We start from the raw sequence: 57671 nt of genomic DNA on the forward strand, positions 1-57671 counted from the left end.
GAAAAAGGAAATGTTGATGCTTTAAATAATTTAGCGATCTTATATCAAAATCAAGAGAAATATGAGCAAGCAGAAGAATATTATCTAAAAGCAATTGAAAAAGGAGATGTTGAGGCTTTATTTAATTTAGCGAATTTATATAAGAGTCAAGAGAAATATGAGCAAGCCGAAGATTATTATCTAAAAGGAATTGAAAAAGGAAATGTTGATGCTTTAAATAATTTAGCGATCTTATATCAAAATCAAGAGAAATATGAGCAAGCAGAAGAATATTATCTAAAGGTGATTGAAAAAGGAGATGTTATGGCTTTAAATAATTTAGCGATTTTATATAAAAATCAAGAGAAATATAAGCAAGCAGAAGAATATTACCTGAAGGCTATAGAAAATGGAAGTAATAAGGCATTATTCAATATAGCTATTTTACATTACCAGCAATATGATAAGAAAAAAGCATTAAAACGTATTAAAGAGTATATTCAAAAAAATGATACAAAAGAAAGTACAATGCTTCAATTAGAAATTATCATTGAAATTTCGAATGGAATTTTTAATAATGTAGAAAAAAGAGTAACACAAGTCTATCAAGATTTTGGAATGGAACATTCTGAATTTTTATTAAAAGGACTTTTAATTCACAAACAAAATCAATTGGTCTTTAAACTCTTTAACAACCCAAAATTTGGAGAAGAATTAAAAGAACGCTATTTGGTTTATTATTATGCTACACTAACTTTAATTGATAAAGAAAGTATAGAATTACTTTCTATTCCGCCAGAAATAAAAGAAGTGTTAAAAGAAGTTTTAGAAGAAATAAAAAAAGACCAGAAAGGTTTTGGGTATTAACCTCTAAAAAAAGCCACAAATTCCCAATTAAATAATTCGTGAATTTGTGGCTTTTTACTTTTAAGTATTTTTTAAACAATTGTCTAACTCACTTGTTGCCCATTTTTAACAGCTTTTTCTGGTGCTACAAACGCTAACTTTCCATCCGGAGTATCTGTCATTAAAATCATTCCTTGACTTTCTACACCGCGTATTTTTCTTGGCGCTAAATTTACCAATACAGACACTTGTTGCCCAATAATTTCTTCTGGAGAAAAACTTTCTGCAATACCAGAAACAATTGTTCTAACATCAATACCAACATCAACTTTTAGTTTTAAAAGTTTTTTTGTTTTTGCTACTTTTTCGGCTTCTAAAATAGTACCAATTCTAATATCTAGTTTGGTAAAATCATCAAATTCTATGGTTTCTTTTTGCGGTTCTACCACTTTATTTTCTTGCTCATTAGCAATTTTAGTTGCCTCTAATTTTTCTATCTGAGCATCAATTGTTTTATCTTCAATTTTAGAAAATAATAATTCTGCTTTGTTTATTTGATGAGCTGCTGGCAGCAAAACATCTTTTTCTGTTACGTCTGTCCATGTGTTCTCGATACAATTCTCCTGCGTCGAATCACTCGAACTGACATTCAATATATTTTTAAGTTTCTTAGAAGTAAATGGTAAAAACGGTTCAGAAACAACTGCTAAAGCTGCAGAAATTTGCAAAGCAACATACATAATTGTTTGCACGCGCTCTGCATCTACTTTTATTACTTTCCAAGGTTCTTCATCAGCTAAATACTTGTTACCAAGTCTTGCTAAATTCATTAATTCTTGGCTTGCTTCTCTAAATCTGTATCTTTCAATAGATTTACCAATAATATTCGGAAACTCTTTTACAGCAGCTAAAACATCTTCATCTACTTCTGTAAAATCATTGGGTTCAGGTACAATTCCTGCGTAATATTTGTTGGTTAAAACAACTACCCTATTGATAAAGTTACCAAAAATGGCAACCAATTCATTGTTATTTTTTGCCTGAAAATCTTTCCAAGTAAAATCATTGTCTTTACTTTCTGGCGCATTTGCAGTTAAGGTATAACGTAAAACATCTTGCTGATTTGGAAATTCTTCTAAATACTCGTGCAACCAAACTGCCCAGTTTTTTGAAGTTGATAGCTTATTTCCTTCTAAATTTAAAAATTCATTAGCAGGTACATTGTCTGGTAAAATATAATCGCCGTGTGCTTTTAACATTGCCGGAAAAATAATACAGTGAAAAACAATGTTGTCTTTCCCTATAAAATGTACCATTTTAGTATCGTCTTTTTTCCAATAATCTTCCCAATTTTTTCCTTCTCTAGCTGCCCATTCTTTGGTTGATGAAATGTAACCAATTGGTGCATCAAACCATACATACAACACTTTTCCTTCTGCATCTTTTAAAGGAACCGGAATTCCCCAGTCTAAATCTCTAGTTACGGCTCTTGGTCTTAAACCATCTTCTACCCAACTTTTTACTTGTCCGTAAACATTCGGTTTCCAATCTTTTTTATGGCCTTCTAAAATCCACTCACGTAAAAAAGCTTCGTGTTTATCCAAAGGTAAAAACCAGTGTTTGGTTTCTTTTACAGTGGGTACATTGCCGGTAATTGCAGATTTAGGATTTATTAAATCTGTTGCATTATGACTTGTTCCGCAGTTTTCACATTGATCACCATAACTTTCTTCAAAGCCACATTTAGGACAAGTTCCAACAACAAATCTATCCGCTAAAAACTGATTTGCTTCTTCATCATACAATTGTGCAGAAACTTCTTCTACAAACTCACCATCATTATAAAGTTTTGTAAAAAAATCTGAAGCTGTTTCATGATGAATTTTAGAGGAAGTTCTCGAATAATTATCAAATGAAATACCAAAATCTTCAAAAGATTTTTTAATGATTCCGTGATATTTATCGATAATTACTTGAGGAGAAACACCTTCTTTTTTGGCCTTCATTGGTATGGCAGCACCATGTTCATCTGAACCAGAAATATAGGCAACATCATTACCTGTTAAACGTAAATAACGTGCATAAATATCTGCAGGTACGTAAACGCCTGCTAAATGACCAATATGAATTGGTCCGTTTGTATAAGGTAAAGCTGCGGTAATTGTATATCTTTTAGGAGCACTCATGTGTTCTATGTATTAATTTTGGACTGATTTTTGAAGTGCAAAAGTACGAAAAAGAGTCTTTTAAAAATCATTGAAAATAAATACATTCAAAGTAAACGTTTTTTTAGATTTATAGCATTTATAAAAAGCTTGTTCATGGAAAAAAACATGGTATTTATGGCTGTATTATTATTGTTTTTACAGCAGTTTTTGTTCCGTCAGAAAGAGATTCAGTAAAAATGAAAAGCAAATTAATTTTATTTGTTGATGCAACTTTTAAATTACAACTGGTTCTTTAAAATGTTTTGCAATTGGTTTCTATAAATCCTTTTTATGTAAGAATTTCTTATAATGCGTATAAAACTAGCATAAGAAATATAGAAATAAAAGATTATTTTGTAGGTTTACCTTAAAAATAAGATTGAGTGAATTTAAATCTAAAAAAGAAAGACATCACCAATTAATTGGGGTAATTCCTGATAAAAAACCAACAAGTTTCAGAAGCTCTTTTGAACTTGATTCACATAAAAAATATTAATAATGAAAAAAAAAATAGGAGTTATTTTAATATTGATGAGTTTTTCAATAGTACAAGCACAAGAGAAAAATGAAAAATTAAGTACACCACCTTATTTAAAAGTTGGTGATAGTATTGTAATTCTTGCTCCTGCAGGAATTTTAAAAAACCGAGTAGAAACCATTCAAAAAGCGAAAGAATTAGCAGAAAGCTGGGGTTTAAAAGTAATGTTAGGAAAGCATATTTTTAATCAAAACAGTCATTTTGCGGGTAATGATAATGAGAGAACAGAAGATTTTCAAAAAGCATTAAACAACCCAAATATAAAAGCAATTTGGTCTGGACGTGGCGGCTATGGCTCTGTAAGGGTTTTAGATAAATTAGATTATACAACGTTTTTAAAACACCCTAAATGGATTATTGGCTATTCAGACATTACTGCGTTTCATAGTCATATTCATACTTTAGGAATAGAAACCATGCACGCCATGATGGGTACAAGTGTAGATGATAAACCAGAACAAATTGTAGAAACAATTTCAAGCTTTAAAAAAGCTATTTTTGGCAAAAATAATACTTACACAATTCCTGCTTCTACATACAATAGAAAAACGTCTACAAAACTAACTGAAGTAATAGAAGGACAGGTTGTTGGCGGAAATCTTGCTCTATTAGCTTCTATGTTAGGTTCTAAAAGTCAAATAAATACAGATGGAAAAATTTTGTTTATTGAAGAAATTGGTGAATACAAATATGCCATAGACAGAATGTTACAAAGCTTAAAAAGAGCTGGAAATTTCAATAAAGTAAAAGCTGTAATTGTTGGAGACATGACCAAAGTGAAGAAAAACACAACATCTTGGGGCAGCTCTATTGAACAATTAATTTTAGACGCTATTCCAGAAAATATTCCTGTTTTATTTAATTTTCCTGCTGGGCACGAAGCTGATAATAGAGCTATTATCTTTGGACGTGATGCTCAAATAAAGATAGGAAAGGTAAATTCATTTCGTCAGAAAAGCAATTCTTAAAAAATGCGTAAATCTGCACAATCACAGGATAAAATTATTGTTTTTAAATCCTGTTGATTGCGCAGAATACTATTAATTTTCCATAAATTAATATTGGTATTAATCTTTTTAAGAGTCTATAAGATTATTACTCAATTGCTAGGATTCTTTTTTGTTTTTCTATTTTTTTAATTTTTTTAAAAATATCATATAAATGTATCTTTAATAATCTGTGTTCTTTTAAATGATTTTTAAACATAACAACAAGTGTTTTATGTTCTTTTTTATACGCCAATTCTACTGTTGGTTTTTTAATTTCATCTACTAAAACTTCAAGATCTTTTTCGTGTTTTTTAACCAATTTAATTAATTGGTCATTTGTTTTTTTTGTACTACTTAAAATTTCAATAATATCTTTGCTTTTCGCATAAGATTGAAAGTCTATTAATTGAAGTGTATTCCATTTTATTAAATCTTCGAAAAAAAGATATTCATCATTTAAAAACTCTAATTCTAATAACCATTCTTTAGAGTCGTTATGCAAATCTTCTACACTTAACCCATTTACAAAATTGGTATTTACATATGTTGTTTTCATAATAATAATTTTAAATTTGGTAAAAAATATCTTATCAAGTTACAGGGAATAAAAGTGTATTAAAATGATAAATATCAGCTTATTACAATAACTTAATCTTTTAACACACTTTTTAAATATTCAAATAAATGAATTTTAAAATGGGTGCATTTCAAAAAAAATTAATGTATTTCTTCTTCTATCCTAGTTTTAGATTGCAACAAATTATAGTGTAGTTCTTCGATAGATTTTTTATCATTAAAACTATTCACGGTTTCCATTGTATTGCGTACTAATTAAATTATAATTTCTTCTTCACTGTCTAATGTTGGAATCACTACGTTCCAATGATACTGGTCTTTTATTTTTACTCTAAAAGCGTCTAAAGCCGTAGGTTCTCCATGAATTAAAAACACTTTTTCCGGAACGTTTTTAATATTTTTCATCCAGTTTAATAAATCTTGCTGATCTGCGTGTGCAGACAAACTTTCTATGGTTTTTATAGTGGCTTTAACAGGATAATATTTTCCGTAAAACCGAATTTCATGAGCACCTTCTAACAATTGTCTACCACGTGTGCCTTCTGCCTGATATCCTACTAATAAAACGGTTGTAGAAGGTTCATCTATTATTTGTTGCAAATACGTTAACACTCTACCGCCGGTTACCATACCACTTCCTGCAATAATTATTTTAGACCTTTTATCATCTATGGTTTCCCAAGTTTCTTTATATGATTGTATAATATTTATATGATTACACATGGCGCTATATTCTTCCATTGGTAATTTATGCCACTTAGGAAAACGTTTAAAAACATCTAAAACTCTATTTCCCATTGGGCTATCTACAAATATTGGAATATTTGGAATTTTATTTTCTTTATATAATTTCCATAAAATGTACATCAATGTTTGCAAACGTTCTACAGCAAAACTAGGAATGACTAGATTTCCTTTCTTTTGAATTGTATCTACAATAATAGCGGCTAATTTTTCTTCTATATCTTCTACCGGATGTAATTTATTTCCATAGGTACTTTCAATAAATAAAAAATCTGCCCATTCTGGTGTTTTTGGTTCTTCTAAAAGATAATCGTTGCTTCTACCAATATCACCAGAAAACACAAAACGTTTTCCTTTGATATCTAATTCTATAAAAGTTGCACCAATAATATGACCGTTATATTGAAATCTGTATTTCATATTTTCTGATAAATCAATCCATTTATTTACAATTCCTACTTCAAATTTACGAATGGTATTTTCGGCATCTTCAAGTGTGTAAAATGGCAATGCAGGCACATGTGAAGAATACTTTTCTTTATTTGCTTTTTGTGCTTCTTCTTCATGAATTTTAGCACTATCATTTAAAATAATCTCGGCAATTGCTAATGTTGGTGCCGTGCCTATTATTTTTCCAGAAAAACCTTGTTTTACTATTCTTGGTAAATAACCAACATGATCTAAATGACCGTGTGTTAAGAGTATTACATCAATCTTATTGGCATTTACAGATAAATCTTTCCAATTTAATTCTCTCAATTCTTTTAAACCTTGAAACATACCACAATCTATTAATATGGTTTTTTCTGAAGTTTCAATAAGAAATTTTGAGCCAGTTACCGTTTTAGCAGCTCCTAAAAATTTAACGTTCACAAAATAGTTCATCTTTTAGTGATTTTTACTGTTAAACAATTGCTTCATTTCATTTAAAATTCTTTTTTTTCTGTTGATAGAAATACCTAAATGATCTAAATAAAAAGAATCGTTTACTAAATCTTTGCACAAAACAACAGTTCTATTTAATAAAAATTGTTTTTCTCTTTTGGTAAGTAATGTGGATACTGTTATGGGATACAATCCTAAATAATCTATTTTATCTTTTAAGCCATTTTCTTTGGGATAATTCCAACTTAATAAATGCAAACCACAACAATTGCCGTATTTTATGGCGTCTTCTGTAAACCTGGTGTTTGTTACAACCCAACCTTCGGTTAATGTAGATTCAATTTTAGTGTTTTTATTCCAATGTTCTTTGACATCTAAATACCGCGAGTTAATGTATAATGGTACTTTTACATTGCAGTTTAATCCTTGTTCTCCATGAAATTTACATTCTACAATAGTAGTTTCATTGTTTTTTGTTGCTAAAACGTCAATTTCATGTTTTACACATTTTCCGTTCAAAATTTTACCCACTTGTACGCTATAGCCAGAATGTTGTAAAATAGCAGCAACAAACCTTTCAAACGGAAAGCCTGTTGGTCCTAATTCATAAATTGCTTTTTTTAATTTATATTTTGAAGCAAAATGACTTTCATTTTTTTTAAGCAATGCAAACGCTCTGTTATAAATTTCTTTTGTTGAAATTCCTTGGTATAATTCATCTCTAACTTTATCTATAATCTGATGTATAACAGCTTCTTCTGCACCCGTTTTTTTTAAGGAAGCATATAGTTTAGGAATAGAAAATTTTACCTTTTCTCCAGAATATTTTATGATATGTATGTCTTTTTCATTCATCTTGAAAACCAATAAATAATAGAATTAAATTAGTAAGATGTGAAGTAGTCTTTACCCCAAAATTTTGCTAGATTGTCTGTTTATACTATTGATTTTTTTGAACAGCGTTATCGTTTTTATAAAAGTATCTTATAACTCTTCAAGTCTAAAAATTAGAATTTTATCCTTCTTTTTAATTCCAAAGCTATTCCTTAAAAACAAGTTTTTTATAACAGGCCAGCAAAATTCTTGCATTTTTCATGGCACAACTTATTAAGCTAACTTTTTTAAAGTTAGTTTAATACACACAATAAAACTATGATAAATATCAGCCAAAAAAAAAGCGCTTTCTAAGAAAGCGCTTTAAAACTTATTACTTAATAAGGTTTTGTAGTTTCTTTTCGCTTTTTTAATTGAACAATTAAATCAGATATGGTTTTTTTAACAGCAAGTTCGTAATTTTTTTCATTAGAAGAAGCAAAAATTCTTGGTCCAGGAACACTTAATTCCATTTCACAAATCTTTCCTTTATCTTTAGAATTATTTTCTATTTTAAAAAACACGTTAACATTGATAATTTTTTCGAATTTTTGAGCCAAACTAGCAAGCTTTTTTTCAGTGTAAGCTTCCATCGTTTCACTTGTAGACATGTTTACAAATTGAATATTAATTTTCATCTTTATATTGTTTTAAGTTATTTTATATCCACATTCTTGCCTAGCATAAGCAAGGTTACAAGAATAATAATTTCTGCACAAACCTCAAGAAACTATCTAGAGGAAATATTTTTAATTTAATTACTTTAATAATATAGTGCATATTTAATAAATATAATCCTATTTATCAAAGAATATAATACTTGTACAAATTTTAGCCTGTTTTTTGTTGGTTTCGGATAAATGAATAACAACAATCCAATAAACAAGAAAAACCAACCAATTAGGGTGATGATAAGTTTCTAATTCTAATGACAAATAAGGTGAATTCTTAATTATTGTTCAAAATATATAAAAAAGCGCTTTAAAAGTTCAAACCTTGGTTTCAGAAATTTGTATTCAAATTATAGTAAATAAGAAAGCATATTTGTTTCATAAACAATAAATAAAAAAATTATGAAAACAAATGTACTTAAATTATTACTTCTTGTGAGTTGTTTCTCATTTGCGCAATTACCAATAGACCAAATTGCAGAATATCGATTTACAAATGGCGATTTAACTAACCTAGCAAATCCTGGTGTTGGAGATTTAACAGGTGGTGCAGTCCCATCAAATTTATTAAAAGTAGACAGATTTGGTGCGATAAATGCAGCGATTAGATCGAATGCAATTTCTAGAAATGGATATAATTTTACTGGCACAAACAATGAAATTAGTATCAGTTTTTGGGTACAAGGTTCTGCTCCTACTTCTGGTAACCAACGTATTTTTGATGTATTTGATACTTCTGGAGATGGTTTTTCTATGAGAACCGGACCCAGTAACACGTTAATTGCAAGATTTAAAAATAATGGAGTTGATAACCAAAGCTCTCAAGCTGGTTTAACTATTTATAATGGAGATTGGCACCAGGTTGTTTTTACAATTAAACAAAATTCTAATGGTTATGATAACAGTGTCTATATTGATGGTGTTTTACATTCAATCTTATCAAATGATGTAGATTCTAATAATAATAGTAATTTTATAACTTCTAACGCTACTTTTAGAATTTCGCCATTATCTGGTTCTCAAGGCTATTTTAGTAATATTGATGATATTGAGATTTTTGATAGAGCTATTACAGCGGCAGAAGTGCAAGAGATTTACAATAATGTGCCCACTCCTGATTTGATTTACGTGGATGCAACTGCAACTGGAAATAACGATGGAACTAGTTGGACAGATGCTTTTGTAAGTTTACATGATGCTTTAAATACTGCTAATTTATCAGACCAAGTTTGGGTAGCTAAAGGAACTTATAAACCTCATCCTACCGATAGAAATATTAGTTTTATGGTAAACACAGTACTATATGGTGGTTTTACAGGAACAGAAACTACTTTGTCTGATAGAGATATGAGTTTAATTCACACAACAAACGAAACTATTTTAAGTGGTGATTTATTAGGTGATGATAACCCAACAATATCTTTTAATAACACTACACGAGATGATAATAGTTTCCACGTTGTAGAGGTTTTAACTGAAAATGTTTACCTAAATGATCTTACTGTTCAAGATGGAAATGCCGATGCTACAAGTGGTGATAATCGTTTTGGAGGAGGTGTTTTTAAAGCAACCGTCTTATCTAACTTTACTATAAAAAACTGTATTATAAAGAACAATACTGCATTAAGTGGAGCAGGTTTAGCATTAACAACTACAGCTGCTAATTCTAACATGATAATTGATGCTTGTATTATTGAAAACAATTTAGCAAATTCAGCAGCAGGAATTGATTACCACCGTTCTGGTTCTGTAGCTACTATGAATATTACAATAACAAACACATTATTTAAATCTAACAAAACTGAGGATGATGCTTCTAAAAACAGAAAGGGTTCTGGTGCTGCAGCCATACGTTTAAGAGCTTATTTTACTGATGTAAAACTTAATGCCCAAGTGGTTAACAATACATTTGTGAATAATACAAATAATGGAACTTCAACATCAAATACAGATTATCCAGTTGTAGATATATCAAGAAATGATGGAACTTGGGGAAATATAGTAGTTGCTAATAATATCTTTTGGGATAACACACAAAATGGAGCTGTACTTGCAAAAGCAATAGGTAGGTCTGGAGACGCAACAAGATTTGGATCCACAAGTGCAGATAGAATTGTAAAAAATAATACAGACGAAGATAACCTTTCTTTAATCACAGGCACTACAGCAACAAGCTCTACTAACCCTAATTTAAACATGAGTTTTAATTTAACTACGGGTTCCCCAGCAATTGATTCTGGAGATAACAGTCTAATTCCAGCAGGAATAACTACAGATTTATTAGGAAGTGAACGTATTTTAAATACAACGGTAGATAGAGGTGCTTATGAGTTTGATAGTACTTTAAGTGCAGATAATGTTTTAGTAGAAAATAAATTTTCTATTTATCCAAATCCAGTTGCATCAATCTTAAATATCAGCATAAATTCTGAAGTAAAAAAAGTAATTATTTACAATTTACAAGGACAAAAAATTCTAGAAAGTAAATCAGATAAGATAGATGTGAGTCATTTTTTTAAAGGAATTTATTTGTTGCAAGTCATCAGTAAAAACAACAAAACCTCAACCAAAAAATTTATAAAGAATTAGAAAAAGGAAATTTACTAAAAAGGCTGTTCATATAAATTTATGTTGAACAGCCTTTTTTAATTCTAAGAGAAGTCTATTTTTAAAATTCCAAAATAACATTTCTTAAATCATTATGTAAGTCTTTTTACTACCACTATTTTTGTAATATATTTCCTAATCTATTGATGATAAACAATTCAATAAACTACATCCACAAAACTTTGCAATAAAAAAAAAAAATGAAGTATACTTAACTTATGTTTTATTCATGAAGCACTAAAAAAGGAATGTCTGTATGATAACTTATTTCTTCTATTTTATTATGAAATAAGATTTGTTCAAAGTAATTAAGATTTTTTGCAACCATTGCAATCATATCTATATCTCTACTATTTACAAAGCACTGTACCGCATCTTCTACTTTTTTATTTGTTAAAAAATGAAAACTGTGTTTATAATTATAAAAGTAATCTTCTAATAACTCTTTACTTTTTTGTTGATCTTCATTTAAAGCGGATATTTTTTTACTAATATTTAAAATCCTTAATGCAGCGTTTTTTTTTTCTAAAATTTCTATCACGGGCTGTAATAAATGTAAATCATTAGATAGTGAAAAATCTGTTGGTAAAGCAATCTCTTCTATTTTCTTAAATTTTGCATTTTCGGGTACCACTAACGTTGTACACTTTACTTTTGTAATAACATCACCGGTATTGCTGCCGGTTATAAATGTACCAAAACCATTAGCGCCTTTTGTACCCATCACAATTACATCTACTTTTTTTTCTTTTATGTTTTGTCTTATAGACTCAATAAAAAAGTTAGTCTCTGTTAAGGTATAAATTTTATGCTTTTTATTTTTAAATAAGCTTAATGCTATTTTTTGTTGAAGCTCTTTTAATTGCTTTTTTGAGCTTTTTATATTAGTATCTACAAGTATTTCTTGGCTATTAAAGTTGCCATAATTATCTATTACATCGTTATTTATTTTATTAACGTGTAACAAATAAAAATTGCACGCTAAATCTTTATAAAAACTTAAAGCATATTCAATTGCATTCCAAGAATTGTCTGAAAAATCTGTAGGTAATAAAATATTTTTCATAATAATTCATCTTAGTGTAAGACAAATTTATCGTTACAGTGTTTTTAAAAAAATGATATTGGTCATAAAGACTTTAATAACACCTATTTTAGCAGATTTCCTTTAACTTCTCTAAATTTAAAATTCTAATAGTTCTGCCTTCAATTTCTATTAAACCCTGTTTTTTAAAGTTAGACATTGTTCTAATTAAGGATTCTGTTGCAATACCGGCAACACTTGCTAAATCGTTTCTAGAAATTTTTATTTGGTCTTTTGGTTTTTTATTTAATTTTTCTGCGAATAGTAAAATGGTCATTGCTGTTTTTTTACTTACAGAACTGTAGGCCATTTGTAAAAGTTGGTCTTTTACAACCGATAAATCTTCGGTTAGCAATTCTATTAACTCTAAAGTTACTTTATGGTTTTTATTTAAAACACTTGTTAACGCTTTTTTAGAAAGACCTACTAATTCCGTTTTTTTAATTGCCGTTGCAGATTCTTGATAGGCTAAATTCTGAGAAAAAGATGTATATCCAAACAAATCATCTTCTTTATATAAGGCGGTTGTAAGTTGTTTTCCTTGTTCATCTAATTTCTGACATTTTATAAGACCTCTATTTATTAAATAAATATAATTAGAGTTATTACCTTCTTCATAAATTACTGAATCTTTAGCAAAAACAAAGGTTTCGCCGTTGTCTTCAAAATAATTTTTTAAATCATTAAGATTTCTTATTTCTTCTTTAGGTGTTACTTTTTCTACTTTTTGTTCTCTAATATCTTTTAAGATTGCTGCTTTTGCCAACCTACTTTCTATAGCACTTATAAGCTCATCTTCACTAAAAGGCTTAGTTAAATAGTCGTCTGCACCTAAATCCATTCCTTTTCTAACATCTTTTCTTTCTGTTTTTGCAGATAAAAATATAAAAGGTATGTGCAGTGTATTTTCGTTTTTTCTTAAAGCATCTAACACGCCATAACCATCTAGTTCTGGCATCATTATATCACAAACAATAATATCTGGTAGTATTTCTTTTGCCATTACTACACCTATTTTACCATTAGAAGCGTTTACAACTTGGTAATTTGATAATTCTAAAAGCTCTGATGTGTTTTCTCTTAAAACTTCATCATCTTCTATTAATAGTATTTTTCTCATTTTGCTTTGTTAATAATCTTCATTGTAAAAGTAGAACCAACACCCTCTTTACTCTTAAAAGAAATGGTTCCTCCTAAATTTTTTAAATGACTTTTAATAATGTTCAAACCAATTCCTGTTCCTTCGGTTAATAATGCATTTTCTGCTCTAAAATAACGATTAAATATATTTTTCTGATCTGCTTTCGGAATTCCAATACCGTTATCTTTAACTTTAATAAAAGTGTGCGTTTTATCTTGCTGAATATGAATGTTAATATCTGTGTTTTCTGGCGAATATTTTATAGCATTGTTTAGTAAATTAGACAATGCCAACTCTACAGTTTTTTCATCTTGCGTTAAAGAAATATCATCTATATTTTCTGGATAATTAATTTTTTGTCCACCTTTTAAAAGCATATTTGCATTATAAATTACCTCATCTACAACCTTACTTAATTTAAAAGTATGAAATTTGTAATTTATTTTACCAGTTTCTAATTTTTCTACGGATAAAAAATCATTTAAAATGTTGTTTAAATAATGAACTTTATTGGTAATTATTTCTAAATGCTTGTCTCTTTTTTCTTGTTGTTCTGCTAATTTATATTTGCCTAACAACATGGTTGATGTTAAAATACCACTTAAAGGCGTTTTAAACTCATGAGAAACTAAAGATAAAAATTTTGTCTTTAATTCATTTAGTTCCTTTTCTTTTTTTAAGGCATCCTTAATTTTATTTTCAGCCTGTATCCTTTTATGATTTTCCGAATCTAACTCAAGATTTACAACCTTTAGTTCATTTACAGTTGTGCTTAATTCTTTTGTTCTTTCCTGAACCTTTTTTTCTAACCCTTCATTTAATTTATTTATTTCTTCTTCTTGTTGTTTTCTAACAGAAATATCTACAACTAAAGCCATTACAAAAGTTTCTCCATAAATTTTAAATGGGTTTAAACCCGCTTCTAACGGAAACACATCTCCGTTTTTTCTAGCGCCATACAACTCACGTCCATTCCCCATCTGTCTTTTTTCCTTGTTCTTCATAAACCCCTTAAAATGAGCCCCATGACCAGCATGATAAGTACTAGGTATTAAAACATTCAGCGGCTTATTTACAAGTTCTTCAGGATTATACCCAAACATTTTATCTATAGAAGAATTTACAGAAACAATATTTTGTTGTTCATTAACAACTACAACTCCTTCAGAAACAGCTTCAAAAAGTACATTAAAAATATCTTTCTCTTTACTTAGCATTTTAGCCATAAATAATCAAATTAAACAAGGAATAAAAATACTACATTTTTGTTTGAATTACCACCTAATACTGACTAATATCATAATATAATTGTAGATAATACTATAATTTTATACAAATTCATAAACTTATATATTATGAAACCTTCACAAAACACTATTATTTCTTTTTATGAAAATCTTGGTAAATTATTTTACGCAATTGCTGCTGCAGACAATGTTGTAGAAGAAGTAGAATTTAATGTTTTAAAAGAAATTGTAAAAAATAAATGGACTCAAGTAGATTCTGTTGATGATGATTTTCACTCAGATGCTGCATACCAAATAGAAACAGTTTTTGATTGGTTAAATAATGAAGGCTTTTCTGATTCTGAAACTTGCTACAACCAGTTTATTGAGTTTAAAGAAGAACACCTTTCTTTATTTACACCAACTATTAAAAGCCTAATAATAAAAACAGCAACTAAAATAGCTGCTTCTGTAGCAGATATCAATAAATCTGAATTAATGTTGGTTGCAAGACTAGATATTGACTTAAAAAAAACAACATAGTCTGTACAAAAAACACAAGGTTGTACCTCTTTTTGGTTTTATTTATTTTTTTTAAAAAACAGCTAAAATAATTACAATGCTAAAATGGTTAAATAATTAGTTATCAGTTTAAAGAACTAACAATTCTCATTCTATTTTTACTTTTATTGTAGTACCTTTAGTATTGCTCTATAATCATAAAAATCAAGCAAATGGCCTTTGTAGATTATTACAAAATATTAGGAATTACTAAAAGTGCTTCTGAAGCTGATATTAAAAAAGCCTACAGAAAAATGGCTAGAAAATATCATCCAGATGTAAATCCGAATGATAAAACTGCGGAAAAAAACTTTAAAGATATTAATGAAGCTAATGAAGTTTTAAGCAACCCAAAAAATCGTAAGAAATACGATAAATACGGAGAACATTGGCAAAACGGAGAGGCTTACGAACAAGAAAAACAAAGACAAAAAGCGCATCAAAAAAGGTCTCAAAGCAGTCAAGGTGGGTATACTCAAGAAGATTTTTCTGATATTTTTGGAGACATGTTTGGCGGCGGTACTTCTTCTGGCGGAAGAACAAATGCCAAATTTAGAGGACAAGATTATAACTCTGAAATTCAATTACAATTAAAAGATGTTTACAAAACTCAGAAACAAGTAATTACGGTTAACGGCAAAAACATTAGAATTACAATTCCTGCTGGGGTAGAAAACGGACAAATTATTAAAATAAAAGGACACGGAGGTACAGGTGTAAACGGTGGCCCTAATGGCGATTTATACATTCAGTTTTCTATTGTAAATAACACAAAATTTAAACGAGACAAAGACAACCTCTACATAGATGTTGATTTAGACTTATATACTGCACTATTAGGCGGACAATTAATGGTAGATACTTTTGATGGAAAAGTAAAACTAACCATTAAGCCAGAAACAGAAAACGGAGCCCAAGTAAAACTAAAAGGAAAAGGATTTCCTAAATATAGAAAAGATAGTGAGTTTGGAGATTTATACATCACCTTTCAACTTAAAATACCTACTAAATTAAACGAAAAAGAAATAGCATTAATTAAAGAATTACAAAAACTACGCTAAATATGGAAACTCAAAATTTAATATCAATTCAGCAATTTTGTGAACATTATAGCATTCCTACAACTTTTATGAACCAATTAAAAGAGTATGAATTAATTGAGGTTATTGTAGAAAATGATGATCATTATATTAAAATTACTCAAATAACAGAAGTAGAAAAAATGATTCGTTTACATTATGATTTAAACATAAATTTAGAAGGGGTTGATGTAATTTACAACTTATTAAACCAAGTAGAATCTTTAAAAAAAGAAATAAACAACTTGCAAAACAAGCTTAACTTTTACGAAAATGAATAAAAGCACATGCTAAACTGATTTATATCATATTTTATCTACCTCATTATAAATACCTTAGTTGCTCTTTTTTACTTAAAACTACTATCATGATAACTAATTTAAACGATATTGAATGTAGAAATCTATTAGCAAATAACTACGTAGGTCAATTAGGATATATTTAATAACTACGTAGGTCAATTAGGATATATTTATATTGATAGACCTTTTGTTGTGCCAATGACTTATTTTTTTGACAATGAAAATTCTATTATTGGATATTCTGAAGTTGGTCATAAAATAAAATCTATGAGAAATTATAGAAAAGTTTCTCTTTTAGTTTCAGAAAAAGAAAATGGTGAAATCTGCAATTCGGTTCTAGTTCACGGCGTTTATGACGAGTTATCTGGTTCTGAGGCAAAGAAAAATTTACACCTGTTCTCAGCAGGAATTAAAGCCCTTATTTTAAAAAAAGAACATAGAAATACGCATTGTATCAGAGATTTTTCTCACTTAAAAAAAGGTCAAAGTTTTCCTATAGTGTTTAGAATAATTGTTGATGAAATGACGGGTAAAAAAATTATAAATGAGAATTCTTAGGTTTTATAATACACAGTTAAAAATGCGTCTCTAAAAATAATTTTGCATTTTCAAATAAAAATTTTTCAATAATAGTTTCTGCATCTAATTGATTGTGCTGTTTTAATTTTTGACCTCTTTCACTAATTAAAAAATCTTGGGCATGTGGTACTAAATAATCTGCCAAAAGATCTAATTCTTTAACAGTCCACAAACCATTTAAAGGATCAATAATACCATCAAAATCTGTTCCTAATGCTTGAATATTCCAGGCATTTCTATTTAAAACATCCAAATAAATTGCAATATGCTCAATTTGTCTCCAAATAAAATACGTATTTTTTCTTATCAAAGGACGACCAAATTTATTCATATTCTTTTTTGCATCTCTAAAAATTTCACCTTTGGTTTTACTATCAAAAATGCGTCTTTCATCTAGTTGAATTCCAAAAATACCTTTAGAACTTTCTATTCTTTGAATTTCATCAAAATAAAAATTAATGGTGGCTGGGTTAAATCCTGGTTTCCAAACGTTATTGTGGGTAATATAATGCAGTTTACCATTTAACGCTCCGTGGCTTACAATTATTGGTATATTTTCATCAGGGTAATTTTTTTCTAAAAGTGCGTAATAATCATATCTAGATTTTGGATTCATGTGTTTTAAATCGATTAAAATCCTTTTTCCGTTGTCGTTTTTTAACAATTCTAAAATCACTTTTTCGCCTAATTCCGTAATTCCTTGGTTATCATCCGGATTTTGACAGATTAACGCGCTCACTATGCCAGAAAAACTTTCTGCAAATCCAAACAGTTCATTATCAAAATGATGAGAAATACCTATGAAAAAAGGTCTAAAATCCCAATCTTTTACTTTTTTTAGGTTTTTTAAAACTTCTTCCTCATCAGCATTTGGTTTGCCTGCAAGTTTAAGTCCACAATTAAATACATGTGCTCCTTCAATTGTTAAAATTACATAAAGTATATTTTCTGCCGTGTAATCTATTTCGGCAACAGACTTTACAAGTTGGTATTTTTTTGTTACGCCATTTATAGTTACCTCTGTATTGTGTAGTTGCTTATAAAAATGATATTCGCTTTCTAAATCTTCAAAATAATCTTTCATTTTTTGCAAATGACGAATACGTCTCATGCTTACACCTGATGCTAAATTTCTTAACAATCTGCCAGCAAGTTGCACATTATTACTATTTTCATGAACAACCATTCCTTTTTCCATAGGATACAATGAAACCAGAATTACCTTTGTTTCTCCGTTTAAAACACTAGAAAAATCTGACTGTCGCCATTTTGTTAACCGTAAAAAAACATTTAAAATTTTTCTAAAAAGTTTTGGTCTTTGTATACACCAAATACTATTTTCATCAGAAGTATTACTGCTGTTTATTCTTGTGGTATTTATCCGTTTAAAACTTTTTCCAAAAGGTTTTAAGGATGGATGGCAATGCAAATCTATGTACGACTTTTTCATAATAGTAGAATTTTTATTTGTTTAGATAGCACTTATTACATAAAAAAGCTTGTATTAAGAAAATACGTTTGGTTTTATATTCTTAATTATTTTTGAAAAACAGCACTACATTCTATGCATAAGTATCTCAAATATAATAAATTATCAAAACACTTAAGCAGCAAAAATTAAGTTCTATAAAAAAAAGAAGGACTAACTTGTGGTTAATCCTTCTTTGGTTGCTACTATTTTTGACAATTTTTCTATTGTTTATTTCCCAACATCAGCAATTCATGTACTAAAATTTCTGTTACATATCGTTTTTCGCCTTCTTTGGTTTCATAAGACCTATTGGTTAATTTTCCTTCAACGGCAATTTCATGCCCTTTTTTTACATAGTTTTCTACTAAATTTACCAAGCCACCTTTCATAATTAGGTTGTGCAAACCTCTAAAACGAGGTAAATTACCTTTTAAAAAAATACTTAGGTAAATAAAGAAAATATATACATTTCCGTAATCAAATTATAAAGTAGTTCAATGAATTACAAAGAAAAACTTTGCGATTTAATCATTTGTAATCGTTTGTATTTGTTTTTTTTATAATAAGTTACTTAAAAAATAAAACATGTCTATCTACAACTATTAATTTAAAATAACCTTTCTTCCAAAGCATTTTTCCATTTATAAAACCCCTTTTGGTCTTCGCTATAATCGTGAAGAACTTTACTGAAATTTTCGTTTTTAGTTTCCAAAAAAGATTGACGACCATTATTTCGAATCCAATTCAATTTTTGATTAATATGCTCTAACTCCTCCTTTAATTGAAGATTTTCTTTAGAAAGATGCCAAATATATGTAGCTTCTTTAGTATCTAATGTCTCTAAAACGATGTGATATTTTTGTTGTCCTTCAAGCAAGAAAACAAATGAAAATGGATATAAAACAAACCTCATTTTTAATATTTTATAGTTATGTTGTTTTGCCAAGTATAGAAGTTGTTTGTGATGAACATACTTACTATTATTTAAAAGAGTCTCTATTAAATTTTCTTCAAAATTAAAGAAAGCACCAATCTTCTTAGAGGTTTCTTCTAATTCTTCTTCTTTTTTATATTTCCCACTTTTCATAAAGTGATCCTCAACGAAATTAAACTTTACACTATCTATTGTCTCTTTATTGATAGCGTCAATATCTTTTGAGATAGCTAATTGAGAAGCTATTATAGTACCTTCAAAACCAACTTGAATATGAACAGTAATAAATTTAGAATTCAATATTTTTGAAAAATAAGGTTTCAAGACCTCAAACTCTGGTTGTATTTCTTCATTTTCGATTTCAAATTGAAGTGATGTTTGGGGTGATACCTTGTATGAAAAGCAAATCATTCCATAATGAAAATCTACATCATTAATTGGTACTTTTATAATCTTATCGATATCCCGACGATTTTTTTGAGTTAAGTTCAGTAGTTTCGTTTAAATCATCGAATAGCGTTGCTTGTCTATCTAAATTTCGATAATATGTATTTCGTTTTAAAAATAGCTTGTTGAGATATGAGATTTGTTTATCTCGATAATCATAAATGATGGGAGTCAATTCTGAGCGTTGGACGCGTCCAATATATTGAATTAGTTTTCCTTTAAAAGCAAAAGGATACACTAAAAAAAGACCTGAAATATCCTTAATATCAATAACTTCTCCGAAAAACTGTATTAACTTACCTATAAAACCTTTTGGTATCTCCAACGTATTTTCAGTTTCATCAATCATTTTAAAGAAACGATTGGTTTGCCAAGTACTTCCTGATTTCTTTTTTACAAAAAAATCGGAATTATAAAAATTAAGATGCTCTTTTAAAAAATCAATAACTGGAGTTGTTAATCCGTTACGATTTATAACAATACTATTGTTTAGTTTTATAACTAATTTTCTGTATTAAAAACTTTACTACTAGAATCTTCGCTTGCTATTTTTTTCTGAAATTCTTCTCCAAGTGATTTTAAAATTTCATCTAAATGGTTCGTTGAAACTCTTTTAATCTCTTTTAAAAATTTCCATTGATTTTTAAACGGAATAAATATTTCGTTATTAATAAAACACGAATTGCCTTTTTGTAATGCATTTCCTTGAAAGGGAAGAGCTATAAGATTTCCCAAGCCTTTCCCTGATAAAAAATCTTGATTAGGAAACAATCTATCAAAACTATTATTCTTATCAAAAACTGAAAAAATAACCGTAGGTTAATATAAATTCTTTGCAATATTCCACAAATAGCAATTCACAATCTATAGTGAATTGCACGCTAATATCTTTTTTTCTGATACGCTCTAAAAGTTTAAAAGCCTCTTCTTCTTTTGTGTTAGTTTCAAGTATATTAGGCATAGATATTCGTTAAATTGTTTTTTGTAACGTTTAAATAAATGGTCAATATTTTGTTTCATAACTTTCTTTTCGAAAGGAACAAAAACATTAATAAAGTCTTTTGCTTCAGGCACTTTATTATAAACGTTGTAAAGATTTGTTTTTAAATCTGCAACATTTTTATCTTTCAATATTATTTTAAGTTGTTCAAAATTCAAACTTCTTGAAGCGTTTTGTACCAATAATGAAATGCTTCTAAATTATGTTTCTTTAATCTATTAAGAAATGAATAATTATGGTCTTTTATTATCCACGATTTCATATCAACAGATTTATCAAATCTTTCAATTTTAGTGTTATTTCGCTCAATCTGTTTTGCTATATAAGATGCTTTTGCTACAGCAATTTGTGCTTGAGGTTCTCGAAATTTTTCACCATAAATAAAACCAGTTAAATTACTAACTCCAGACTGCATTATCTTAAACGTATTTTTATCAATCTTTCCATTTGTGCAGAAATTATAAGAACTATTAATAATGTCATCTATTATCACTTGAAAATTATCAGGATCTAACCCTTTATAAATAAGCTCTCCATGTGCTACTTTTATAAAGTTTTCTCGAATACCATTAAGTGATGGTATTCTATCAAAAATACTTGCGACATCATAAATTTGTTTTAAAACTTCCTTTGGTTTGTTTAATGGAACTCCAGTAGTATTGGGTCCATAAGCGGTTAATTTATCTCCAAGAATGGCTTCGAGTGTTGGAGTTATAACTGTTATTGGCTCTCCTTTTTCTGATAAAAGAAAATGAGAAACTGCTGTTTCTTGTGTTTCTACATAGGGATTATCTTCAAAAACAATATCTAGCAAAATATTATTTATATCTCCATCTTGTTTTGTTTGGGGAGTGTAAAATAATTTGAAGTGTCGTTTTTCTATACCTGATATTGGCTTTCTTATTTTTTCTTCCCATTTTATAAAGTCGGTAGATGACACTACTGTTTCTAGTAAAGCTTCAATATCTTGCTCTTTATTTTCAATGATAATATCTATATCAATTGAAAACCTTCTCGCCTCTTGTATCATTAGCATTAATGATGTACCTCCTTTGAAAATGAAATTAAGGTTTACAGATTGTAAGGCTTCTAACAAAACTAATGCTCTAATTACTTTTTCTATAATTATTGGGTCAGCATGGAATCTATTTCTATTTGAATTAATCCAATCAGTATGTAGGCTTTCAGGTAAAATCATTCATTATCTTTTTATAGATTCTTGCTTTGATATATGGCTTCTTTCTTCTTCTATCAGCATAGCGAAGTAAAGTATCTTTTTTAATCGTATTGTATTGAAACGCATTCTCAATAATACTATCAAGATCACGACCTTGATACGCTGCATAAAGTTCGGCATCTATAATAAGGTCTACCAATATTTTTTCTATACTCGGAATCTTAACTTGTTGTATATCTTGAAGAGGTGCATCTGTTATTAAGTTCTTTAAGATAACTATGCTTTCATTTCTGTTTGCATATTTATCTAAAATATCTTTTGATGGGTTTAAGAAAACATTGTCTCGAATATCTGAAAGAAAATAAAAAACGTTTTCTTCAGAACCTTTTTCTACTTCTATAATCGTTTCATAGTTATTAGGTATATGTAGCATCCACTGTGCAATCCATTTAGTAGACCAAATTGAAATGTCTAAAAATGGAAACTCTTGTGTTAGTTTCAAAAATAAACTTTGAGTTTCTTCAGACACTAGTGGTTTAAACTCTTTTTGTTTTCCAAGCTTATATTTTCCTCTTCCTATTCTTTGTATAATTCCGTTATCAACCAATTTGTAAATACGCCAATTAATAGTTGTCTTTTTAACCTTGCTATTGTACTTCTTATAAAAGGAAAATATATCGCTTACAGATATAGATTCAATATCCTTAAACTTACTTTTAAAAGTGTCTATATATAGTTTTGTTGTGCTAATTGTATTCTTATTTATTGCAAATATACAAAAAACTATATTTCGTCAGCAAACAAGTTTTAGTGACGAAGTATAGTTTTAAGCTAAAAAAAAAGAGCGTCTATCGATGCTCTTTTTTGATCAAGTAATTTATCTGCTACTTATTTCCCAACATTAGCAATTCATGCACAAAAATTTCTGTTACATATCTTTTTTCACCTTCTTTGGTTTCATAAGACCTATTGGTTAATTTTCCTTCCACGGCAATTTCATGTCCTTTTTTTACATAGTTTTCTACTACATTTACCAAGCCACCTTTTATAACAATGTTGTGCCAATAGGCACGCTCAATTTTGTTGCCCGCTTTGTCTTTATAACTATCGTCTGTGGCTAAAGAAAATTTTGCCATTTTATTTCCATCCTGGAAAGTTACTATTTCTGGTTCTTGACCCAATCTACCAATTAACTGTACTTTGTTTCTTAACGTATTCATAAGATAAGTTTTTAAACACCTCGTCTATGCTCAGTGCAAGTTTATAATTTGTTTTTATCAATTTGTTATTGACTCTGCAAAGTTGCGATACAACCCTAATTTTATTCGGTTACAAAACAATTACTTTCGGTTGTAATTGTTTGTAGTCGTTTGTAAACGGATATTTTTACTATATTTACAGCATGGAAACTAGAAAATGTTTAGAGTGTGATGAAGTTGTAAAAGGTAGAATTGATAAAAAATTCTGTTCTGATTATTGTAGAAATGCATACAACAATCGTGTAAATAAAGACAGTAAAAACCTTATTAGAAACATCAATAATCGTCTTAGAAAAAACTATAAAATTTTATCAGAATTAAATACTTCTGGTAAAACAAAAGTAACCAGAACCAAGTTGTATGATAAAGGTTTCGACTTTCAGTTTTTTACGTCTATTTATACAACCAAAACAGGAAATACCTATTTTTATATCTATGACGAAGGATATTTGCCTCTAGAAAATGAAGTGTTTTTATTAATTAAAAAAGAATCTTAATTTGAAAAAAAACATAGTACATAACCAAAACTTTTATGAATGCTTATAATTTCTACTAGTACTTCTTTTATAATACCTATTGTGTTTATTGCTGTTGTAGCTTTAATAATATTTCTTGTCTTTTTTTTTAATACAAAACAAAAAATTATTAGAACACTTTCTAAATTACCCATGAAACAAATTGGTAGTTTAAAAACAAATGAATTTAACAAAGTTTCCGGAAAAGCACTGCATATTAAAGAACCCTTAATTGCTCCTTTTAGCAAAAGAAAATGTATTTTTTTTGTACTAAAAATTGAACAAAAAAAGAGTTCTGGAAAAAATAGGTATTGGAAAACGTTGGTTCATGATGAAAAAATTCAAGACTTTTTTTTAGAAAAAAATGGCGATTATGTGATGCTAAGACCTACTCAAAAACCTAAAAATTATATGAATTATTTAGTGGTTGATAAAAAAGATTCCTCTGGGACTTTTAACGATCCAAATTCTAAAGTTTTAGCGCTCTTGAAACGGTATAATATTAAAAGCGAAGGCTTTTTTGGTTTTAATAAAACCTTGCGCTATTCAGAAGGAGTTATAGAAATTGGCGAAGAAATAACCGTTGCCGGAATTGCAAAATGGAGAAGTTTAAAAGTACCTATAGAGGGATATTCTTATTCTAAAATAGCCGAACTAGTGAGCTCTGATAAACAAAAACTAATTATTACAGATCTACCAAATATTACATCTAAAAAAAGATAAACAAACTTAATACGTTTTAAAATACTTTCCCATTTATCATAAATGAAACTCTACCAACTTTAAAAATCAAAAAAGGCTAACATTCTTACGAAATTAATTTTAAAAACTTCCTTTTTTGTGTTGTTCTGCGCGTTAAGGATTGAGCAATTGTTTGAGCTCTTTTTTATGCCTTACAAGTTTCAGTAGCTTTTTTAAGGAATAAAATTACTTTTAAACAAAAGCAGCTGCTAAAATAAATGCCACATAAAAAAAGCGAGTGTGAAAGCCTGACCACACTTTTTTGTGTGGTAACGCCCAAAAAAAATACCTTCAAATTTTACAAACTTGAAGGCATTTTAAATAAAATTCTATGTTTAAAAAACTATCCGTTAATAATTTTTTCTTGATGATTGATAGATTCTTGGTGAATTGCTTTAAACATTTTTAAAACAAACTCTTCACTTAAACCTTTACCACTACCTTCCATAACCATGTTTCCTAAAATTTCGTTCCAACGACGTGATTGTAAAACGGCTACGTTTTCGTCTTTCTTTAATTGACCTATTTTATCGGCAACTTGCATTCTTTTACCTAATAAATCTATTAATTGATCGTCTACCACGTTAATCTGTGCTCTTAAGTTTTCTAAAGGTTCTCTGTAACTAACAGCAGTTTCAGTTTCCTTTTTAACTTTTAAGTCTTGCATTATTTGCTTTAAAGAATCTGGTGTAACTTGTTGTGCAGCGTCTGACCAAGCGTTTTCTGGGTCAAAGTGAGTCTCAATCATTAAACCATCAAAGTTTAAATCTAAAGCTGTTTGACAAACATCAAAAACCATATCTCTTTTTCCTGTAATATGAGAAGGATCATTGATTAATGGTAAATCTGGAAATTTATTTTGAAACTCAATAGCTAATTGCCATTCTGGAGTATTTCTATATTTTGATTTTTCATACGTTGAAAATCCTCTGTGAATTGCTCCAAGATTTTTGATTCCTGCAGTATATAATCTTTCGATACCACCTAACCATAAAGCTAAATCTGGATTCACAGGATTTTTAACCAATACAATTTTGTCTGTTCCTGCCAAAGCATCTGCAATTTCTTGCATGATAAAAGGAGATACAGTAGAACGTGCACCAATCCATAATAAGTCTACATCATGCTCTAAAGCTAACTTTACATGCGCTGCATTTGCAACTTCTGTACAGGTTTTCATACCTGTTTCTTCTTTTACTTTCTTTAACCAGTGTAAACCAATTTCTCCAACACCTTCAAACATTCCTGGTCTTGTTCTTGGTTTCCATATTCCTGCTCTAAAATAGCTTACATCAGAATCTTTTAGTTCGTGTGCAATTTTTAAAACCTGTTCTTCGGTTTCTGCACTACAAGGCCCTGCTATTACTAGTGGATGATTTAATTTCATATCATCCAACCATGTTCTTAATTCTTTAGTATTCTCCATTTTTCTACTTATTGTGGCTTATTATTTTATGCCGTTTAAAATTTGTGTTATATAATTTGTGTTCTCCATTTCGTTATAAATTTCGGAGAAATTATCTTCTTGCATCAATTCTTTAAAATGTTGTAAATTACTGATGTATTCTTCTAAGGTTTCTATTACGTTTTCTTTATTTTGTTTAAAAATTGGTGTCCACATGGCTGGCGAACTTTTTGCCAAACGAACTGTAGATCTAAATCCGGAACCTGCCATATCAAAAATATCGCGTTCATTTTTTTCTTTATTGATAACGGTTTTACCCAACATAAATGCACTAATGTGAGATAAGTGCGAAACATACGCAATATGTTTATCATGCGAAACTGGGTCCATGTACCGAATACGCATTCCAATGTCTGCAAAAAGCTTTAAAGCTTTTTCTTGAAGCTTAAAAGTTGTCTTTTCTACTTCGCAAATAATATTGGTTTTTCCAACGTATAAGCCGGGTATAGCCGCTGTTGGTCCAGAATTTTCTGTTCCGGCTATTGGATGACAGGCTAAAAAATTTCTTCTTTTTGGATGATGTTCAACCACCTTACAAATTGCTTCTTTTGTAGAACCAGCATCTACTACCAAACCTGTATCTGATATTTTATCTAAAATTGTTGGTAATAATTTTACCGTTGCATCTACAGGAATTGATACAATTACCAAATCTGCATTTTCAATATCGTCTAACGTGGCTTTTTTATCAATTAGTTTTAATTCTAAGGCCTTGTTTAAAGTCTCATCTTTTCTACTAATTCCGTGTATTACAACATCCGGATTGCGTTTTTTTATGTCGATAGCAAAACTACCGCCAATTAAACCAACACCAATCATGTATATATTTTTCATTTTATTCTTTTTTCAATGGGTTACAACCCATTGCTAATTATTTTTTAATGGGTTGAAACCTATTCCATTCAATGGGTTGAAACCCATTGCTATTCAAATCTTCAATGAATTAAAATCCATTCAATGGCTTGAAACCCATTGCTATTGAAATCTATTAATTGCTTCTTTAATTACATCTGTTGTTACACATAATGAAAAACGGATATATCCTTCTCCTTGAGAACCAAAAATAGTACCTGGTGTTATAAAAATATCATGATCATACAACACTGAATCTGTTACTTCTTCCGATTTTTTTCCTTCGGGAATTTTTGCCCAAACAAACAATCCTGTGGAGTTTTTATCATAAACGGCATCTAATTTATCTGCCAATTGCCACATTAAATTTCTACGTTCTTCGTATATTTTATTTTGTGCTAAAAACCAATCGTCTGATAATTGTAATGCTTCTATTGCTCCTTTTTGAATTCCGTAAAACATACCAGAATCCATATTAGATTTTACTTTTAATATTTCGTTGATGTAAGAAGCTTTTCCTAAAACCATCCCAACACGCCATCCTGCCATATTAAAGGTTTTGCTTAAAGAATTTAATTCTAAAGCAATGTCTTTTGCACCTTTAACTTGCAAAATACTAATCGGTTTATCATTTAAAATAAAACTATACGGATTGTCATTAATAATTAAAATATGGTGCTTTTTCCCAAATGCAACTAACTTTTCAAAGGTTTCTAAAGTTGCATTTGTTCCTGTTGGCATGTGCGGATAATTTACCCACATAATTTTTACATCCGTTAAATCTTGTGCTTCTAATTCCTCAAAATTTGGTTGCCAATTATGATCATCACTTAAATTATAAAAAAGTGGTTCTGCGCCTACTAATTTTGTAACTGATGTATATGTTGGATATCCAGGATTTGGAATTAAAACTTTATCGCCTTCGTTTAAAAAAGCCATAGAAATATGCATAATTCCTTCTTTGCTTCCCATTAATGGTAACACCTCATTCTCTGGATTTGTATCTACAGAAAACTTGTTTTTATAGAAATTAGAAATTGCATTTCTTAATTCTGGCAATCCCTGATAGGATTGATATTTATGAGCACTTGCATCATTCAAACTTCCTTGAATAGCTGCTAATACTTTAGCTGGTGGTTGCAAATCTGGCGAGCCAATACCCATATTAATAATTGGCTTTCCTGCAGCTGCTAAACTTCTAACTTCTCTTAACTTTTTAGAGAAATAGTATTCTTGCACTGTGTCTAATCTTTTGGCTGGTTGTATCATATCTTTGTTTGCTTACAGATCCTGAAATAAATTCAGGAAAGGCTAAATCCTTCCGTTTTTATAGGTTCCTAAAATTTTGAATTCTTCCGCCATTATTTCCATAATTGCTTCCGCTTTTTTATAATCTTGATACTCCTCAAAAGTAACATCTACAAAAAATGAATATTTCCAAGGCATTTCTATTACTGGAAGTGATTGAATTTTGGTTAAGTTCATTTTACAATCACTCAACACATTTAAAATTGCTGCCAAACTGCCTCTTTTATGATTTAATTGAAATTTTAAAGAAGCTTTGTTTATTTGATCAATACCATTATTAGGTTCTTCTATTTGAACCAGAACAAAACGTGTAGAATTGTCTTTTATAGTCTGAATTTCATCTTCAATAACTTCTAATTTAAATATATCTGCGGCTATTTTAGGAGCAATTGCTGCAATTCCAATTAAATTATCCTTCGCAATTCTTTTGGCTACTTCTGCAGTATCTACATCTTCAACTAATTTAATATGAGGATGTTTTTTAAAGAATTCTTTACATTGTAACAACGCCATTGGATGCGACCAAACTTCTTTAATATCTTCTATTTTTTGTCCTTCTAAACACATTAAATGATGATGAATATTCAAATACTCTTCACCCGTAATGTGTAAATTATGTTTATCAATTAAAGCGTAATTAGGAATTATTGAGCCTGCAATGGTATTCTCTATAGCCATAATACCCAAGTCTGCAGATTTGTTTAATAAGCTATCTACCAACGCATCAAAAGACATACATTCTTTTACTTGAATTGATTTTCCATAAAAGTCTCTTGCAACTTTATGATGGTTTGAGCCTTCTGCTCCTTGTATGGCAACTATTTTATTCATTATAAATAAATAATATCAAAAAAAAAGCCTCGAATTAAATTCGAGACTTTATATATTTTATTTGTTTCTTAACAACATGATACAAAGTCTCTCCTCTTATTGTAAAAATAAAAGTAAAAATAGAAACGAGTAAAAGTGTTATTTAACATTTGTATTCTCTTTGTTTAAGACCGCAAATCTAAAGATTAAATTCTAACTAACAAATTATATCGTCTTTTTTATAAAAAAAATCACATATTATTAAAAACTTATTAATAAATAAGTCCTCTTTTATGAAAATCTTTAAGAAACAAACACTATACAGAAGAGATTATTCTGTTTATTGAACAGATTTTTTTAACGTTACTTTTTGGGTTTGCATAAAAAGTAATAAAAAATTTGTAATTTAATCACATGGCAGACCATAATGAACTTGGTAAAAAGGGAGAACAATTGGCGATTCACTTTTTAATTGAAAACAATTATAAAATCTTAGAAAAAAACTACCGGTATTTAAAAGCGGAAGTAGATATTATTGCTCAAAAAGAAAATACCCTTGCGGTGATAGAAGTAAAAACCAGAAGTACAGATTATTTTGGCAATCCTCAAGATTTTATAACACCAAAAAAAATTCAATTATTACTACTTGCCATAGATCATTACGTTGTAGAAAGAGATTTAGATGTAGAAGTTAGATTTGATATTATTGCCATTATTCATCAAAAAAACACTACAAAAATTGAGCATTTAGAAGATGCTTTTCTCCATTTTTAATACCTTAACAGTTCTTTATTGTTTTGGTTGAGCATCGTATTTTAAACATCATAAAAAGAATTATTTTCTGAACTAGTTTTACTTTGGCTGCATGATGGCTAAAAAGTTTTGGTTTGGTATTTTTTTGGGCGTTTTAGGCATTGTACTTTTCTCGTCTAAAGCTGTAATGGTTAAACTTGCCTACAATTATAAAGTAGATGCCATTACCATGTTGTTCTTAAGAATGTTGTTTTCTTTTCCTTTTTATGTAGTAATTGCTTACTTGTATAGAAATAAAAATAAGGAAATTAACATCACCAAAAAAGAGTATTATTGGGTGGTGTTTTTTGGTTTGGTTGGCTACTATCTAGCTAGTTTTTTCGACTTTGTTGGGTTAACCTTTATTAAAGCCAGCTTAGAACGGATTATTTTGTTTGTATATCCTACCATTGTTATTCTATTTAATAGATTATTTTTTAACAAACCCATTACTAAAACCCAGGCAATTGCCATATTTTTATCTTACTTAGGTATTGTAATTGCTTTTTCTGATGAAATAGATATTTCTGGTAATGAAGTTTATATTGGAGGCTTTTTTATACTATTAAGTGCTTTAACCTATGCGTCTTATTTGGTAGGAAGTGGTTGGTTAATTCCTAAATTTGGCGTTGTAAAATTTACGGCTTATGCAATGCTTGTTTCTTGTGTAAGTGTGTTTTTGCATTACAGTATTGTTGGTGAAACAAATTTATTACATCTGCCTTGGCAAGTTTATGGTTTAGGGTTTTTAATTGCCGTTTTTGCCACTGTAATTCCTTCATTTTTAGTGTCTGCTTCTATAAAAATAATCAATTCATCAAATTTTGCAATTGTTGCAGGAATCGGGCCAATATCTACTATTATATTGGCTGCTATTTTTCTGAATGAAGAATTAACTTTATTGCAATTTTTAGGAGCATTATTGGTAATTGTGGGTATTGTTATTGCATCCATAAAAAAAACCTAAGACTAATCAATATCTTTCATTAGAAGAAAAACACAACAAGTTTTAGAGTGTAAAGTTTAGGTATTCAAAAAATAAATCTGTACTAATTTATCTTCTTACAAAATTTTTTAAGTTGATATAAATTCATCAAACTTAATTATGCAATGCCTTTAAAATGGCCTTTTTTAACGGTTTAAATGCAGATATTTTAGTAGCACTATCTACATAGGCAAATTTTCCGTTTTTATCGATTACAAAATAAGATGGATACACTTGGTTTTTATTAAATTTCTGACTAACATCCATAGCAGAATACGCTATTTTAAAATTAAAAGGATGTTTTTCTAACAGTTTTTCTATAACAGGTTTCCTGTCTAAAGCTGGTGCAATAAATAAAATGTCTTTTTCATTTTCAAACTCCTTTACCAAACTATTTAATGTGGGTATGTCTACCAAACAAGGCATACAAGATGTAAACCAAAACTTAAAAACAACTACTTTTCCTTTTATATCTTCTTGGGTTAGTTTAGCACCATCTAACATCCATAATTTAAAATTGGGAGCAGTGTCTTTAACCTTAAAATTTCTTTGACTATTGCTTGTAAAAACAATAAATAAAATACAAAATGTAGCTAAAAAGATTCTCATTCTTCTTTGCTTAACAATTCTTTTAACTCCTCTATAGTCTCTGGTTTTGCTATTATTTTTTTATCAGCATCTAATATAAAATAAGAAGGTGTAGCGTTAATATTATAAGTTCTTGATGTTTTATTTTCCCATTTATTCAAACCTAAAACATGATGCCATCCTAAGAATTTTTCCTTATAAACATTAAACCCTAGTTCGTCATTTTCCATGGCAAAGGCAACTACCTTAACGGCTGTATTATCTTTTAAAAAATTATATACTTGAGGTATTTCATTTAAACAATGAGAACACGTTGTACTCCAAAAAATTAACAAGTAATTATCTGATTCATCTAAGGAAGAAAGACTCATGTATTTCTTATTTTCGGTCCAAGAAAAATTGGGCGCTATTCTACCAACTTCTGCTGCCAAATTGGCAACTATTTCTTTTTTAAATTTGTTGTCTTGTATGGTTTCTGGCAATTTATTGTAGTAGTTTTTAAATAAATAATCTACAATTTCTATATTTTTTGAGCCATTAAATTGAGTGATTAAAAAACTTATTACATCTTTTCTAAAATGAGGTTCTTTAATTTTTGATAACACTTTTTCAATAGCATTTTTATAAAGGTTTTGCTGAGTTTTAAAGTCGTCAGAACCATTTAAGTAAAATATAAAATCGGTAATTCTATCTACTAAAAATGATGAGTTTAAAAGTGTTTTATTCGTAAAATCTATATTATCAAAAAAAGTATTGGTAACGTTATTCAAATATGCTGCAGAAGATGTTGTAATCTCTGGCAAATTATATTTTGAACTAGCTGTAACAAAAGGGTATATATAAGTGTCTTTTGAAGCTGATACATATTTAGCTTGTACCTTATTTACGTTCTCATAGGCTTTTCTATATTTCCTTTCCAGATTTAAATCTGGATTTTGAAATAGCGATAGTTGAACTGCATCTAATGCTTGCTGAGTGTTATAAATTTCTGTAAGGTATTCTTTGTATAAAATATTAACGTCAGACTCTAAAAAAGTAAGCGTTTCTGTTGGTTTTTCTGGGTTAAAAACAAATGAAACATTTTCTTTATTATAAAAAAGATCTACAAACCCAACACCTTCTAATTTATAAGTTGCCCTGTATGCACCAATATTTGCATTTTCGGGAAGCGTGAATTCAAAATTACCCACAATTTCATTTTTTCCACCTGTTGTAATTGTATCAATTTTAATGGTAGTGTTTTTTACAAAAAGTTGTTTAGCACCTTCAATTTTATACAATATAACCCAATCTGATTTTGGCGCCGGACTCATAGTTCCTTTTATACTATGTTGTGCTTGTACAAATGAGGTAACTAAGAATAATAAAGCAAGTATTTTTTTGAACATTTTCTTCTAATTTTTTGTTTAATTTTATATTTTCAAGAAGTGTACCAAAAGTACTATTTCTACTTCAAAATTGGTATATTGTAACAATAAAAAAATAAAATGATGGCATTTTCCGGAAAAGTAATTTGGATTACAGGAGCCTCTTCTGGAATAGGGAAAGCTTTAGCAAGAGCATTTGCCAAACAAGGTGCTAAACTTATTTTATCCTCTAGAAATAAAACAGCCCTAGAAGAAGTAAAAAATTCTTGTGAAAATTGTGCTAACATACATGTTCTTCCGTTAGATTTAGAAGATTATAACAATCTGCAAAACAAAGCAACAGCAGCTATTTCCGTTTTCAAACGAATAGATATTTTGGTAAACAATGGCGGAATAAGCCAAAGGTCTTTAGTAAAAGACACCGCTATTAATGTTGATAAACGACTAATGGATATTAATTATTTAGGTACCGTTGCGTTAACAAAAGCCATTTTACCTCATTTTATTAAAAATAAAAATGGCCATTTTGTAGTTACCACAAGTATTGTAGGAAAAATTGGAACTCCTTTGCGCTCTAGTTACGCTGCTAGCAAACATGCATTACACGGTTTTTTTGATAGTTTACGCGCAGAACAACATCAAAATAAAATTTTTGTTACCCTAATTTGTCCTGGTTTTGTTCGTACAAATATTTCTAAAAACGCATTAATTGGTGATGGTACTTTGCAAGGAAAAATGGATATGGCTACACAAAATGGAATTGACCCAGCACACTTTGCAAACTTGATGCTTACCGCAATAAAAAAGAAGAAAGAAGAAGTATATATTGCAGGTATAAAAGAAAAAATGGGCGTTTATGCCAAACGTTTTTATCCTAAATTACTCTCTATTCTGATACGAAAATTAAGAGTTACCTAAACTTTTAAAATAGTCTAATCCTTCAAAATAGTTAATAATTGCTTCTTTCATCAATACAGATTGTTCGCCTGGTTTTAAATTTGGCAGCTCTGTAATGGTTTTATAATGTGGCCATCCATCTTTGTCAAAAAAATCGAATTCGTAATAGCCATAAGGTTCTAATAGTTTACAAATTGCAATGTGCATTAAGTTTACTTTTTCATCTTTTTTAAAAGGTCTATGTCCTTGTCCTAGTTCTTGTACACCAATTAAATAAATAATTCCGTCTATATTTAGTTCGTCACCATCCGCAAATTGCGTTGTTAACTTAGCTACTAAAAATGTCCACTTTTCTTTAAGATTGCTTATTTGTTGCATATAAATTATTAAAAAAAGTAAAGATACAACTGAGATTTTTAAATTGTAAAAAAAAGATGTAGGTTTGATAAATTTATTTTTATGAATACTTTTGATATAATTATAGCTGCATTATTACTTTTTGGGTTTGTTAGAGGTGTACTAAAAGGCCTGTTTGTAGAAGTTGCCTCTTTAGTAGCTTTAATTGCAGGAGTTTACGGAGCCATTCATTTTTCATTTTACATTTCAGATTGGTTAAAAGACAGCGTAGCATGGGATGAAAAATACGTTTCATTAGCTGCTTTTGCTGGTACCTTTGTGGTTATTATTATTGTAATTGCCATGTTAGGAAAAATACTTACTAAAATTGCAGATTTTGCGTCATTAGGTATTATCAATAAAATTTTAGGCGGTGTTTTTGGCGCCTTAAAGATAGGTCTTATATTAAGTGTTATTTTTCTTTTCTTTGGAAAAATGAACAACACAATTCCTTTTGTAGAAAAAGAAACTTTAGAACAATCTATATTGTTTTCTACCGTTAAAAGTATTGCTCCTGCTATTTTTCCTTCAATTATAAAAGGTGATAATAGCATTAAAGAAAATGCTACAGAAATGTTAGAAAGTATTTAAGTTTCATAATTTTGAATCTAAATTATATATATATTTGCATTAAATTAATACATAACACTATGAAAACTTTTAAATCAATTTTAATTTTATCTTTTTTTGCATTTATAGCAACTAGTTGTGGCAGTGATGATGATCCTGTTATTTCTTTAAGTAGCGCTAGCTTTGCAGGCACTTATAACCTTACTTATCTTCAATCTACAGAGGTGCAAACACAATCTATTAATGGAGGTACTATTGTAACTACCATAAAAATTGTTGGTGATACATTTACAAATTCTACCTTTACTTTTGCATCTGCAGGTACATTTACTTCTAATGATTCTTATAGAATTACAACAACCACATCGGTTACAGGAAATTCTCCTTCAGAAGAATCAGAAATTATAAGTGGGGAAGATTCTGGAACATTTTCTTTAGATGTTACAAATAGAACTGTAATTATAGATGGTATAAAATATACTATTTCTCTTTTTAATGAGAGTGAACTTAGATTAAAACATTCTAGTAATGTTTTAGTGAATAGTGTAGAAACAGATATTTCTGAAGAACTTCGTTTTACAAGATAACATCAGACACATTATTTTTACTCTTTTATAATTTAAAAAGAGTCTTTAAAAAAACCTGAACAATACAGCTAGTATTGTTCAGGTTTTTTTTGTTGTTTTATATCCTAGTCAGCTGATGATTTCAATTTTAAACAGAAAAGTTAAAGCTCAATTAAAAGTCATATTATAACTTTATCTCAATTACTGTTTATAAAAAAATTAGAGAACCTCCTCAAAAACACCCTTATATACATATTGCATTATAAATAATTAAGAAAATTACCTATTGGATAGTTTTACAATCTTAAATATATTTGCATTGTAGATTATAAACTTATACCTAGTATAGCAAAAAATCTATAAGTACTTTTAAATAATTCGTTATTATATTTAATCCCCTAATTAAATAAAAAAAAAGCTAAACTACCCCCCGTAAAGTTTAGCTTTTTTTAGTGCTATAAACTTTCTAAAAAACAAACTCATTAGAAATTATTTTTCAGAAGAATTAAGAAAATCACCTATTGTATAGCCTTGCAATCTTAAATATATTTGCAGTATTAAAAATTACCTTAATATACTTATTTCCCTTAATTATGTTAATAAAAAAAGCTAAACAACTCCCTTATTGTTTAGCTTTTTATTGTTATAATAGGAAATAAAAAATATTGACTTTCTTTAATTTGAGACAGATTTTTTTTTAAGCTACGCCCTTTTAATAGCTTCTACTAATTTATCAAAATCTTGGGCTTTATCAAAAAAATCAATCGCTCCGTATTTTAAGCAAGTCTTTTTTAGTTCTTTGCTGATAGAAAAAACAAAAACTTTAGAAACTATTTCTTTCTCTTTAAGCATTCTTAATAGCTCTACACCATTTCCATCGGGCAATTTTAAATCAAGAATTACCAAGTCAAAACTACTATTATTAATACAAGAAATTGCTTCTTGTAAAGACACCGCAACACATATATTTCCTATATTACTAACATCTTTAGCTGCATTAGCAACACTATTTGCTATATAAGAGTTATCTTCTACTATTAATAAATTCTTTAAAGTTGATCTCAAATTAAGGTTCCCTGCTTAAATTAAACACAAGGTGAAGGTAGTCGGTTTTTACAAATAATAACATAAGCAAAATGCTTATCCTTTTTTTTATGAAACCAACGTAATACGGCAATTAGTATTAGAGATCTAAAGAAGTTAACCCTTCTTGAATTGCATATTTTGTTAATTCTGGAATGGTATATAAATCTATTTTTTTCATAATATTATTTCGATGTACATCTACCGTTTTTGGGCTTAAAAACAATATTTCTCCTATTTTTTTAGATGAATTACCTTCCGAAATCAATTGTAATACTTCTTTTTCTCTAGTACTCAATTTTGTTTTTTCTATTGCTTTTACCTCTTTTATCACAGAAAGAAACTCTTGATTAATGTCTTTAGAAAGGTATTTTTTATTTTGCATTACTATAGAAATTGCTGTAATCAATTCATCTGAATCTCCATCTTTTAACAAATAACCAAAAGCGCCAGCTTTAAACATACTTTGTATAAACTGCTTACTAGAATGCATAGAAAGTCCTATAATTTTTATTTTTGGATTGTTTTTATGAATTTGTCTTGTTGCTTCTATTCCATTTAAACCAGGCATGGCAACATCCATTACAATAACATTTGGCAGCAATTTAGAACATAATTTTATAGCCTCTCTACCATCAGAAGCCTCACCAATTATATGCATATTTGATTTTTGCTCAATAATGTTTCTTAAACCATCTCGTAATAATTTATGATCGTCTACTAACAGTATTTTTATTTCTTTTAAATAAGTCATTTAGATAAAGGTATAAAAAGTTTAACAGTTGTACCAAAATTTATTTTTGATTTTATCGTAAATCTTCCTTGTATGTTTTTAATGCGTTCTTGCACTGTAAACAAACCAAAACCAGACCCAGAATGATTATGAATATTAGTTAATATAGAAGTATCAAAACCAATACCATTATCTTTGATAACAATATCTACCCCTTGTTTATTCTTATCAATATCTAAGGTTACTTTAGTTGCTTTGGCATACTTAATAACATTGGTTAGCACTTCTTGTATGCTTCTATACAATAAAATAGATTTTACTTCATTCAGTTTAATATTGTCTACATTACTGCTAACTACACAGGCAATCTTATGCGTAGTTTCTACATTATCAAACAACCAATATAATGCCTCAATAATACCTAATTGATACAATACTGGTGGCGAAAGTTCGTAAGTAATTTTTCGGCTATTTTCTAAAGCTTCAGAAATATGTGTTTCAATAAAATTTAAATCATCATTTATCAATTTTAATTGTGGCATTTTTTTCAATGCATTAATTTTCATTTTAGAAATCACTAAAGACTGGCTTAAATGATCATGTATGTTTGTTGCAATTTCTTTTTTCTGTTGTTCTTCTATCAAAGTCATTTCAGTAGTTAACTTCTGAAGTGATGTTTGGTACTCTTCTATCTTTTGCTTTGCAATTACTGCCTGTGTAATATCTCTAGAAGATGTAACATAATAGTTGTTGTTTTTCTCCTTAGAAACAAGAGATGCTAAAGATTCTAACCAAATAAAATGCCCATTTTTATGACGAACCCTATAAGAAACGCCATCTACTTTACCACCTAAATTTATTTGCTTCATTGCATCTTTTAAAAGCTGAACATCATCTTCATGAACAATACTAAACATTTGTTTACCTAAAAACTCTGATTGTTCATAACCTAATAAATTTTTTATAGAAGGACTAACATATCTAAAAGTACTGTCTGGTTCTTGTAAGCAAATTAAATCATTAGAATTATCTGTTAAAATACGATACATTTCTTCCGCTTTTTCAATTTCACTCCTTATTCGTTTTTGCTCTGTAATATCTTGATTGGTTCCTTTTAAACTCACCACCTCTCCTGTTTCTCCGAATATGGGTTTACAAATAGATCGTATTGTTTTTTCTACATTATTAGGTAAACAAATTCTAAATTCAATATCATAAGGTATTGCTTTTGTGTTCACTAATTCTACCGCATTATTAAAATGCTCATGGTCATCTTTGTGTATTCTATTTAAAATTTCAATCCCAGTAGGTGTGGGTTTACTTACGTCAAAATCCCAGATGCGAAACGTTTCGTCTGACCATTCTGATTCTTGAGTTATAAGATTATGAGACCAGCTACCAACTTGGGCTAATTCTTGTGCTTCTTTTAATTTATTTAAAGATTCTCTTTTTGCCGATTCTGCGTCTTTTACACTTTGTATACTTTGAATACTAACAGGTACCGTCTTTTGTTCTATTTCTGTTTGAGGTATAGGAATTGAAATTAACGCCGCAAACTCATCTCCATTTAGTGTTTTAAAATTTACTTCAGATAAAAACATTTTCTCATAATTCCATATAGCTTCTATTAGATTTGCAAACACTTTTTCTGCTCCTGTACCAAGTGTCTCTGGATAATTAATTAAAAAATCTTCATAATTTTTTACTTTATACAATTTTAAAGTAGCTTCATTTACACTGTTTATTTTTAATTTTACAAGTAAAGTAGATAATACATCTGGGTGCTGTTCTAAATATATTTTAATATTAGGTATCTGCTGTTTTCTAAGAGTTTCTATTTCTTTAAAAACCTGTGTAAAGTCTTCATTCCAAATAGAAACAGTAGCATTATCAAAAAGTCTTCTATAATTATCTTTTACCCTTAAATGTTCTTCTACAATCTTTTTTCGCTCTGTAATATCTTGTATAACACCTCTTCTTCCTATAACTTTCTTTTGCTTATTGTAAACAGGTTGTACTATCATTCTAACCCAAACCTCCTTATTTTTTTTGTTGATTATTTTCAGTTCAACATCATAAGGAATTCCATTCAAATCAAGATCTAAAGTCACTTGTTTCATTTTTTTCTGAGACTCTATATCAAAAAATGTCATAATTTTATTACGAGATGGAATTGGATGATTGGCATCCAATCCAAAAATAACATAAAGAAACTCAGACCACACAAAAGTATCTGTAGCAATATCATATTCTATATATCCTATTTTAGCCATTTTACTAGCTTCATTTTTAGAATATTCACTTTTTTCTAACAGTTCTAAAGAGGTTTGAATGTTTCTCTTAGATCGTTCTAAATCAAATTGTGACTTTTTAGTAGTTGTAATATCTTGTAAAACACCTCTTCTTCCTATAATTTTATTTTGTTTATTATAAACAGGCTGAACCACGTTTCTAACCCAAACTTCTTCTTTATTTTTAGTGATAAATTTCAACTCAAGATCAAAGGGTGTCCCTTTTGCTATCAAGGCTAGAGTAGCTTGTTTATATAATTTTCTAGATTCATCATCAAAATTTTCCCAAATTTCTTCACGAGATGGAATTCCTTGTTTTATATCAAATCTTAAAATAGCATAAACATAATCAGACCATGTAAAAGTATCTGTTGCGCTCACATATTCTTGATATCCTATTTTAGCTATTTCACTTGCTTTACGTAAAGAGTATTCCTTTTTCTCTAAAAGTTTTAAAGTGGTTTCTAACTTTTGCTTAGAAAACTCTATTTCTTGTTGTGCATTTTTAGAAGCTGTAATATTCTGTAAAACACCTCTTTTACCAACAATTTTAGAATGGTTGTTGTAAATAGGTTGTGCAACATTTCTAATCCAAATAATTTCTTTTTTTGAATTAATATATTGCAACTCTAAATCATAAGAAATACCCTTAGAAGTAAGATTTAAAGTTGCTTGTATTAACTTTTCTTGAGATTCTTTCTTAAAGTTTTTCAAAATTTCTTCTTCCAAAGGAATACCGTCTTTGGCATTTGATCCAAAAATACGATGCATATACTCAGACCAAACTACTGTGTCTGTTAATAAATCATGCTCCCAATAACCTATTCTGGCTATTTTACTAGCCTCATCCATAGAGTATTTCCTTTTTTCTGATAGTATTAAAGAAGTCTGAATCTTTTCTTTAGAAAGCTCTAATTCTAGTTGTGCATTTTTAGAAGCTGTAATATTATGTACCACACCTCTTCTTCCAATAATTTCATTTTGATCATTGTAAATAAGCTGCACCACATTTCTTACCCAAACCTCTTTCTTCTTTTTATTTGTTAATTTTAATTCAATATCATAAGGAATTCCCTTAGAAGTAAGGTCTTGCGTAGCTTGAGCTAACTTTTTCTGAGATTCTTTATCATAAAAACCAACCATTTCTTTACGTGATGGAATACTTTCTTCAAGTTCAAAACCATAAACTTCGTAAACATAATCAGACCAAATAAAAGTGTCTGATGCAATATCATATTCCCAATGCCCAATTTTAGCAATCCTACTAGACTCGGTTAAAGAATAATCTCTTTTTTCTAAAAGATCTAAAGAATCTTGTATCTTTTGTTTCGATAATTCTAGTTCAAATTGTGCATTTTTCCAATCTGTAATATTTTGCATAACTCCCACTCTTCCAACAAGTTCATTTTGTTGATTGTAAATAGATCTAGCCGTAGTACGCTCCCAAATTTCTTCATTCTTTAGATTGATAAATTTTAATTCAACATCACAAGAACCTTCAATTACATTAACATCTTGTATGGCTTGCTCTATCTTTTTTTGAGATGCTATATCATAAAATGAATAAATTTCTTCTCTTGACGGAATGCCATCTTTTAAATCTAAACCATACATTTGATACATATAATCAGACCACGTAAAAGTGTCCGTTGCAATATCATATTCCCAATAGCCTATTTTAGCCAATTTACTAGCCTCTTGCAATGAATGTTGACTTTTTTCTAGTAAGTTTAAAGAAGTTTGAATCTTTTCTTTAGACAATTCTAATTCTATTTGCGCTCTTTTATAATCTGTAATATTTTGCAAAAGACCTCTTCTTCCAACAACTTTAATTTGTTGATTATATACAGGTTGAACTACATTTCTTACCCAAACTTCTTCCTTTTTTAAGTTTATTAATTTCAACTCAATATCAAAAGAAATACCTTGTGAAACTAAATTTAAATTACCTTCTCGTATCTTTTCTTGAGATTCTTTATCAAAAAACGCAAACAATTCTTCTCGTGGCGGAATTCCTTTTTCTGGGTCTAAACCAAATATTTCATAATGATAATCAGACCAAATAACATTCACATGATCATTATCATATTCCCAATAGCCTATTTTAGCAATCGCACTCACTTCTTCTAAGGCAAACTCCTTACGCTTTAACAAGTCTAAAGAAGTTTGAATCTTTTGTTTAGACAACTCTAATTCTAGTTGTGCCTTTTTAGAATCTGTAATATTTTGTACAACACCTCTTCTTCCAACAATTATATTTTGTTGGTTGTAAACGGCATTTGCTACATACCGCAACCAAACTACTTCTTTAGTATTATGCACACACCTTAACTCAATATCACAAGGAATTCCCTCTGAAGAAAGCTTTTTTGCCGCTTTCGTAATCCTTTCTTGAGAATCTTTATCAAAAATTGACAAAATTTCTTTGACGGTCGGAACTCCATTTTTGGGGTCTAATCCATAAATTTCAAAAACATAATCAGACCATTTATACGTGTCTGTTGCAATATCATATTCTTGATATCCTATTTTAGCTACTTTACTAGCTTCACTCAAGGAATGTTCCTTTTGTTCTAATTGTACAATTCGCTTTTCTTTCTCTTTATTAGAAATAAGTAAAGCAACCTCTCGTGCTTCTTCTGCTTTTTTAATGGTTTGTGAAGCAGATTCAAATTTTTGCTTATAAGTTAAAGGTTGAAAAACATCTTTCACCTTAAAAATTTCTGTAAACGGTTCTCTTGCATCAAAATATTTTAAATAAAAATAAAAAAGAATGCTGTAAAAAACGGTAAAAACTCCTTTTGATATTAATCCTGAAAATAAAATTGATTCTAAATTTTCAAATCCCCAAAAAGCTAGTAATGAAAACAACACTGTATCAAAACTTACAACAACCAACATGGTAATACAAATCTGCACGAATAAGAATCGTACTTTTTTAGAAACAAATTCAAAAATAATTATCATCAACAGCGAATCTAAAAACAACACTATTGTACCCACAAATAATACCCATGCACTAATTTCAAAAACATTTTTTGATAACTTAAAAGCATTCTCTACCAAGTTTTCTTCAAAATACCAGCCAAAGGATTCTAAAAGAAATGACATTACAATGTTTACAATAAACAATGCGTAAATTATTTTTTTTGTTTCACTTGCATCTTCCTTAATATAAATAATTAGCAACGCAAAAAGTGTTGCAGTAAAAAACACAGAAGAACCCGGTGAAACAATTAAATTTTTGGTAATTGTTATATAAACAGTACTTGAAAGAAATACCTGTACAAACTGAAATAAACCCAAGCAAGCAAATAAAACCCCAATACCCAACCTTCTACGAAGTCTAAATAATAAAAGGATAACGGCGGCAACAACAGTACCTTGTAAAAATAAAACGGCTATTTGACTGTAATTCATAAGATTAAATTAGCTAAAGATAGATATTAATTCAAACATCTTCTTATAACTTGTACACAATAATAAGTGCTTTTAAATCTAATATAAGAATAATTTTACGTAATTATTTAATAATATTGCTATTTCAATACAGTAAAGCGTATCTTTTTTTTATAAAAATAATATTCAAAGCTTCCTACTTTTTAGTTTTGTTCTCATTCTCTTTTTTAAGAGTATCGTTTTCTTCACTGTTTTTAATTTTAGTATTTTCGCAACATGATTTTTAGTAATCTTTTTTCGAAATTTTATAAAAGAAAAAGGGAAAGCAAACAAGCATTCATGAAAAAGTTTTTAATTGTAGGATTGGGAAATATTGGTGAGAAATATGAAAATACTCGCCATAATATTGGTTTTAAAATTGTTGATGAAGTTGCCGAAGAACACAACGTAAATTTTGAAACTGAAAAATTAGGAGATGTTGCAACTTTCCGTTTTAAAGGCAGAACATTTATACTTCTTAAACCAAGTACGTTTATGAATTTAAGCGGAAAAGCCGTAAAATATTGGTTGGATAAAGAAAAAATTTCTGTAGAAAACCTTTTGGTTGTTACAGATGATGTTCATATTGATTTTGGTGTTATTCGATTAAAAGCTAAAGGTTCCGCAGGCGGACATAATGGCTTAAAAGACATTCAAGAAAAGTTAAACACCCAACAATATGCACGTTTTAGATTTGGTGTTGGCGGCAATTTCAGCAAGGGTAGACAAGTAGATTATGTGCTAGGCGAATGGAACAAAGAAGAAACTAGCCAACTAATTGAGCGCTTACCAACCTCTGCTAAAATAATTCCTTCTTTTGGTACTGCAGGTTTAAATAACACCATGAATACTTTTAACGGCAAATAAATAAACGCCATTATTAAATACCAACACAATTTAAATAACATCTTTTACAAAATCTAACGCAACCTTTTTACTGTTTCATCATCTATAAAATATACATTCTTAAATTCAGTATAAAGTTGCGCCATGAAAAAAATCTTCTTACTTATTCTCTGTTTTTCTCTTACAAACTGTTATTTTGATCGTAGAGAAGAACCCATTGTAGATATTGTATTTTCCAGGTACAATCCTGTAACTTTAGAGAGAACCGTTTTTGAAAACTCCATTGCTATTTTAGATAATACAGAAGTAATAACATCTTCTAAAATTTATATCATTGATAATTATATTTTTATAAATGACAAACGCACAGGATTCCATATTTTTGATAACTCAGACCCTTCTAACCCCATTAAAAAGAAATTCTTAAAGATTCCTGGCGCAACAGATATTGCCATAAGAAACAATACTTTATACATCAATCAAGCCACAGATTTAGTGATTTTAACACTCAATTTTAATGATTTTTCAGTAAAAGTAAACAATAGAATAAAAAATGTTTTTCCTGAATTACGCTCACCAGACGGAGAATATTTTTCAGAAAATAATAAGGTAGTTGTAAATTGGATAGAAAAATAAAAGCCATGATAAAGAAATTATTTATAGTTGTTTTCACATCCGTTATGCTATTTTCTTGCAGTCAAGAATCTAACAATGCCTCTCAAGATCAAAATTCTTTTGAAGACGGACAAGGCGGCTCATTGGCAACCTTTACTCTTAAAGGAAATTATTTATACACAGTAGACTTTTATAATTTATCTGTTTTTAATGTAAGCAATGCTTTAAATCCTGTAAAAGTAAACACAGTTAATGTTGGTTTTAACATAGAAACACTCTTTAGTTTTAAAGAATATTTATTTATTGGTTCTCAAAATGCCATGTATATTTACGATATTTCGAATGCAGAATTGCCAAAAATGTTATCAGAATCAAGACATTTTAGAGCTTGTGATCCTGTTGTAGCAAATAGTACAAATGCCTATGTTACACTTCATAGTAATTCTAGTTGTAATGGTACTGTAAACGAATTAAAAACATACAATATAGAAGACATAGAAAACCCAATATTATTAAATACTAGAGGTTTAACAGCCCCAAAAGGGTTGAGTTTATTTGGTGAAAATTATCTTTTAGTTTGTGACGATTCTGTGAAAATTTTTGACATCTCTGACCCCAACAATTCTAAATATTTAGAAGAAATTCCTACTAAAAATGCTATTGATATTATCATTAGAAACAACCATGCTTTTATAATTTCGGAATACAGTATAGAGCAATATCAACTAAATGATAACAATATTACTAATTTCAGCAAAATAAGCTCGTTTACTTTTTAGTTTTGACACAAAAATTTTCACAAAAAAATATGCGATAATCCAAAATATCTGCGCGAAAAAAAATTACCATATATGTTTTGGTTTTAATAACAAAAACAGTTACTAAAAAATATATGTTTATCCAAAATATCTGAGAGAATCAAAAAACACCATATATATTTTGGTTTTGACAACAAAAACAGTTACCAAAAATATGCGTTTATCCAAACTAAATACAGGAATCAAAAACCACAACAAACATTTTGGTTTTGACCACAAAAATAGTTCCTAAAAAATATATATTTATCCATAAAAAAACAGGAACCAAACACCTCAATTTCAATAAAATAAATCGCAATAAACATTTTGGTTTTGATAACAAAAACAGTTACTAAAAATTATAGGTTGATTCATTAAATCCATAGGAATCAAAAACCATATTTTCAACACGTTTACATTTTGATTTTCAGAACAAAAACAACCACAAAAAACACGTGGAAATCAAAAAGTATACTTTTTAGTTTTCACTAGCAAACCATTCTGCAAAACTTGTATCTGTTTCAGACAATTTTATAGAATGTAATTTAATATTTTTAGGCAATCTTTTTTTAATCTTAGCTGCAAAATCAATCGCCATCATTTCACTAGTTGGCTGGTAATCAACCAAAATTACATGATGATCTCTTTCCGCTAACTCTTTTGCCAATTCTAAATGAGGGGTATTTTTATTAAAGACCGTTGCATGATCAAAAACATCTACAATTTCTTCGTTTACAATTTTCTTTAAATCACCAAAATCTATCACCATTCCAAATTTTACATTGGTACTGTCTTTAATTGGCTTACCAGAAACCGTTACAGAAAGTTTATAGCTATGGCCGTGCACATTTTTACATTTGCCATCATAACCATATAAAGCATGTCCGGTTTCAAAGTTAAATTGCTTGGTAATTCTTATTGTGCTCATTTAAATGTTGTTTTGTTGCTGATACTAGATAATAACTATCTTTTGTTTCTAAATTTATTGTAATAATATACAATAACCAATCCTAATGCTAATCCTATAAATAAATAATCTCCTCCCATTTTTTGTTTTCTTTGAATTGTTAGTCTTCTAAAAAGTTTTGCAAAACATCTGCAATTTTTCTATTATCAGACAATTGCGGAATCTTATTTTGTCCGCCAAATTTACCAATAGATTTCATATATTCATGAAAACCACCTTTTTTTACTTTTCTAATTAGTAAAGGACGTAAAACTTTTCCTTTAATTAAATCTATATAATAGATATTTTGAGCTTGCATAGAAGCATCAATTTTTGCGGCAAATTGCTCTAAATCTTCAGGTTCATTTTCAAATTCAATAAACCATTCATGATAGGGCAAGCCTTTTTCTACACTCACTTGTGGCGCCACTGTAAACTCACTAATAGTAATGTTTGTTCCTAAAATAGCATCATTTAAAGCTTTTTCTACTTCTTTACCAATAACATGTTCGCCAAAGGCAGAAATAAAATGTTTTATTCTACCTGTTACTTTAATTCTATAAGGTTTTGTTGATGTAAATTCAACGGTATCGCCAATATTATATCCCCAAAGCCCTGCTGTTGTGTTTAAAATAATCACATAATTTACCCCAATCTTTACGTCTTTTAAAGAAATTCTTGTAGGATTTTCATCATAAAATTCTAAAGCCGGAATAAATTCATAGAAAATACCAGAATCTAACTGCAATAACATTCCTTTTTCTGTCTGGCTGTCTTGATAGGCAATAAAACCTTCTGATGCCGGATACAATTCTATATAATCTATCTTTTTACCAATTAAACTTTCGAACTTATTTTTATAGGGTTCAAAATTTACACCACCATAAATAAAGAAATTAAAATTTGGAAAGGTTTCTGAAATTGGTTTTCCTGTTTTTTCTATTAATTTTTCAAAATACATTTGCACCCAAGAAGGAATACCGCTAATCACAGACATGTCTTCATTCATGGTTTCTTCAACAATAGCATTTACCTTTGTATCCCAATCTTCTATGCAGTTGGTTTCCCAACTTGGCAAACGATTTTTTAACAAATATTGAGGCACGTAATGCGCTACAATACCACTTAAACGTCCTAATTTTACGCCGTTTTTATCACTTAAAATAGGACTTCCTTGTAAAAAAATCATTTTTCCATTTACAAAACTAGCATCCTTTTTTTCTACGATATAAAAAAGCAAGGCATTTCTTGCGGCTTTAATATGCGTTGGCATAGAATCTTTTGTAATGGGAATGTATTTGGCGCCCGAAGTTGTACCAGATGTTTTGGCAAAATACAGTGGTTTTCCTGTCCAAAGTACATCAGATTCTCCTGCAACTATTCTATCAACATAGGTTCTTAAACCCTCGTAATCTGTTACGTTTACACGTTTTTTAAAATCATCATAAGATACAATATTTTTAAAATCATGATCTTTACCAAACGCTGTTTTACGGCCTTTGGCTATTAAATTTTTAAAAACTTTATCTTGAGTTTTATGTGGATTTCTTGTCCATTTTAACACTCTTTTTGTTGCAATTTTAGCAAACGGAATCGCAAAAATAGATTTAATACTCATTAGTTAAAATCGATTAAATTTGTTGGATTTACAGCATAACCGCCGCTCCAAAGTTCAAAATGTAAATGCGGTCCTGTGGTTAATTCTCCCGTAGAACCAACACTAGCAATTACTTCACCAGATTTTACAAAATCGCCCTGTTTTTTTAGCAAATTTCCGTTGTGTTTGTATACAGAAATATAATCATTACTATGCTTTAATAAAATTACGTAACCTGTTTCTGTATTCCAACCAGAATAAATTACCGTACCATCTGCAATGGCTTTAACTGGGGTTCCTGATTTTGCAACAATATCTAATGCAAAATGTTTTGTATTGGGATTAAATTCTTGGGAAATGGAACCAGAAAGTGGTGCAAAAAAAACAATTTCTACGTTACTTGCTGTATTGTTACGAATAGGAAAACGGTCTTTACTTTCTACCTCTTCTCTATACAAAGAATCTTCTTTAGAAGCGTTTAATTTACTTTCGTCTATAATTCTTTGTCTTACTTCACCTTGAATAGAATCTATACTTTCACCTTCAATTTCACCGGTTAAAACGGGTTTTAATGCTTTTGTATAATTTTCTAAAACAGCTAATTTGGTTTTTAAAGAATCTGTTTGAAACGTAAGTTTTGTGGCTTTAATTTTTAATGCTGTAGATGAATACCCAGGTATGTATTCTTTTATTGGTGTAAATGCAATTAAAACAATGGTAGCTACAATTAATAAAATTGAAAAAATACCTCCCAAAACAAATACATTTAATCTAGATAATTTTAATGAAAACCGTTCTTCAAACGTATTTTCATTTAAAACTACTAAACGGTATTTGTCTGTTAGTTTTTGTTTTAACCTCCCTTTTTTCTTATTAGTTTTTGCCACCGGATAATTTTAGATTACTCAAAGATACAACGAAAAAACGCTGAAACTATTTTCTGTAAAAATTCATTTCATCTATATATTGCCAAACTTCTTTAGTAAGTAAAGGTTTTATATTTAAATTTTCCTTAATTCCTTTACGTATCATGGTAGATGATATTTGCACAATAGGCGCATCAACTCTATGAATTTTTGGATGATTTTTAAATTGATGTTCTACGCTACCTTCTGCAATTCTTGGGTATACATAAATATGATGATGCTCTAAAATGGTTTCATAATTTTTCCATTTATGAAAACTTTTTAAGTTGTCTTCGCCCATAATTAAAGAAAATTCTTTGTTCGGATATTCTTCAGAAATATGTGCTAATGTATAAACTGTATAGTTAGGTTGCGGTAATTTAAACTCAATATCCGAAGGTTTTATCTTCCGATAATCTTCTGTAGCTTTGTAAACCAATTCAAATCTATGATGGTTTTCTAACAAAGTACTTTTCTTTTTAAAAGGATTATGCGGCGTTACAACCATCCAAATTTCGTCTAAATCTGAATGTTCTACCAAATGATTGGCAATAATTAAATGCCCAACATGTATTGGATTAAACGTACCAAAATATAAACCGATTTTCATTTTCTTTACGATGTTAAAAATAGAAGAAATAAAATAGAAAGATTTAATTTCTAAAACCCATCATTTTCTCTATTCTAATTTTAATACTCTTTTATTTCTCTAAAAAATCACTTACCAATGCTACCGCTTCTTCAAGCGCAACATCAAGTTCATAATTTTTAATAATTTTATCAAATTGTGGCGCCGTTGCTAATTCTACAGAAGCTTTTGCAATACGCATATTTATTTTGTCTTCACTTTCTGTAGAACGCTTTTTTAAGCGAATTTTTAATTCATCTACACTGGGTGGTTTTACAAAAACAGACAAGGTTTCATTCGGATATTTCTTCTTAATTCGCAAACCGCCAACTACATCAATATCAAAAATAACATGTTTTTTCAACCCCCAAATGCGCTCAATTTCACTTTTTAAGGTTCCATAAAAATTGTCTCTGTATACTTCTTCCCACTCTAAAAAATCATCACTTTTAATTTTATTTTTAAAATCTTTTAAGCTGATAAAATAATAATCTTCACCATTTTTTTCTGCACCTCTTGGCGCTCTTGACGTTGCAGAAATAGAAAATGCTAAATTTAATTTTTCTTGTTTTAATAAATGACGTACAATAGTTGTTTTACCTGAACCTGAAGGTGCAGAAAAAACGAATAATTTCCCTTTAAAATCTGACATATAATTTTGTTTATAATTGCTAGTTTTTGTTGATGGGTTTTACTTCTAACTAAAATCCATCAACTAAAAACCAACTAAAGCACATTTAGTATTTGCTCTTTAATTTGTTCAAGCTCATTTTTCATTTGAATAACGGCTTTTTGCATAGGTGCAAAATTAGCTTTAGAACCTGTAGTGTTTATTTCTCTTCCCATTTCTTGCACAATAAACCCTAATTTTTTACCATTAGAATCTTCTGAAGCCAATGTTAGCAAGAAATAATCTAAATGATTTGCCAAACGTACTTTTTCTTCATTAATATCTAATTTCTCTAAATAGTAAATCAATTCTTGCTCAAAACGATTTGCATCAGTGTCTACTTTTAAATCATCAATAGCCTTTTTTAAACGTGTTTTTACGTTTTCAATTCTATCACCATCTAACGCTTTAACTTCCTCTAAATAGATTTTAATATTGGCTATTCTTTCTTTAAAATCAATTTCTAAAGAAGCAGCTTCATCAATTCTATATTGTACAATTTCTGAAATGGCAACATCAATATTTTCATTGATAAGATTCCATTCATTTTCATCTAACTCTTCACGTTCTGTTTTTAATGCATCAGGCATTCTAACGGCCATTTTTAGCAATTCTACATCATCTGTAGAACCTGTTTGCACTACATTCTTTAACTGTTGAATGTATTGTTTTACAACTCCGTGGTTTATGGTTGTAGAAGTTTCATCTGCAGTCATTTCTACAAAAATTGAAAAATCTACTTTTCCACGAACTAGCGCACTTGCCAATTTTTTACGAACTCCCAACTCTTTTTCTTTGTAATAAGAAGGAATTCGAACGTTTAAATCGAGGCTTTTACTATTTAAAGATTTTATTTCTATTGTTACTTTTTTTGTTGGTAATTGCAACACAGATTTACCATAACCTGTCATAGATTGTATCATAAAATCATCATTTTAAATGTGTTGCAAATATAACTTTATTTGGCAGAATCTTGTACTTGTTTTGTTACTAAATAGACACCTGTAAAGATGAGCAATGTTGCGCCAATTTTTATGAGGCTTAAAGAGTCACTACCCACAATTAATGCATAGATTGTTGCAATAACTGGCTGTAAATAAATAAAAACACTTACCGTTGTTGGTTTTAATTTTGATAAACCATATAGGTTAAAAAGATAGGTTAAACAAGATGTAAAGACTACAACAAAACCAATATTCCAATAAATAGTAGTTGGCATTTCTTGCCAATGAACCTCTGCCAACTCTCTATAACCAAACGGAACGGTAAAAATTAACCCAAATAAATACAACCATTTTACAAGTACAATTGGATGGTATTTTTCAATTAAATTTTTAGAGATTACCAAATACAATCCATAAGAAGCTGCATTTACAAAAACTAAAAAATTACCCCAATTACTATTTGTTGCACTTGTATTAGAAGAACTACCATAAGCAATTAACAAAACCGTACCTACTAAACCAATAACAACGCCCAAAATACGTTGCTTGCCAATTGCTTTTCGGATTAAAATACTTGAAAAAATTAACACCATAATTGGCGAAGTAACCATCATTACAGAAGCGCTTATAGGCGTGGTTAAGCTTAATCCTTTAAAAAAGGAAAGCATGTTTAAACCCACACCAAAAAAAGAGGCTAAAAGTATTTTTTTATAATCTGACTTCTCTATTTTTTGAGCCTTAACAAACAACCCAAGAATCCAGAAAATACTTGTTGCCCCTACAACTCTAATTAAAATAAAACCAAATGGTTTTACATAAATTGGCATTACTTCTTTAGCAATTGTATAATTAACGCCGTAAATTACGGTAGCAATAGAAACCGCAATTAAAGCAAGTGTTCTTGAATTCATTTAAGGTGATGTAAAAATTTGCGCAAAGTTGAGAATAAAAATTAAAAAAAAGGTTGAGTTTTAAATAATCTACATAGCTTATTTAAAACCCAACCTTTTTGAAAACTTATACACTCTCAAAAAAAATAAATTACACTTCTTTAATATTTAATTTTATCCACTTAGCACAAGCCTTAAAAGATTTAAAAATATGTTCTTTAGGTATAAAATCTGGAATAATATCAATTCTTTCCATCATATATCTCGGTTGCGCAAGTAGATTAACAAACAATACTTCAATATTTTTTTTCTTTAAATCTAATAACATGTCTTCCATAGCATACAGTCCAGATTGATCCATATATTGCATTCTTCCTAAACGCATAATAACTATTTTTGCAGTATCTGGTATTTGAAGAGAAAGTGCTTGAAAATCACTAGTAGAGCCAAAAAATAAAGGTCCTTTGATGTGTTTTATAAAAACGTGTTCTTTTAATTCTTGAGGAAAACTTAATTCATCTTCCCAAGCTTCTTCTTTTAAAGACTTAACATCGGAACGTTCTGCTGTTAAATCTCCTATTTTTTTCATAAACATTAAAGAAGCAATTACCAAACCAATACCAACGGCGTAAACTAAATTCCAAAAAGTTGAAAGTAGTAAAACCACAATCATTACCAATACTTCTGAACTTAGCTTAAAAGGTCCTACTTTAATATCTCTAGGCAAACTTGGTATTGCTTTTAATCCTTTATAATCCATTACCCCAATACCCACAGTTATTAAAATTCCTGCCAAAACTGCTGCCGGAATTTTAGAAGCAACGGGTCCTAAACCAAGCATAATTATTAATAACATTACACCAGCAATCATACCAGAAAGTTTAGTTTTACCTCCTGCATTAATGTTTACAACGGTTCTAATAGTAGCTCCTGCACCTGGTAAGCCGCCAAAAAGAGCTGCAATACTATTACCAATACCTTGCCCTACCAATTCATTATTAGGTTTGTGTTTTGTTTTGGTCATATTATCTGCAACCACACTAGTTAACAAAGAATCTATAGCGCCTAATAAGGCCAACGTTAATGCTGTAAAAATATATGGTGTTATGCTTGTTATGGAGAATTCAGAAAAAATTTCCAAATTAATTTGTGGTATTCCACTGGGTATTTCTTGTATGGTTTTATAATCTAAACCAAAACCAACCGCTATACCAGACATCACAATTAACGCCACCAATGTGCTAGGAATTTTTGTTGTAATCCGTTTAAACCCGAAGATTATAAAAATGGTACCTAAAGCTAATATGAGCTCTAACCAGTTTATATTTTGTATAGCTCTTGGAAAAGCTTTTATAGCTCCTAAAGCTCCAGAAGTTTCTTTAGCGGCAAGAGTTTGAGACTCTTTTAAGATATCATCTGAGCCTATTTGTTGCGCTCTAGAAATGGTTTCTTTAAAATTTTCTAACACTAAAATTCCCTCTCCTGCTTCTTCTTTTAAGATATTTTCTAAGATAACTTCTTCTGCTTGTGCCTTAAAAGTTGATACATATTCTACATCTTCCTTTGGGTAATATCCAATAGAAGGTAAAACTTGAGTTAATAAAATAATGAGTCCAATTGCTGTCATAAACCCAGAAACAACAGGGTAAGGAATATACCTAATATATTTTCCTAAACCTATTAAGCCCAAACCTATTTGGAATAAACCAGCTAGTAAAAAAACAGTTAAAATAGATGGTAAAGCTTTAGAAACATCGCCATCATTTGCAGCAATAATTCCTGCTATAACCACCATACTTACAGCTGTCATTGGTGCTGTGGGTCCAGAAATTTGTGTGTTTGTTCCTCCAAAGAAGGCAGCAAAAAAGCTTAAAAAGATAGCTCCGTAAAGTCCTGCACTTGGACCTAAACCAGATGAAACTCCAAAAGCCAATGCTAATGGCAATGCTACAATTCCGGCTGTTATTCCACCAAAAGCATCCCCTTTTAAATTTGAAAAAAAATTTTTCATAAAATCATTGTTTTTATTTTCATAATATAATTATTATATCTTAATATAAAAAATTCAAAAAAACTCTTTTATTAAGCATTTAGTAGTTGATTAATTAAAAAAAAGTAACTGCTCCATCATTTATATTGTACATAGCACCAACAATTAAAATTTCACCGTTTTCTTCTAATTCAGATAAAACTTCACTTTCGTGTCTAATTCTTTCAATAGTAAGTAGTACGTTTTGTGCTGCAACATTGTCTACAAATTCTAAGTTCGAAGAATTTCTTAAACTAGCGTCTTCTGGCTCTAAAACCGAGTTTACTGCTGGTTTAATTTTATTAAGCATTGCTGTTAGGTTTCCTAACCTAGCATTGTCACAGGCTCCTTTTACGGCTCCACAACTTGTATGTCCTAAAACAACTATTAATTTTGTTCCCGCTAGTTTACATCCAAACTCCATAGAACCTAAAATATCTTGGTTTACAAAATTACCGGCAATTCTAATGCTAAATACATCTCCTAACCCTTGATCAAAAATTAGTTCTGCGGAAACTCTAGAATCTATACAACTTAAAATGGTAGCAAACGGAAATTGCCCGGAACTAGTATCATTAACTTGTTCTAATAAATTTCTATGTGCCTTTAAATTGTCTTGAAACCTTTGGTTTCCTTCTTTTAAATACTGTAATGACTTTTGTGGCGTCATTGTAGATTGGGTTTCTCTTGTGTGTGCTTTCATAATATAATTTTATATTGTTAGTAATAATAAAACATCGGTATCATTAATTTTTTTTAAGCAGTGTTAATAACTGCTTTTTTACTTTATGTTAAACAAAGGTAGGTTAACATTACTTTTTATTAGATTGTTAGAAATATTTTTGAAATTGTGCTGTTTCTTTAAAAGAATCAGCTTTTTTTAAAATTCTAAAATACTTTATTGGTGCAAAAGATTTTGTAATATTATCTCCTAGAAAATGTATAGGTTTCAATTTTATTTTCCCTAAAATTACAACATCTGGGTTTGTTTTATCAATATAATTACCAATTTCTTAATTACATTACCAACTGTAAAAGACTGGTTTATATTTACCTTATGTTTGTTTTTCAGTAAAGGTTTCTATTATATTGTAGTTGCTTTTGTACGGAAGTTAGCGTACAAACCTTGGTGGTGGAGTTTTTATTTTGGGAAAAAAGGAAGTGTAGCTTTTAGAAGTAAAACGCACCATTTCCCTTTTTTGAATTTTCCTAAAAAAACTTGATATCTGAGAATTTGGACAAACTTTTAGTTCTTTTAAAGTTTCTATTTCTTTACCATCTTCTTCCTCTTCATTTAAACTTAAAAAAATTGATACATCTTGATTTTTATCAACCATGCTTATAATTGTAGGTGCTGTAATAACACCAACAAAAAGGATAGAGAAAAAGATAGCAATTCTAATATTCAATTGATTTTTTTTATTTAGATAAGTAACAAAAATAGGAAAGCAAATTTTAAAAAGTTGTTAATTTAAAACTTTTATTTCATCCGCAACTATCCAACCTAATTTACCGTCTGCTAATTTTATTTTTTTCCAATTATCTACGGCATCCAAAACAAAAACTTTTGTGCCTTCATGTAACGTAAAAACTTCTTCAGAATTTAAAGTAGGTGCATTTCTTACATCCGTTTTTTCGGCAAAAACAATAGCTTCTATTTTGTTTTGTGCAATGCTATATTGATTGTAAGTAATTAAAAAAGAGATTATTAAAACTATAAAACTAATAATACTAGATGCAAAATAAAATCGTTTTTTTGAAGGAGTTTCTGCAAAATAAAACAATAAAAATAAAATTGAAGCTATAAATGAAAATACAACAACAACAATTGCCCACTGATTGTAGGATAGTTTTTGTAAATAATTTCTGTTAAATTTTTGTAATAACGTTTGTGGTAATTCTTCAATGGTATCTAGCGCCAAACGTTTCGCAAAAATTAAATTATTTTTTACATCTTCATTTAAAGGATCTAATTGCAATGCTTTTTCATAATAGTAAATTGAAGGACCTACTTTATTCAATTTATAATATCCATTGCCTAAATTATAGTACAACGCAGATGAAGCTACCTTTTTAGATTCAATTTGTTCATATACCTTAATAGCTTCTTCTATCCTGTCTTTTTTGTACAATTCATTAGCAGATGAAAATAAACTATCTACGTTTTGAGCAGTGATAGCATTCGCAATCAACAAAAATAAAAAAACGATTTTTTTCATCATTAAAACTGTTTATCTAATTGAATAATTACTTGTTTTGCTCTTTCAAACTCCTCTTTCATTTGAGTGGCTGTATATGGCGTGTATCGTGCAAAATCCGAACTTTTTAAAACCTCAATAAATTGTTTATTGGTTTCATCATCTACCTTTCTTTGTTTTAAAATTTCTGCAATTCTTTCCTTGCTAATATCTCCCGTTTCTATACCCAACTTCGCTTTTAAATAATTATGTAAAGCACGTTCTAAGGCTTCGTAAAAAGCTTCTTTTTTCCCTAATTGTTTTTCTGCTTTAGACAAGTATTTTTTAGCCAATCGTTCTGCTTTACGTTGTTTATTACCAACAAGATCATTGTTTCTTTCTTCTTGCTTTTTAGCAACAAAAACACCAACAGGAATGGCTATTAACGGTAAAAACAATAAAATGTAAAATAAATTAGAGGTGTAAAAATCTGAACTTTCTAAAGGTTCAAAACTACTTTTGGTTTCTATATATCTAAAGTTTTTTCCGGTAGCAACAATAGTTTGTTTTTGTACTGCATCTTTATTTGGTTTTTGCACCAATTCTTTTCCTTCTAAAACATCTACATAAAAATCTTCTGTGGTAAGTGTATGGTATTTTCTTTCTGAAGGATTAAAATATGAAAATGAAATATTAGGTATCTTATATTTTCCTTTGTACTGCGGCACAATGGTATACAAATCTGATACAGTTCCATTAATTCCGTTGGTTGTAACGCTAACTTTTTCTTTTCTTTCTGGTTGATATTTTTCTAACTCAACAGGAGTTTCTACACCCGGAATTTCAAATAACTTTAAATTTCCTTTACCAGAAACCGCTACTTTTAATTCAGCTGTTTCATTTGCTTTTAAGAACTCCTTGTTTAAAGATACATCAAATTTAAAATCACCAACTGCACCATTAAAGTTTGCTGGTTTTCCTTCTATTGGCAAGCTTTTTGGAGATATTGTTTTTATAGCCGAAGCAAATTCTTGCCTCACATTTCTAGTAATAGCATTTCCGAAAAAATCTGTTCTTCCAGAAGGAACGCCAATTACAATATCCATTTTCATAGGATCTAACGTTAATTTACCAGATTTTGTAGGAATTAAATACGCTTTTTGCAAAACAATATATCTATAGTTTTCACCATTGTATTTTCCCATTTTTACAGGAAAACCATTAATTTTAATATCTTGATTCCAAAAACCGTTGTATTGTGGTGCTTCTGTTACAGAAGTGTCATAAACACTCACATTTTCACTAACATATAACCTATATTCTACATAAATTCCTTCGCCAACATAGGGGCTAGATTTAGATATTTCTGCTACCAAATGTATATTTTGTTGTGCAATATAATTTGGGTCGTTTGGGTTTTTAGGAAGCTCTACCGCATCTAAAACTATAATTTTTATTGGTGAAGATTGTATTGTTTTTCCACCAATTATTACACTTGCAGCACCAATAGTTAATTCTCCTTTTCTATTTGGTTGAATAATGTAGGTATAAGATTGAGAAAAACTTGCTTTTCCGTTTATCCAAGATTGACTAATAGATTGACTTGGGCCGCCAACCACTTTAAAATTAGAAAAATTTGGCGGCTTAAAATCATCTCCTCCTTGTTTGTCTATGGTAAACTCTATACGTAAACGTTGATTTAAACCTAGTTTATTCTTGCTAACTTTTGCCGTTATAGTTGCTTCTTGGGCAACCATAACAACGGTTAGTAAATACAGAAATATGAATATTAATTTACTTTTCATTTGTTTGAAAATATGCTTTTTTAAAGGATTACACTTTTAAAAAATTTAACAAAAAACTACCAATCTTTTTCTTGTTTCACTTTTTTTCCTTGTGCTTTTTTAGCATTTACTTTCTTCTGTGTCTTTTTTTCCTCGTTGTTCAGACTTTCTAATAATTGTTGTATTTGCTGAGGAGTCATTTTTCCTTGTTGTGGTTTAGGCTCTTGCTTCTTGTCTTTATCATCCTTTTCTGGATTTTTGTTTTTATCGT

Annotated in this window: 55 protein-coding genes and 1 pseudogene (1 of these 56 running past the window's edge); 17 read left to right on the forward strand and 39 right to left on the reverse strand. The window is 29.2% G+C overall.

What is annotated here, in order from left to right:
* Positions 1 to 846, forward strand: an 846-nt coding sequence (locus ACSHW5_RS07255; RefSeq protein ID WP_435675451.1) for a tetratricopeptide repeat protein, incomplete at its 5' end; no start/stop codon positions are given.
* Positions 847 to 929: 83 nt separating this feature from the next.
* Here the strand turns inward: ACSHW5_RS07255 and metG are convergent.
* Positions 930 to 3011, reverse strand: a complete 2082-nt coding sequence (gene metG, locus ACSHW5_RS07260; protein ID WP_435675452.1) for a methionine--tRNA ligase — start codon at positions 3009 to 3011, stop codon at positions 930 to 932.
* A gap of 519 nt (positions 3012 to 3530) precedes the next feature.
* On the opposite strand from metG, the gene ACSHW5_RS07265 reads away from it, so the two are divergent.
* Positions 3531 to 4538, forward strand: coding sequence for a S66 peptidase family protein (locus tag ACSHW5_RS07265; RefSeq protein ID WP_435675453.1), 1008 nt, complete (start codon positions 3531 to 3533; stop codon positions 4536 to 4538).
* A gap of 127 nt (positions 4539 to 4665) precedes the next feature.
* Here the strand turns inward: ACSHW5_RS07265 and ACSHW5_RS07270 are convergent, their stop codons facing one another.
* The 4 genes from ACSHW5_RS07270 to hpf form a co-directional block, all read right to left on the reverse strand.
* Positions 4666 to 5115 (reverse strand): hypothetical protein, encoded by a 450-nt coding sequence (locus ACSHW5_RS07270; RefSeq protein ID WP_435675454.1) that lies wholly within the window; start codon positions 5113 to 5115, stop codon positions 4666 to 4668.
* A 275-nt stretch (positions 5116 to 5390) separates the two neighbouring features.
* A complete protein-coding gene (locus ACSHW5_RS07275; protein ID WP_435675455.1) occupies positions 5391 to 6764 on the reverse strand; it encodes an MBL fold metallo-hydrolase RNA specificity domain-containing protein in 1374 nt (457 codons plus the stop codon).
* Positions 6765 to 6767: 3 nt separating this feature from the next.
* On the reverse strand, positions 6768 to 7619 hold the full coding sequence (locus ACSHW5_RS07280; protein WP_435675456.1) for an ATP cone domain-containing protein: 852 nt from the start codon (positions 7617 to 7619) through the stop codon (positions 6768 to 6770).
* A 356-nt stretch (positions 7620 to 7975) separates the two neighbouring features.
* Complete coding sequence (gene hpf, locus ACSHW5_RS07285) at positions 7976 to 8275, reverse strand: ribosome hibernation-promoting factor, HPF/YfiA family (RefSeq protein ID WP_435675457.1); 300 nt, start codon at positions 8273 to 8275, stop codon at positions 7976 to 7978.
* Between the two features lie 435 nt (positions 8276 to 8710).
* Here hpf and ACSHW5_RS07290 point away from each other — a divergent pair, with 435 nt between their 5' ends.
* Positions 8711 to 10897 carry a LamG-like jellyroll fold domain-containing protein gene (locus ACSHW5_RS07290; RefSeq protein ID WP_435675458.1) on the forward strand — a complete coding sequence of 729 codons (2187 nt, stop codon included), beginning with the start codon at positions 8711 to 8713 and terminating at the stop codon, positions 10895 to 10897.
* 241 nt (positions 10898 to 11138) lie between these two features.
* Here ACSHW5_RS07290 and ACSHW5_RS07295 read toward each other — a convergent pair whose 3' ends face one another.
* The 3 genes from ACSHW5_RS07295 to ACSHW5_RS07305 all read right to left on the reverse strand — a co-directional run bounded on the left by ACSHW5_RS07295 (position 11139) and on the right by ACSHW5_RS07305 (position 14357).
* Positions 11139 to 11981 carry a universal stress protein gene (locus tag ACSHW5_RS07295; RefSeq protein WP_435675459.1) on the reverse strand — a complete coding sequence of 281 codons (843 nt, stop codon included), beginning with the start codon at positions 11979 to 11981 and terminating at the stop codon, positions 11139 to 11141.
* Positions 11982 to 12069: 88 nt separating this feature from the next.
* On the reverse strand, positions 12070 to 13119 hold the full coding sequence (locus ACSHW5_RS07300) for a response regulator (protein ID WP_435675460.1): 1050 nt from the start codon (positions 13117 to 13119) through the stop codon (positions 12070 to 12072).
* Positions 13116 to 14357, reverse strand: a complete 1242-nt coding sequence (locus ACSHW5_RS07305) for a PAS domain-containing sensor histidine kinase (RefSeq protein ID WP_435675530.1) — start codon at positions 14355 to 14357, stop codon at positions 13116 to 13118. The genes ACSHW5_RS07300 and ACSHW5_RS07305 overlap by 4 nt, the downstream gene beginning before the upstream one ends.
* Before the next feature lie 138 nt (positions 14358 to 14495).
* Here ACSHW5_RS07305 and ACSHW5_RS07310 point away from each other — a divergent pair, with 138 nt between their 5' ends.
* The 4 genes from ACSHW5_RS07310 (at position 14496) to ACSHW5_RS07325 (ending at position 16866) form a co-directional block, all read left to right on the forward strand.
* On the forward strand, positions 14496 to 14909 hold the full coding sequence (locus tag ACSHW5_RS07310) for a hypothetical protein (protein ID WP_435675461.1): 414 nt from the start codon (positions 14496 to 14498) through the stop codon (positions 14907 to 14909).
* Positions 14910 to 15100: 191 nt separating this feature from the next.
* Complete coding sequence (locus tag ACSHW5_RS07315; protein ID WP_435675462.1) at positions 15101 to 15988, forward strand: DnaJ C-terminal domain-containing protein; 888 nt, start codon at positions 15101 to 15103, stop codon at positions 15986 to 15988.
* A 2-nt stretch (positions 15989 to 15990) separates the two neighbouring features.
* A complete protein-coding gene (locus ACSHW5_RS07320) occupies positions 15991 to 16287 on the forward strand; it encodes a chaperone modulator CbpM (RefSeq protein WP_435675463.1) in 297 nt (98 codons plus the stop codon).
* 219 nt (positions 16288 to 16506) lie between these two features.
* A complete protein-coding gene (locus ACSHW5_RS07325) occupies positions 16507 to 16866 on the forward strand; it encodes a pyridoxamine 5'-phosphate oxidase family protein (protein ID WP_435675464.1) in 360 nt (119 codons plus the stop codon).
* A gap of 16 nt (positions 16867 to 16882) precedes the next feature.
* On the opposite strand, the gene ACSHW5_RS07330 is transcribed toward ACSHW5_RS07325, so the two are convergent.
* From ACSHW5_RS07330 to ACSHW5_RS07365, 8 genes and pseudogenes are all read right to left on the reverse strand, one after another.
* Positions 16883 to 18337: a membrane dipeptidase gene (locus tag ACSHW5_RS07330; protein WP_435675465.1), complete on the reverse strand. Its 1455-nt coding sequence runs from the start codon at positions 18335 to 18337 to the stop codon at positions 16883 to 16885.
* A 242-nt stretch (positions 18338 to 18579) separates the two neighbouring features.
* Positions 18580 to 18759 (reverse strand): annotated as a pseudogene (locus tag ACSHW5_RS07335) (single-stranded DNA-binding protein); the annotation flags it as partial.
* A 206-nt stretch (positions 18760 to 18965) separates the two neighbouring features.
* Entirely contained in the window at positions 18966 to 19703 is a 738-nt protein-coding gene (locus ACSHW5_RS07340) for a hypothetical protein (protein WP_435675466.1), read from the reverse strand.
* A gap of 43 nt (positions 19704 to 19746) precedes the next feature.
* Positions 19747 to 20088 (reverse strand): hypothetical protein, encoded by a 342-nt coding sequence (locus ACSHW5_RS07345; protein ID WP_435675467.1) that lies wholly within the window; start codon positions 20086 to 20088, stop codon positions 19747 to 19749.
* Positions 20089 to 20240: 152 nt separating this feature from the next.
* On the reverse strand, positions 20241 to 20549 hold the full coding sequence (locus ACSHW5_RS07350) for a TOTE conflict system archaeo-eukaryotic primase domain-containing protein (RefSeq protein WP_435675531.1): 309 nt from the start codon (positions 20547 to 20549) through the stop codon (positions 20241 to 20243).
* Positions 20550 to 20893: 344 nt separating this feature from the next.
* Positions 20894 to 21937, reverse strand: coding sequence for a nucleotidyl transferase AbiEii/AbiGii toxin family protein (locus tag ACSHW5_RS07355; protein WP_435675468.1), 1044 nt, complete (start codon positions 21935 to 21937; stop codon positions 20894 to 20896).
* A complete protein-coding gene (locus tag ACSHW5_RS07360) occupies positions 21924 to 22703 on the reverse strand; it encodes a DUF6577 family protein (protein WP_435675532.1) in 780 nt (259 codons plus the stop codon). The genes ACSHW5_RS07355 and ACSHW5_RS07360 overlap by 14 nt, the downstream gene beginning before the upstream one ends.
* Positions 22704 to 22800: 97 nt before the next feature.
* Complete coding sequence (locus tag ACSHW5_RS07365) at positions 22801 to 23136, reverse strand: single-stranded DNA-binding protein (RefSeq protein WP_435675469.1); 336 nt, start codon at positions 23134 to 23136, stop codon at positions 22801 to 22803.
* A 182-nt stretch (positions 23137 to 23318) separates the two neighbouring features.
* On the opposite strand from ACSHW5_RS07365, the gene ACSHW5_RS07370 reads away from it, so the two are divergent.
* Positions 23319 to 23672: a hypothetical protein gene (locus ACSHW5_RS07370; protein ID WP_435675470.1), complete on the forward strand. Its 354-nt coding sequence runs from the start codon at positions 23319 to 23321 to the stop codon at positions 23670 to 23672.
* Positions 23673 to 23711: 39 nt separating this feature from the next.
* Positions 23712 to 24413: a hypothetical protein gene (locus ACSHW5_RS07375; protein WP_435675471.1), complete on the forward strand. Its 702-nt coding sequence runs from the start codon at positions 23712 to 23714 to the stop codon at positions 24411 to 24413.
* Positions 24414 to 24774: 361 nt separating this feature from the next.
* On the opposite strand, the gene ACSHW5_RS07380 is transcribed toward ACSHW5_RS07375, so the two are convergent.
* The 4 genes from ACSHW5_RS07380 to ACSHW5_RS07395 all read right to left on the reverse strand — a co-directional run bounded on the left by ACSHW5_RS07380 (position 24775) and on the right by ACSHW5_RS07395 (position 28887).
* Positions 24775 to 25857, reverse strand: coding sequence for a chorismate mutase (locus ACSHW5_RS07380; protein ID WP_435675472.1), 1083 nt, complete (start codon positions 25855 to 25857; stop codon positions 24775 to 24777).
* 21 nt (positions 25858 to 25878) lie between these two features.
* On the reverse strand, positions 25879 to 26730 hold the full coding sequence (locus ACSHW5_RS07385; protein WP_435675473.1) for a prephenate dehydrogenase: 852 nt from the start codon (positions 26728 to 26730) through the stop codon (positions 25879 to 25881).
* 141 nt (positions 26731 to 26871) lie between these two features.
* The gene (locus ACSHW5_RS07390; protein ID WP_435675474.1) at positions 26872 to 28017 is read right to left on the reverse strand and encodes a pyridoxal phosphate-dependent aminotransferase; all 1146 of its coding nucleotides are present in this window, start codon (positions 28015 to 28017) and stop codon (positions 26872 to 26874) included.
* A gap of 42 nt (positions 28018 to 28059) precedes the next feature.
* Positions 28060 to 28887: a prephenate dehydratase gene (locus ACSHW5_RS07395; protein ID WP_435675475.1), complete on the reverse strand. Its 828-nt coding sequence runs from the start codon at positions 28885 to 28887 to the stop codon at positions 28060 to 28062.
* Positions 28888 to 29280: 393 nt separating this feature from the next.
* Here ACSHW5_RS07395 and ACSHW5_RS07400 point away from each other — a divergent pair, with 393 nt between their 5' ends.
* Positions 29281 to 29640, forward strand: coding sequence for a YraN family protein (locus tag ACSHW5_RS07400; protein ID WP_435675476.1), 360 nt, complete (start codon positions 29281 to 29283; stop codon positions 29638 to 29640).
* 91 nt (positions 29641 to 29731) lie between these two features.
* Positions 29732 to 30625, forward strand: a complete 894-nt coding sequence (locus ACSHW5_RS07405) for a DMT family transporter (RefSeq protein ID WP_435675477.1) — start codon at positions 29732 to 29734, stop codon at positions 30623 to 30625.
* 132 nt (positions 30626 to 30757) lie between these two features.
* On the opposite strand, the gene ACSHW5_RS07410 is transcribed toward ACSHW5_RS07405, so the two are convergent.
* Positions 30758 to 31252 (reverse strand): TlpA family protein disulfide reductase, encoded by a 495-nt coding sequence (locus ACSHW5_RS07410; protein ID WP_435675478.1) that lies wholly within the window; start codon positions 31250 to 31252, stop codon positions 30758 to 30760.
* The gene (locus ACSHW5_RS07415) at positions 31249 to 32619 is read right to left on the reverse strand and encodes a TlpA family protein disulfide reductase (protein WP_435675479.1); all 1371 of its coding nucleotides are present in this window, start codon (positions 32617 to 32619) and stop codon (positions 31249 to 31251) included. The genes ACSHW5_RS07410 and ACSHW5_RS07415 overlap by 4 nt, the downstream gene beginning before the upstream one ends.
* A gap of 102 nt (positions 32620 to 32721) precedes the next feature.
* Between ACSHW5_RS07415 and ACSHW5_RS07420 the strand changes: the two genes are divergently transcribed.
* A complete protein-coding gene (locus ACSHW5_RS07420; RefSeq protein WP_435675533.1) occupies positions 32722 to 33516 on the forward strand; it encodes an SDR family oxidoreductase in 795 nt (264 codons plus the stop codon).
* On the opposite strand, the gene ACSHW5_RS07425 is transcribed toward ACSHW5_RS07420, so the two are convergent.
* A complete protein-coding gene (locus ACSHW5_RS07425) occupies positions 33502 to 33873 on the reverse strand; it encodes a hypothetical protein (protein WP_435675480.1) in 372 nt (123 codons plus the stop codon). The two genes, ACSHW5_RS07420 and ACSHW5_RS07425, sit on opposite strands and share 15 nt — an antisense overlap.
* An 81-nt stretch (positions 33874 to 33954) precedes the next feature.
* Between ACSHW5_RS07425 and ACSHW5_RS07430 the strand changes: the two genes are divergently transcribed.
* Both ACSHW5_RS07430 and ACSHW5_RS07435 read left to right on the forward strand, forming a co-directional pair.
* Positions 33955 to 34482 carry a CvpA family protein gene (locus ACSHW5_RS07430; RefSeq protein ID WP_435675481.1) on the forward strand — a complete coding sequence of 176 codons (528 nt, stop codon included), beginning with the start codon at positions 33955 to 33957 and terminating at the stop codon, positions 34480 to 34482.
* A gap of 59 nt (positions 34483 to 34541) precedes the next feature.
* Complete coding sequence (locus ACSHW5_RS07435; RefSeq protein WP_435675482.1) at positions 34542 to 35048, forward strand: hypothetical protein; 507 nt, start codon at positions 34542 to 34544, stop codon at positions 35046 to 35048.
* Between the two features lie 681 nt (positions 35049 to 35729).
* Here the strand turns inward: ACSHW5_RS07435 and ACSHW5_RS07440 are convergent.
* From ACSHW5_RS07440 to ACSHW5_RS07450, 3 genes are all read right to left on the reverse strand, one after another.
* Positions 35730 to 36092, reverse strand: a complete 363-nt coding sequence (locus ACSHW5_RS07440; RefSeq protein ID WP_435675483.1) for a response regulator — start codon at positions 36090 to 36092, stop codon at positions 35730 to 35732.
* A 118-nt stretch (positions 36093 to 36210) separates the two neighbouring features.
* Complete coding sequence (locus tag ACSHW5_RS07445) at positions 36211 to 36864, reverse strand: response regulator (RefSeq protein ID WP_435675484.1); 654 nt, start codon at positions 36862 to 36864, stop codon at positions 36211 to 36213.
* Positions 36861 to 42554: a PAS domain-containing protein gene (locus tag ACSHW5_RS07450; RefSeq protein ID WP_435675485.1), complete on the reverse strand. Its 5694-nt coding sequence runs from the start codon at positions 42552 to 42554 to the stop codon at positions 36861 to 36863. Before ACSHW5_RS07450 ends, ACSHW5_RS07445 begins: the two co-directional genes overlap by 4 nt.
* Before the next feature lie 318 nt (positions 42555 to 42872).
* Between ACSHW5_RS07450 and pth the strand changes: the two genes are divergently transcribed.
* From pth to ACSHW5_RS07465, 3 genes are all read left to right on the forward strand, one after another.
* Positions 42873 to 43439: an aminoacyl-tRNA hydrolase gene (pth, locus tag ACSHW5_RS07455; RefSeq protein ID WP_435675486.1), complete on the forward strand. Its 567-nt coding sequence runs from the start codon at positions 42873 to 42875 to the stop codon at positions 43437 to 43439.
* A 123-nt stretch (positions 43440 to 43562) separates the two neighbouring features.
* Entirely contained in the window at positions 43563 to 44054 is a 492-nt protein-coding gene (locus ACSHW5_RS07460; RefSeq protein ID WP_435675487.1) for a hypothetical protein, read from the forward strand.
* A gap of 5 nt (positions 44055 to 44059) precedes the next feature.
* Positions 44060 to 44812: a hypothetical protein gene (locus ACSHW5_RS07465; protein WP_435675488.1), complete on the forward strand. Its 753-nt coding sequence runs from the start codon at positions 44060 to 44062 to the stop codon at positions 44810 to 44812.
* A gap of 496 nt (positions 44813 to 45308) precedes the next feature.
* On the opposite strand, the gene ACSHW5_RS07470 is transcribed toward ACSHW5_RS07465, so the two are convergent.
* The 13 genes from ACSHW5_RS07470 to ACSHW5_RS07530 all read right to left on the reverse strand — a co-directional run.
* Entirely contained in the window at positions 45309 to 45758 is a 450-nt protein-coding gene (locus tag ACSHW5_RS07470) for a 6-pyruvoyl trahydropterin synthase family protein (RefSeq protein ID WP_435675489.1), read from the reverse strand.
* A gap of 139 nt (positions 45759 to 45897) precedes the next feature.
* Positions 45898 to 47394: a GH3 auxin-responsive promoter family protein gene (locus ACSHW5_RS07475; RefSeq protein ID WP_435675490.1), complete on the reverse strand. Its 1497-nt coding sequence runs from the start codon at positions 47392 to 47394 to the stop codon at positions 45898 to 45900.
* On the reverse strand, positions 47394 to 48260 hold the full coding sequence (locus tag ACSHW5_RS07480) for a M23 family metallopeptidase (protein ID WP_435675491.1): 867 nt from the start codon (positions 48258 to 48260) through the stop codon (positions 47394 to 47396). The genes ACSHW5_RS07475 and ACSHW5_RS07480 overlap by 1 nt, the downstream gene beginning before the upstream one ends.
* Positions 48261 to 48306: 46 nt before the next feature.
* On the reverse strand, positions 48307 to 48888 hold the full coding sequence (nadD, locus tag ACSHW5_RS07485) for a nicotinate (nicotinamide) nucleotide adenylyltransferase (protein ID WP_435675492.1): 582 nt from the start codon (positions 48886 to 48888) through the stop codon (positions 48307 to 48309).
* 91 nt (positions 48889 to 48979) lie between these two features.
* Positions 48980 to 49558, reverse strand: a complete 579-nt coding sequence (gmk, locus tag ACSHW5_RS07490; protein WP_435675493.1) for a guanylate kinase — start codon at positions 49556 to 49558, stop codon at positions 48980 to 48982.
* Positions 49559 to 49632: 74 nt separating this feature from the next.
* The gene (locus ACSHW5_RS07495) at positions 49633 to 50499 is read right to left on the reverse strand and encodes a YicC family protein (RefSeq protein WP_435675494.1); all 867 of its coding nucleotides are present in this window, start codon (positions 50497 to 50499) and stop codon (positions 49633 to 49635) included.
* A gap of 35 nt (positions 50500 to 50534) precedes the next feature.
* Positions 50535 to 51431, reverse strand: coding sequence for a DMT family transporter (locus ACSHW5_RS07500; RefSeq protein ID WP_435675495.1), 897 nt, complete (start codon positions 51429 to 51431; stop codon positions 50535 to 50537).
* 130 nt (positions 51432 to 51561) lie between these two features.
* Positions 51562 to 53421: a SulP family inorganic anion transporter gene (locus ACSHW5_RS07505; protein ID WP_435675496.1), complete on the reverse strand. Its 1860-nt coding sequence runs from the start codon at positions 53419 to 53421 to the stop codon at positions 51562 to 51564.
* Between the two features lie 94 nt (positions 53422 to 53515).
* Complete coding sequence (locus tag ACSHW5_RS07510; protein WP_435675497.1) at positions 53516 to 54142, reverse strand: carbonic anhydrase family protein; 627 nt, start codon at positions 54140 to 54142, stop codon at positions 53516 to 53518.
* A gap of 409 nt (positions 54143 to 54551) precedes the next feature.
* Positions 54552 to 54848, reverse strand: coding sequence for a hypothetical protein (locus tag ACSHW5_RS07515; RefSeq protein WP_435675498.1), 297 nt, complete (start codon positions 54846 to 54848; stop codon positions 54552 to 54554).
* A 57-nt stretch (positions 54849 to 54905) separates the two neighbouring features.
* Entirely contained in the window at positions 54906 to 55658 is a 753-nt protein-coding gene (locus ACSHW5_RS07520; RefSeq protein ID WP_435675499.1) for a tetratricopeptide repeat protein, read from the reverse strand.
* Between the two features lie 2 nt (positions 55659 to 55660).
* Entirely contained in the window at positions 55661 to 57421 is a 1761-nt protein-coding gene (locus tag ACSHW5_RS07525; RefSeq protein WP_435675500.1) for a BatD family protein, read from the reverse strand.
* A gap of 56 nt (positions 57422 to 57477) precedes the next feature.
* On the reverse strand, positions 57478 to 57671 hold the final stretch of the coding sequence (locus tag ACSHW5_RS07530; protein ID WP_435675501.1) for a tetratricopeptide repeat protein. The gene runs 640 nt beyond the window's last position; 194 of the gene's 834 nt are visible here — the last part of the coding sequence; the start codon falls outside the window, past its right edge; the stop codon is at positions 57478 to 57480.

Origin of the sequence: Polaribacter sp. (genome assembly GCF_051251875.1) — a bacterium.
Lineage (GTDB): Bacteria > Bacteroidota > Bacteroidia > Flavobacteriales > Flavobacteriaceae > Polaribacter.

Bases quoted from the DNA above. Each gene is read 5' to 3' on its own strand.
- hpf (WP_435675457.1), bottom strand. From the start codon at position 8,275: ATGAAAATTAATATTCAATTTGTAAACATGTCTACAAGTGAAACGATG.
- ACSHW5_RS07300 (WP_435675460.1), bottom strand. From the start codon at position 13,119: ATGAGAAAAATACTATTAATAGAAGATGATGAAGTTTTAAGAGAAAAC.
- ACSHW5_RS07495 (WP_435675494.1), bottom strand. From the start codon at position 50,499: ATGATACAATCTATGACAGGTTATGGTAAATCTGTGTTGCAATTACCA.
- gmk (WP_435675493.1), bottom strand. From the start codon at position 49,558: ATGTCAGATTTTAAAGGGAAATTATTCGTTTTTTCTGCACCTTCAGGT.
- ACSHW5_RS07435 (WP_435675482.1), top strand. From the start codon at position 34,542: ATGAAAACTTTTAAATCAATTTTAATTTTATCTTTTTTTGCATTTATA.
- ACSHW5_RS07370 (WP_435675470.1), top strand. From the start codon at position 23,319: ATGGAAACTAGAAAATGTTTAGAGTGTGATGAAGTTGTAAAAGGTAGA.
- ACSHW5_RS07345 (WP_435675467.1), bottom strand. From the start codon at position 20,088: ATGATTGATGAAACTGAAAATACGTTGGAGATACCAAAAGGTTTTATA.
- ACSHW5_RS07510 (WP_435675497.1), bottom strand. From the start codon at position 54,142: ATGAAAGCACACACAAGAGAAACCCAATCTACAATGACGCCACAAAAG.
- ACSHW5_RS07430 (WP_435675481.1), top strand. From the start codon at position 33,955: ATGAATACTTTTGATATAATTATAGCTGCATTATTACTTTTTGGGTTT.
- ACSHW5_RS07500 (WP_435675495.1), bottom strand. From the start codon at position 51,431: ATGAATTCAAGAACACTTGCTTTAATTGCGGTTTCTATTGCTACCGTA.
- ACSHW5_RS07425 (WP_435675480.1), bottom strand. From the start codon at position 33,873: ATGCAACAAATAAGCAATCTTAAAGAAAAGTGGACATTTTTAGTAGCT.
- ACSHW5_RS07520 (WP_435675499.1), bottom strand. From the start codon at position 55,658: ATGAAAAAAATCGTTTTTTTATTTTTGTTGATTGCGAATGCTATCACT.
- ACSHW5_RS07450 (WP_435675485.1), bottom strand. From the start codon at position 42,554: ATGAATTACAGTCAAATAGCCGTTTTATTTTTACAAGGTACTGTTGTT.
- ACSHW5_RS07315 (WP_435675462.1), top strand. From the start codon at position 15,101: ATGGCCTTTGTAGATTATTACAAAATATTAGGAATTACTAAAAGTGCT.
- ACSHW5_RS07470 (WP_435675489.1), bottom strand. From the start codon at position 45,758: ATGAGCACAATAAGAATTACCAAGCAATTTAACTTTGAAACCGGACAT.
- ACSHW5_RS07395 (WP_435675475.1), bottom strand. From the start codon at position 28,887: ATGAATAAAATAGTTGCCATACAAGGAGCAGAAGGCTCAAACCATCAT.
- ACSHW5_RS07380 (WP_435675472.1), bottom strand. From the start codon at position 25,857: ATGGAGAATACTAAAGAATTAAGAACATGGTTGGATGATATGAAATTA.
- ACSHW5_RS07325 (WP_435675464.1), top strand. From the start codon at position 16,507: ATGACTTATTTTTTTGACAATGAAAATTCTATTATTGGATATTCTGAA.
- ACSHW5_RS07445 (WP_435675484.1), bottom strand. From the start codon at position 36,864: ATGACTTATTTAAAAGAAATAAAAATACTGTTAGTAGACGATCATAAA.
- ACSHW5_RS07465 (WP_435675488.1), top strand. From the start codon at position 44,060: ATGATAAAGAAATTATTTATAGTTGTTTTCACATCCGTTATGCTATTT.
- ACSHW5_RS07305 (WP_435675530.1), bottom strand. From the start codon at position 14,357: ATGCTAAGTAAAGAGAAAGATATTTTTAATGTACTTTTTGAAGCTGTT.
- pth (WP_435675486.1), top strand. From the start codon at position 42,873: ATGAAAAAGTTTTTAATTGTAGGATTGGGAAATATTGGTGAGAAATAT.
- ACSHW5_RS07270 (WP_435675454.1), bottom strand. From the start codon at position 5,115: ATGAAAACAACATATGTAAATACCAATTTTGTAAATGGGTTAAGTGTA.
- ACSHW5_RS07420 (WP_435675533.1), top strand. From the start codon at position 32,722: ATGGCATTTTCCGGAAAAGTAATTTGGATTACAGGAGCCTCTTCTGGA.
- ACSHW5_RS07355 (WP_435675468.1), bottom strand. From the start codon at position 21,937: ATGATTTTACCTGAAAGCCTACATACTGATTGGATTAATTCAAATAGA.
- ACSHW5_RS07275 (WP_435675455.1), bottom strand. From the start codon at position 6,764: ATGAACTATTTTGTGAACGTTAAATTTTTAGGAGCTGCTAAAACGGTA.
- ACSHW5_RS07295 (WP_435675459.1), bottom strand. From the start codon at position 11,981: ATGAAAAATATTTTATTACCTACAGATTTTTCAGACAATTCTTGGAAT.
- ACSHW5_RS07505 (WP_435675496.1), bottom strand. From the start codon at position 53,421: ATGAAAAATTTTTTTTCAAATTTAAAAGGGGATGCTTTTGGTGGAATA.
- ACSHW5_RS07385 (WP_435675473.1), bottom strand. From the start codon at position 26,730: ATGAAAAATATATACATGATTGGTGTTGGTTTAATTGGCGGTAGTTTT.
- ACSHW5_RS07330 (WP_435675465.1), bottom strand. From the start codon at position 18,337: ATGAAAAAGTCGTACATAGATTTGCATTGCCATCCATCCTTAAAACCT.
- ACSHW5_RS07410 (WP_435675478.1), bottom strand. From the start codon at position 31,252: ATGAGAATCTTTTTAGCTACATTTTGTATTTTATTTATTGTTTTTACA.
- ACSHW5_RS07290 (WP_435675458.1), top strand. From the start codon at position 8,711: ATGAAAACAAATGTACTTAAATTATTACTTCTTGTGAGTTGTTTCTCA.
- nadD (WP_435675492.1), bottom strand. From the start codon at position 48,888: ATGAAAATCGGTTTATATTTTGGTACGTTTAATCCAATACATGTTGGG.
- metG (WP_435675452.1), bottom strand. From the start codon at position 3,011: ATGAGTGCTCCTAAAAGATATACAATTACCGCAGCTTTACCTTATACA.
- ACSHW5_RS07375 (WP_435675471.1), top strand. From the start codon at position 23,712: ATGCTTATAATTTCTACTAGTACTTCTTTTATAATACCTATTGTGTTT.
- ACSHW5_RS07280 (WP_435675456.1), bottom strand. From the start codon at position 7,619: ATGAATGAAAAAGACATACATATCATAAAATATTCTGGAGAAAAGGTA.
- ACSHW5_RS07265 (WP_435675453.1), top strand. From the start codon at position 3,531: ATGAAAAAAAAAATAGGAGTTATTTTAATATTGATGAGTTTTTCAATA.
- ACSHW5_RS07390 (WP_435675474.1), bottom strand. From the start codon at position 28,017: ATGATACAACCAGCCAAAAGATTAGACACAGTGCAAGAATACTATTTC.
- ACSHW5_RS07405 (WP_435675477.1), top strand. From the start codon at position 29,732: ATGATGGCTAAAAAGTTTTGGTTTGGTATTTTTTTGGGCGTTTTAGGC.
- ACSHW5_RS07320 (WP_435675463.1), top strand. From the start codon at position 15,991: ATGGAAACTCAAAATTTAATATCAATTCAGCAATTTTGTGAACATTAT.
- ACSHW5_RS07525 (WP_435675500.1), bottom strand. From the start codon at position 57,421: ATGAAAAGTAAATTAATATTCATATTTCTGTATTTACTAACCGTTGTT.
- ACSHW5_RS07475 (WP_435675490.1), bottom strand. From the start codon at position 47,394: ATGAGTATTAAATCTATTTTTGCGATTCCGTTTGCTAAAATTGCAACA.
- ACSHW5_RS07310 (WP_435675461.1), top strand. From the start codon at position 14,496: ATGAAACCTTCACAAAACACTATTATTTCTTTTTATGAAAATCTTGGT.
- ACSHW5_RS07460 (WP_435675487.1), top strand. From the start codon at position 43,563: ATGAAAAAAATCTTCTTACTTATTCTCTGTTTTTCTCTTACAAACTGT.
- ACSHW5_RS07400 (WP_435675476.1), top strand. From the start codon at position 29,281: ATGGCAGACCATAATGAACTTGGTAAAAAGGGAGAACAATTGGCGATT.
- ACSHW5_RS07365 (WP_435675469.1), bottom strand. From the start codon at position 23,136: ATGAATACGTTAAGAAACAAAGTACAGTTAATTGGTAGATTGGGTCAA.
- ACSHW5_RS07415 (WP_435675479.1), bottom strand. From the start codon at position 32,619: ATGTTCAAAAAAATACTTGCTTTATTATTCTTAGTTACCTCATTTGTA.
- ACSHW5_RS07340 (WP_435675466.1), bottom strand. From the start codon at position 19,703: ATGATTTGCTTTTCATACAAGGTATCACCCCAAACATCACTTCAATTT.